Source organism: Mesorhizobium sp. BR1-1-2 (assembly GCF_020165435.1).
Taxonomy (GTDB): Bacteria; Pseudomonadota; Alphaproteobacteria; order Rhizobiales; family Rhizobiaceae; genus Mesorhizobium.
On record NZ_JAIUID010000005.1, the window covers coordinates 455,373 to 511,876 of the forward strand.

A 56,504-nucleotide genomic window follows, 5' to 3' on the forward strand; every position below is an offset into this window, starting at 1 on the left:
ATTTCAACGCCGGCTTTTCCGCGCAGGATTTCACCGCCAGCCTTGTCCTCCAGGCCGACGACCGGCTGCGCTTCAAGCCGGCGACGCGCGTCGAGAACGCTTGCGCCACCGGTTCGGCCGCGGTCAGACAAGGCATCCGCGCCATTGATGCCAATGCCGCCCGCATCGTGCTGGTGGTCGGCGCCGAGCAGATGACGACGACGCCCGGCCCCGAGATCGGCAAGAACCTGTTGAAAGCCTCCTATTTGCCCGAGGATGGCGAGACGCCGGCCGGCTTTGCAGGCGTCTTCGGCAAGATCGCGCAGGCCTATTTCCAGCGCTACGGCGACCAGTCGGATGCGCTTGCCATGATCGCCGCCAAGAACCACAAGAACGGCGTCGACAATCCCTATGCGCAGATGCGCAAGGATTTCGGCTACGAGTTCTGCCGCCAGGAGAGCGAGAAGAACCCCTTCGTCGCCGGTCCGCTGAAGCGCACCGACTGCTCGCTGGTCTCCGACGGTGCCGCCGCTCTCGTCCTCACCGACACGGCGACGGCACTGAAGATGCGCCGCGCCGTCACCTTCCGCGCCAATGAGCACGTGCAGGATTTCCTGCCCATGTCGAAGCGCGACATTCTCACCTTCGAAGGCTGCGAGCAGGCCTGGAGCCGCGCGCTCAGGAAAGCCGGCGTGACGCTTGACGATCTCTCCTTCGTCGAGACGCATGACTGCTTCACGATCGCCGAACTGATCGAATATGAGGCCATGGGCCTGGCGAAGCCCGGCGAGGGCGCCAAACTGGCGCTGGACGGCACGACCGCAAAGGACGGACGGCTGCCGGTCAACCCGTCCGGCGGCCTGAAGGCGAAGGGTCATCCGATCGGCGCCACCGGCGTGTCGATGCATGTGCTGAGCGCCATGCAACTCGTCGGTGAGGCGGGCGGCATCCAGGTGCCCAACGCCAAACTTGGCGGCATCTTCAACATGGGCGGCGCGGCGGTCGCCAATTACGTTTCCATTCTCGATCGGATTCGGTAAAAGCGACCCGCATCCGCGGGGGCAACATGACAAATCCGGTTCTGATCGAAGTTCTGCGTGGCGCCATCGTCGAGAGCGCCCACCGAGGCGCGGCCGCGGTTTTCGATGCCGATGGCACTCCGGTTCTGGAAATCGGCGACACGTCGAGGCCGGTGTTTCCGCGCTCCGCCGTCAAGGCCATCCAGGCGCTGCCGCTGGTCGAAAGCGGCGCCGCCGATGCCTATGGCTTCGGCAACCGCGAACTGGCGCTGGCCTGTGCCTCCCATTCGGGCGAACCGGCCCATGTCGAACTGGCCAGGTCGATGCTCGCCAGGGCGGGGCTGGACGGGTCGGCGCTTGAATGCGGCACGCACTGGCCTTCAAACCATGATGCGGAGATAGCACTTGCGCGTGCCGGCGGCTCGCCCAACGCGCTGCACAACAACTGCTCCGGCAAGCATTCGGGCTTCCTCTGCACCTGCGTTCACGCGGGCATCGCGCATGGCGGCTATGTCAGGGCCGATCACGCCTTGCAGGAGATGGTGCGCGACGCCATGCAGGCGGTAACAGGAGCCCGCCACGGCGCCGACGAGCGCGCGACCGATGGTTGTTCCATCCCGACCTACGCGGTGCCGCTCAGGAGTTTCGCGCTGGGCTTTGCCCGGATGGCGACCGGGACGGGTTTTGCACCGGTGCGAGCCAAAGCTGCAAACCGTCTGCTGGCCGCCTGCATGGCAGAGCCGTTCTTTGTTGCCGGAACGGACCGCGAAGACGTCGCGTTGATGGAAGCCGCCCCCGGGCGGATTTTTGCGAAAGGCGGCGCTGAAGGCGTTCATTGTGCCGCAATTCCCGAACTCGGTCTCGGCATCGCGCTCAAATGCGACGATGGCGCCAGCCGTGCCAGTGAAGCCATGGTTGCCGCCATCCTCGCAAGGCTGTTGCGCGCGGACGAAGCCCTGGCGGCGAGGCTGCTCGAAATGGCAAACGCACCCATCGAAAGCCGGGCCGGCGCCAAGGTCGGTGCGCTGAGGCCGACGGCGGCGCTGGCCTGAGACAGGCGCTTCTCAACTGACGTGATTGCGCTCGACGGTCAGGTGCGGATAGCCGGTATCGGCTGACGCGGCGAGATCGCCCGTGGCCGGGTCGGCCCAACGCTGCCCGACAATGGCGCCATTGGCCGCGCCGTCGATGACATTGTCGGAGATGATGGCGGTTCCGGCACCGTCGACCACGCTGACGACGATGCCGGTGCCCGCCTTGCGGATGATGTTGCCGGTAGCCACGACGTTGCGCAGATACGGTCCCCAGCCGACCGACATCCCGTAGAGCGGCGCGTTCTCGATGACATTGTTGGACACGGTGGTGTCGGCCTCGACGCCGATGCCGATGCCGAATCCCGGCGGGTCGGCCGGGTAGGGACCTGATGTCGACAGGTTGCGCACGATGTTGCCGGAGCAAACACCCATGCGGCCGCCTTCATTGAAATTGACGATCGAGATGCCGTTGGCGGCACCATCGACGACGTTGTTGCTGATAACGGCGCCCTCGAACGAGAATTCGGAGTAGACCGCCGTTTCGCCAGAGCGCAGGCAGGTGTTGCCTGATATCTGCAGATTGCTGGCGCTGTTGGCGCGGATGGCGGAGAATGCGCAGTCCGAAACGATATTGCCGGAGATGATCACATTGGCGGCGCGGAAGGCATTGATGCCATTGCCGTTCTGGCCTGTGCCGCCGCCGCGCGCCGCTATGCGTTCGACCCGGTTGCCCGTGACGATGGTGCCGTCCTCCGCCACCTGCCAGCGGTGCACGAGGATGCCGCCATTGGCGCAGTCGGAGACGGTGTTGCCTGTGATCGCCAGCCCTGCGGCCTCGACCGAATAGATGCCGGCGTCCGCCGCTCCGGATATTTCCGTGCGCTCGACCCGGCCCGCCGCGTGCTCGAGCGCCAGCCCATTCTTGCCGCTACCGGTTATCTGGCAATTATCGACAATGAGATGCGCCACGCGGCGCAGATCGAGCAGTCCTTGCGCATAGTCGCCCATCGAGCGGTTTGAGCCGTCGAGGACCAGGCCGCTGAGCTCGATGTGATCGGCTTGTTCGGCCATGAACAGGTGACCGTCGCCACCATAGACGATGCGTGTTGCGCCAGGCACGCCGCTAAGGCGCACCCGGCCGGGCAGCGTCAGGTTGGATACGACATAGGTGCCGGGCTGCAGGAACACCGGCATGTCCCGATCGCTGGCCTCGCGCAGCAGCTTGGCGAAAGCCTTGCTCTGATCGTCAAAGGTGCCGGGTTGCACGCCAAGCTCGGTGGCGTTGATCGATCCGCGCATCGAGGCTTTCTCAATGCCGGGCAAGCTCGCGGCGGCTGCCTTGCCCAGCGAAAGCCCGAACACGGCAAAACCGGCTGTCCGCACAAGCAGTCTGCGTCTGTTCAACATCGGCACAGGTCCTGGCGTTTTACACGTCTAGTGGCAGGATTCATGCCAGCCGGGCTCCTGCGTTCCCGGCGAGGGGCAATGACTTGTGAAGTCGTGAGGGCGGGCATAAGTTCAAGGAATGAGCAGAGCCTTTACCCGCGAGGAAGACAGAGAAAACGCCATCGCAGGCGTCGGCGAACGGCCGATCAGCCAACACCGCAACCTGGTGACGGAGCGTGGCCTGGCAATGATCGAGGAGAATCTGGCCGATCTGCGCGACATATTGGCCAAAGCCGAGCGCCGGGGAGACCGCGAGCGCATCGCGCTGGTGTCGCGCGACCTACGTTACTGGACCGCGCGGCGCGAAAGTGCCGAGCTTTCGGTGCCCGAGCCCGGGAGCGACGTCATCCGCTTCGGCATGGGCGCCACGCTCGAAGCCGAGGACGGCAAGAAGGTGCACTGGAAGATCGTCGGCGAGGACGAGGCCGACCCGTCGAAAGGCAGCATTTCCCATGTGTCGCCAATGGCGATTGCTTTGTTTGGCAAGAAGGTCGGCGATGTCGCCACCGTCAACGGCAAGGAATGGGAAATCGTCAAGCTGAGCGCGGGCGGCTGAACCCCAACGTCAGTTCTCAGTCTGCACGATGTGGTCGCGAAAGAACGCGGCGGCACCCGCTTCATCGATCTCGCCGGCGGCGATAGCCATCACGAATTCATAAAGCGTGCCGTTGTCCGCCGTCAGGACGTGACCGTTGACGATCAGGAAGGCGCCGGCGGCGACAATCGCCGTGCGTTTGTTGCCGTCGACAAAGGCATGATTTCTGGCAATGCCGAAGACATAGGCTGCTGCAAGATCTTCAATCGACGGAGTGCCGTAATTGGCCTTGTTCTGGGCCCGGGTCAGCGCCGATTCGAGTGCATTTTCATCCCGCAAACCTTGTGCGCCGCCATGCCGGCGCAATTGCTCGGCATGCATCGCTTCGACCGCGCGGCGCGACAGGAACTCCCAGTTCATTCGGCGAGCTTCTGAAGCGCGACCTTGTACTTGTCCATGACCTTGCGAGCAGCTTCCATCTGCCGCTCGAAACTATCGTCGACCGGTTTGAGGACGATGTCCTTGTCCGTTTCGAGAACCTGAAGCTGATCACCGGCTTTGAGATTCAGGCGGTCGAGTAGCTCCTTGGGCAGGATCACACCTTCGGAATTGCCGATCTTGCGAATGGTGGTGTTCATGCTGGGTTGCTCCTGTTGCAACGTCAATTATAACTCGACCGCCGCGCCGTTGCAACAGATATTATAACTTACGAATGGAGGAAGGCCCGGACACGCTCATTGCCGAGAATTCACGATACCAGCAGCCGGTCCATCAGCCGCTCCGCCGCTTCCGGGATCACGGTACCGGGCGGGAAGATCTCCGCCGCACCCGCTTGCAGCACGGCATCATAGTCCTGCGGAGGGATCACGCCGCCGGCAACGATCAGCATGTCGCCGTGGCCGAGCCTCTTCAGCGCATCCCTGAGTTCCGGGATGAGCGTCAGATGTCCCGCCGCCAGCGATGACGCGCCGACAATGTGCACATCCTGCTCGTGGGCGAGCTTCGCGATCTCCTCCGGCGTCTGGAACATGGCGCCGACGGTGACGTCGAAGCCGAGGTCGGCAAAGGCTGTGGCGATCACCTTCTGGCCGCGGTCATGTCCGTCCTGTCCCATTTTGGCGACCAGGATGCGCGGCTTGCCGCCGGTCTTCTTTTCGAACGCGCCGATCTTCTCCTGCAGCCGGTCGACGGCCGGGTTGTCGCCGAGCGCTTGGCGGTAGACGCCGGAAATCGTCTGCACCGAAGCGACGTGGCGGCCAAAGACCTTTTCCAGCGCCAGCGAAATCTCCCCGACCGTCGCATTGGCGCGCGCGGCATGGATGGCGAATTCGAGCAGGTTGTCGCCGCTCTCGGCCGCGCGGGAGAGCGCCGCGAGCGCATTCTCGAGCACTGCCACGTCGCGGGTGCCCTTCAGCCGCTGCAGCTTCGATAGCTGCCGGGCTCTTACCTCGGCATTGTCGATCTTCAGGACATCGACTTCTATGTCCGTGCCGGGCCGGTGCGCGTTGACGCCGACCAGCATCTGCTCGCCTGAATCGATGCGCGCCTGAGTGCGGGCGGCTGCCTCTTCGATGCGCAGCTTGGGAATGCCCTTCTCGGTCGCCGCGGCCATGCCGCCGAGCGCCTCGACCTCCTCGATATGGGCAAGCGCACGCGCCGCCAGATCATGCGTCAGCCTCTCGAGATAAGCCGAACCGCCCCACGGATCGATGATGCGCGTGGTGCCGGATTCCTTTTGCAGGATCAACTGCGTGTTGCGGGCGATACGGGCCGAATGATCGGTCGGCAGCGCCATGGCCTCGTCGAAGGAATTGGTGTGCAGCGATTGTGTATGGCCCTGTGTGGCGGCCATCGCCTCGATCATCGTGCGAATGATGTTGTTGTAGGGATCCTGCGCCGTCAGCGACCAGCCAGAGGTCTGGCAGTGGGTGCGCAAGGACAGCGAACGCTCGTCCTTCGGCGAAAAATTCTTCATCATCAGGCTCGACCACAGCAGCCGCGCCGCCCTGAGCTTGGCGACTTCCATGAAGAAGTTCATGCCAACAGCCCAGAAGAAGGACAGGCGCGGGGCGAAGCGGTCGATGTCGAGCCCGGCGGCGACGCCGGCGCGGGCATATTCGATTCCGTCGGCGATCGTGTAGGCGAGTTCCAGGTCCGCCGTCGCGCCGGCCTCCTGCATGTGATAGCCGGAGATCGAGATCGAGTTGAATTTCGGCATGTTCTTCGACGTGTAGGAGAAGATGTCCGAAACGATCCGCATCGAGGGTTTTGGCGGATAGATATAGGTGTTGCGGACCATGAACTCCTTCAGAATGTCGTTCTGAATGGTGCCAGTGAGATCCTTCTGCGCAACGCCCTGTTCCTCGGCCGCCACGATGTAGAGCGCCATGATCGGCAGCACCGCGCCGTTCATGGTCATCGACACCGTCATCTCGCCGAGTGGAATGCCGTCGAAGAGCTGGCGCATGTCGAGGATGGAATCGATGGCCACGCCCGCCATGCCGACATCGCCGGCCACCCGCGGATGGTCGCTGTCATAGCCGCGATGCGTGGCGAGATCGAAGGCGACCGACAGGCCTTTCTGGCCGGCGGCAAGATTGCGCCTGTAGAAGGCGTTGGACTCTTCCGCTGTCGAGAAACCGGCATATTGCCGGATCGTCCACGGCTGCTGGACATACATGGTTGGATAGGGTCCGCGCACGAAGGGAGGCATGCCCGGATATGTGTCGAGATGCGGCAGCCCCTTGAGGTCGCCCTGATTGTACAGATGTTTGACGGCAAGGCCTTCCGGCGTCATCCGCTGGCCCTTGATCTCGACCGGCGCCCGCCGCGGCGGCGCCCAGCCGACCTGGCTGAAATCCGGAATCAAGAAGCGGCTCCGATCGCTTGATCGATGCGGACCGGAAACAGCGGCTCGCACATGACGATGCCTTCCGTGAAGGCAGGTCGCCGCTCCGCGGCCAGCGTCTCGACCGCGCGCTCGATTTTCTGCGGATAGAGCGTGGCGCCGACGATGGCGCGCTCGCGGGATCGGAAGGCGGCGGCGCGCTGGGAGGCGGCGGTGCGAACGCGCTCCTGTATATGTCCCTCCTTAAGGCTGGACAGCACGCCGCCCTCGGCCTCGATCGCCTGCAACTCGGCCCAGGCCGCTTCGCAGAGGCCAGCGGTGAGCGCTTCGACGCCACCGGAGCCGCAGGCGGGATCGGCGACCTGATCGATGTGGCTTTCATTGGCCATGATCAACTGCGCGTTACGGGCCACGCGGCGTGCGAAAGGCGCCGGCAGGCCATGCGCGACGGTGTGCGGCAGGATGGCGATCGAATCGGCTCCACCCGCCGCCGCGGCGAAGCAGGCGATCGTCGTGCGCAGGATGTTGGTCTCCGGATCCAATGCCGTCATCATGCGAAACGACGTCTCGGCGTGAATATTGGCCGTCGAAGTCGGGATCGAGCAGGCCTCTTGGACGCGAGCCCACAGCCTGCGCAAGGCCCTGACCTTGGCAATCGACAGGAACTGATCCTGGTCGGCGCTCAGCGCAAACCCGATATGGGGCGCTGCGTAGACGAGCGGTTGCCGCGCTTTCTCGAACATCCTGAGATAGGAGACGGCCGAAGCGAGCATGATGCCAAGCTCCTGCGCCTCCGTGGCGCCGGCATTGTGGAACACCCGCCCATCCGCCTCTAGCAGCACGCCGGGTACGCCCATCGAAAAGAAATGCGCCAGCGATTGCGGCATGGATTCCTGCAGCGCCTCGATCGACATACGCAACCGGCCGGTTCCGGCCAGGATAGCCGCCGGATCGATGCCGAAGGAGAGGTTGAGCTTTGCCGGGTCGGAGCGGCGCTTGCCAAGGAACGCCACCAGCCAGTCGGCCATGGGGCGGCTCCACGGATGGGCGTCGATGCGGATCTGGACGCGGTTCAACGGTATGCCGTCCAGAACCGTCTCCAGCGCCTGCGCCGTTCTCGGCAGGCCGTAGCCGAACGCGTTCGGGGCGCCTTCGAAGACGAGCGACAATCCCGTCGCACCCTGCGCGACGTCCTCCAGCGCCTGGGCTTTGGCGCGACCAATGTCGGGATCGTCGATGCGCTGGCTGACGATCCATGGCGATCCGGGGTTGGCGCGCACGATGGGCTCCGCCGCCGCCGCGCGCTCATAAATCGGTTCCACGCGGATGCCGTCATCGGTGTGCGAGACCAGTTTTTCCTCGAAGGATGCGCCGGCGAGCGCCTTTTCAGCCAAGGCCAGCCATCGCTGCCGGTCGGCATTCGGAAGTTCGTTATCCCTGGTCAAGGCTCCGGCGCTCATCCACTGTCCTCGTCACTATGCGGCCGCATCAGCCTGGAGCACTTCAGTCTACGGGTCCCGGTGCGATACCGCAATGCAATGCGCTTCCAAGACTCGAATTCGATCCCTCGAGCGTACACCAGCCTTCGAGCACGAAGCATGAACGATTGCCAAACACGGGCAAAATCCGCAAGCTCCAAAAAAGGCCATTTTCGCTGACTGCCATTGTCGCTGTGCAGGGGCGCCACTATACCTTCGGGCAAGGGGCTGGTTCTATACACAGCAGTTTGCGGAGACCGGACATATGGCTGACGACACCATTTTCATCGGCGCCAGCCGCAAGCCCGACGACAGCTATCAGCGCGGGGAAAAACTGCTTTTGCAATATGGCAACCGTCACGGCCTGGTGACCGGTGCCACCGGCACCGGCAAGACAGTTACCTTGCAGATATTGGCCGAGGGATTCTCCAATGCCGGCGTGCCGGTGTTCTGCGCCGACATGAAGGGCGACCTCTCCGGTATCGCCATGATGGGCACGGCGCAGGATTTCCTGGTCAAGCGCGCCGAGCAGGTCAAGCTCGACCCCTATGACTTCCAGGAATTCCCCGTCATCTTCTGGGATCTGTTCGGCGAACAGGGCCACCCCATCCGCGCCACCGTCTCCGAGATGGGCCCGCTGCTCTTGTCGCGGTTGATGAATCTGTCCGAAGCCCAGGAAGGCATTATGAACATCGCCTTCCGCATCGCCGATGAGGAAGGCCTGCTGCTGCTCGACCTCAAGGACCTGCAGGCGCTGCTCGCCAATATCGCCGGCCGAGCCGAAGAGATCAGCGCCCGCTACGGCAATGTGACGAAACCCTCGGTCGGCGCCATCCAGCGCACGCTGCTGGTGCTGGAACAGCAGGGGGCGGCGAACTTCTTCGGTGAGCCGGCATTGCGCATCGCCGACATCATGCGCAGCACCCGCGACGGTCGCGGCGCCATCAGCGTGCTGGCCGCCGACAAGCTGATGATGAATCCGCGGCTCTACGCGACGTTCCTGCTTTGGCTGATGTCGGAACTGTTCGAGGAGCTGCCCGAAGTGGGCGATCCCGACAAGCCGAAGCTGGTTTTCTTCTTCGACGAGGCCCATCTGCTTTTCGACGACGCGCCGAAGGTGCTCATCGACCGCGTCGAGCAGGTGGTGCGCCTGATCCGCTCGAAGGGCGTCGGCGTCTATTTCGTCACTCAGAACCCTCTGGATATTCCTGAAAAGGTCTTGGCCCAGCTCGGCAACCGCGTCCAGCACGCGCTGCGCGCCTACACGCCGCGCGAGCAGCAGGCGGTAAGGACCGCAGCCGAGACGTTCCGGCCAAATCCGGATTTCGATTGCGCGACCGTGATCACGCAACTGGGCACCGGCGAAGCGCTGGTTTCAATGCTGGAAGCCAAGGGCATCCCGTCCATGGTCCAGCGCACGCTGATCCGCCCGCCGTCGTCACGGCTGGGGCCGATAACCCCCGCCGAGCGCCAGAAGCTGATCCAGGAAAGCCCGGTGATCGGCCAGTACGATGAGCGTGTCGATCGCGAATCGGCTTTCGAGATGCTGCAGAAGAAGGCCAAGGACGCTGCGGATGCCGAGGCACAGCAGGCCGAGGCCGGCCGTTCACGCTGGACCATTCCGGGCTTCGGCAATGATGCCCCGCCGCAGCAGCCCGGCGGCAGACGCTCCCCTCAACCGCGCCCGTCCAACCGCCAGACGGTGGCGGAAGCCGCGATCAAGTCGGTGGTGCGCTCTGTCGGCTCGTCGGTCGGCCGCGCCATCGTGCGCGGGATACTCGGCAGTCTGTCGAGGGGCAGATAGGCAAGCGCGATCGCGCAACGGCCATGCCGGGATAGGCTGATGTGGAGGGTGAAGGCGGCGAGTCGCCGCATTCACCCTCCCTCCGATCAGAAAATCGCGTCGGTCACCGCTTTCACCGGGCCAAGCAGCACCGATCCGTCCGGCACGCCGGCATCGATCGGGATGGCCTTGTGGTTCGCCGTCGCCACCATGGGCTGGCTGGCGTCGCTGGTCACGATGACCGGGGTCTTCGAAGGCACGCGGTCATAGAGGTCTATAATGTCCTGGTTCATCAGGCGCACGCAGCCCGACGACACCGACTTGCCGATCGAACGCCATTCCGGCGAGCCGTGCAGTCGGTAGAGCGTGTCGACGTTGCCCTGGAAGAGATAGAGCGCACGTGCACCGAGCGGGTTTTTCAGCCCGCCTGGCATGCCGCCATTGTCGGCGCTGTATTGCCTCAGTTCCGGCTGCCGGGCGATCATCTCGTCCGGCGGCGTCCATTTCGGCCACTTCTGTTTCCACTGGACGACGGCATCGCCAGACCATTCGAAGCCGGCGCGGCCGAGGCCGACGCCGTAGCGGATCGCCTGGCCGCCCGGACGGACCAGATAGAGGAAGTGCCCGGTCGTATCGACGACGATGGTTCCCGGCTTCTGGCCGGTCGGGTCGGGCACGATCTGGCGCAGGAATTGCGGATCGATCCTGTCGACGGGAATGGCCGGCACTTCGAAACCGCCATCGCTGACGGCGGCGTACATCGTCACGTAGTCGGCGAGCGGCGGCTCGACATAGGCCGGTGGCGGTGGCTCGACTGGCCCGGATCCGGTGGTGGCGCATGCGGAAACCGCGATCGAGGCGGCGCCCAGGGCTGCGGCGTTGAGAAAGCCGCGACGGCTCAGGCGATAGGATTCGATTTCGGCTGGGAACATGGTTGCCTTCTTTAAGTCTGAAATCGCAACAAAGCGTGAATATGCCGACCGTTGCGAGGGTGCCTGATCAACACTTGGGCGCGATAGGCGGTTCCGAATCTGGCCTCAAGGTGGACAAACAAAGGCGAAGCTGTGACCGCGTCGCCACTGTGGCGCTACGGTCACAGGAGTGTGCGGGCTAGAGCGAAAACCAGGATTACTTTTGGGCCGCATGCGTTAGCCACCTGTGACAAGGGCATCGAGCGACGGCAGGATCAGGGCTGGTGGAAAATCCCGATACTCCTCCGGCTGGTTGGAGCGGTTGATCCACACGGTGCGGAAGCCGAACTTGGTCGCGCCGGCAATGTCCCAGCGGTTGGACGACTGGAAGGAGACCGCACCCGGATAAAGGCGCCAGCCCGTGGTGACCATGTCGTAGACCGACGGATCGGTCTTGAAGCGCCGTACCGCATCGACGGAATAGATATCGTCCAGCACCTGATCGAGCGCCGCCGATTTAACGGCTGCCTCCAGCATTTCCGGTGAACCGTTGGACAGGATTGCCAGCTTGGCGCCGGACGCCTTGAGCGCCTTCAGTACGGCGGGCACTTCCGCATAGCAGTCCAGCCGCCAATAGGCGTCCAGCAATGCCGCCTTGAGGCCGGGATCGGCAGAGGGCACCTTGTGCAACGCGAAATCAAGTGCCTGCTCGGTGAGTTGCCAAAAATCGGCATAGGCGCCCATCAACGTACGCACCCAGGAATATTCGAGTTGCTTGGCGCGCCAGATCTCGGACAGCAACTGGCCGTCCGGTCCGATGGCGTCGGCGTGGCGGCGCACGGCGGCATGAACATCGAACAGTGTGCCGTAGGCGTCGAAAACATAAGCGGCGTATTGCATGGCAACAGTTTTGAGGCGAGGCGAGGCAAGGTGCAAGTCTTGATTGCAGCGCGCCGTCCGTGGCCTCAACAAAACTCCGCGATGCTGGTTGACGACGCCGGCCAAAGCGTCATCCAATGCCGCAACACGAGATTGGATCGAAACGGGACAAAGCAATGACACTGGCGGCTGCCGCACTTTCCGCGACATGGACTTTCGTCGACGGCGATTGGTACGAGGGCAATGTCGCCGTTCTTGGTCCGCGCAGCCACGCAATGTGGCTCGGCACCAGTGTGTTCGACGGCGCCCGCTGGTTCGAGGGTGTCGCTCCCGATCTTGAGCTTCATGCCGCGCGCGTGAACGCCTCGGCGATCGCGCTGGGTCTCAAGCCTTCGATGACGGCCGAGAAGATCGTCGGGCTGACCTGGGACGGATTGAAGAAATTCGATGGCAAGACGGCTGTCTATATCAGGCCGATGTATTGGGCCGAGCACGGCGGCTATATGGGCGTGCCGGCCGATCCCGCCTCGACGCGTTTCTGCCTGTGCCTTTACGAATCGCCGATGATCTCGCCGACCGGCTTTTCCGTGACGGTATCGCCGTTCCGACGCCCGACTATCGAAACCATGCCGACCAACGCCAAGGCCGGCTGCCTCTATCCCAACAATGGCCGTGCCATCCTCGAAGCCAAGATGCGCGGCTTCGACAACGCCCTGGTGCTCGACATGCTGGGCAACGTCGCCGAGACCGGAACCTCGAACATCTTCCTGGTCAAGGACGGCCACGTCCTGACGCCGGCGCCGAACGGCACCTTCCTGTCCGGCATCACCCGCTCGCGCACGATGACGTTGCTTGGCGAGTACGGGTTCAAGACCACCGAGAAGGCGCTGTCGGTGCGTGAATTCCTCGAGGCGGATGAGATTTTCTCGACCGGCAACCATTCCAAGGTCATTCCGATCACGCGTATTGAGGACCGCAGCCTGCAGCCCGGGCCGGTGGCCAAGAAGGCGCGGGAGCTCTATTGGGATTGGGCGCATTCGACGGCGGCGGGCTGATCCGCCCAGGCTTTTTGTCGCAATGCGCCCGGTTTCCGGAAACTGTGTGACAGTTCTCCGGAACCCGCTTAGAAAGAGCACCCGGCGCTTCACTTTTCGGAGTTGTCCGAACCCAATCCAGACCTATCTTAGTCCGGTATCGACACCGGATTTTCCTTGAGGGAGTACCTTCCATGGCTTTTGAATTGCCCGCTCTGCCTTACGACTATGAGGCCTTGCAGCCCTATATGTCGAAAGAGACGCTGGAATATCACCACGACAAGCACCACAAGGCCTATGTCGACAACGGCAATAAGCTTGCCGCCGAAGCCGGCCTTGGCGATCTGTCGGTAGAAGAGGTGGTCAAGCAGTCGTTCGGCAAGAATGCCGGCCTCTTCAACAATGCCGCTCAGCACTACAATCACATCCATTTCTGGAAGTGGATGAAAAAGGGCGGCGGCGGCAACAAGCTGCCGGGTGCGTTGCAGAAGGCTTTCGACAGCGATCTGGGTGGCTACGACAAGTTCAAGGCCGACTTCATCGCCGCCGGCACGACCCAGTTCGGTTCCGGCTGGGCCTGGGTTTCGGTCAAGGATGGCAAGCTGGCGATCTCGAAGACGCCGAACGGCGAGAATCCCCTTGTCCATGGCGCGACGCCGATCCTCGGCGTCGATGTCTGGGAGCACTCCTATTACATCGACTATCGCAACGCCCGGCCGAAATATCTCGAGGCCTTCGTCGACAGCCTGATCAACTGGGATCATGTTCTCGAACTCTACGAAAAAGCGAAAGCCTGATCGAGATTAAGAAAGCCCCGGCACCCCCGGGGCTTTTGTTTTTCTGTGCCGGGATCCCACAGCAGCAAAGGTCTGGCAAAATCGTCGGGGGAAGGAATATTCCTCCCGCCACGTCCGTTAACGTCCTGTCCGAAATGCCTTCATCATGGAGCCAATTGAATGAGAAAGCTTGTCATCGCCATCTCTATGCTCGCGTTCGCCGGTTCGGCGGCCTTTGCTGACCCGATCCTCCACCGCCAGGCCCTGATGAAGGAACGCGGGAAGATCGTCGGCGGCCTGTCGAAAGTGGTCAAGGGTGAGGAGCCCTTTGATGCCGCCGCCGTACTGACTGCGCTCCAGGCGCTCCAGGCGAACGCGGAAAAATTCGACGCCGACGTCCTGTTCCCGGCGGGCAGCGACACGGGCGACACCACGGCGGCGCCGAAGATCTGGCAAGACATGGCCGGCTTCAAGGCGACAGAAGACAAGTATCTTGCCAACGTCAAGGCTGCGGTCGCCGCGGCCCCAGCCGACGTGGATTCCCTGAAGACGCAAATCGGCGTCATCGGCTCCGACTGCGGCACCTGCCACAAGGGCTACAGGGTCAAGAAAGGCTGATCGCCGGCCATGGCATGGCTGAGGAAGTTGGTCGGCGCCGCACTCGTGCTCGGCGGCGTCGGCGCGGTTGCCGCGTGGACGCTTTCGGCGCCGGTGAAGCTCGATGCGGAAATCATGGCCAGGCTCGCGCCTGGTGACGCGGCCAGAGGCAAGCGCATTTTTTATGCCGGCGGCTGCACCTCCTGCCATGCAAAACCCGGTTCGAAAGGCGATGGGCGGCTCGAACTTGTCGGCGGCCTTGAACTCAAGACCCCGTTTGGCACGTTTGTGCCGCCCAACATTTCGCAAGACCCCAAGGACGGCATCGGCGCGTGGTCGGCCGAGGATCTCGCCAATGCCATGCTGAAGGGTGTCTCGCCGTCGGGCGAGCATTTCTATCCGGCATTTCCCTATACGTCCTACGCGCGCATGAAGCCCGCCGACATTGCCGATCTCTATGCCTTCCTGAAGACGCTGCCGGCGGTTGCCGGCCGAGCGCCGGCCAATTCATTGAGTTTCCCGTTCAACATCCGTCGCGGCATCGGCTTGTGGAAACGGCTCTATCTCAGCCAGCAGCCTGTTGTGTCCCTGCCCGAAGGCGCGCCTGGTCCTGTGATTGCCGGTCGCTACCTGGTTGAGGGACCGGGTCATTGCGGCGAGTGTCACACGCCGCGTGACCTTGCGGGCGGGACAAGGAAGAGCGAGTGGCTGGCTGGAGCCACAGCCGCCGAAGGCAGCGGCGTCGTCCCCAACATCACCTCCGGGGAGGGCGGTATCGGCGACTGGTCGCAGGCCGACATCGCCAATTATCTCGAAACCGGCTTCACGCCCGATTTCGACTCCGTCGGCGGGGCCATGGTCGATGTGCAGAGGAACATGGCCGAACTGGCGCCCGAGGACCGCGCGGCGATCGCGGCCTATCTCAAGGCGGTTCCGCCGCATCCGAACGGCTATCCGGCGCGAAAAAAACCGGCGAACTGACTACGGGTGGCGATCGCCCAGGAAGTCGAAACCCGCCTCGAAGAAATGATTGTAGTTGCAGGTCAGTTCCTCGCCGGCCGCGATGTCGCGCAACGCAAAGCTTTCCTCGGGCGAGGATACGTCGCAATTCGGCTCGTCGGCGTGGTTCATGTAGCGTGCATCGTCGGCCTCGAAGACGATGTAGTTCGGATCTCGTCTGTCCGGATAGGCATAGCGGTCGAGATAACTCTTCACCGGTCCTGTCTGGCTCTCATAGGTCTCGACCTCGATGAGCCGGTCGAATCTCGGGTCCAGCTTCCAGATCATCGTGCCGCGGGAAATGGCATTCTTGGCAAAGACACCAATCCCCTGGATGGGGGATTTGTCGAGATAGACGTCGACGAGCAGCATGGCAGGCCCTTGTGCGATTGTGGGCTGTCATGGCCCGGGACAAAACGCGCCTTGGGTAGCGCGGGGGCATCGCAATTGCGAGCGAAAACCAGCAACACGGAATTCAAAAACCACTGATTGCCCGGCTCGCCGAGAAGGCCGCGCCGGTCATCGTTTCGCGTCAGCGCTGCTGAAGCGCCAGCCGCACGCCCAGGCCGCAATAGATGCCGCCGACAATCTTGCCCTGCCATTTCAACACCGTGGGATTTCTACGCAGGAAAGTGCCAAGCCCGCCTGCGCTCACCGCGAAAACCACTGTGCTGAAGAGGCCCAACAGAACAAAGATGATCCCCAATACCGCCAGCTGGAGCATCACCGATCCGTTTTCGGGCCGCACGAACTGTGGCAGGAACGCGAGGAAGAAAAGCGCCGTCTTGGGGTTGAGCATCTCAGTCAGTATGGCTTGCCGAAACGCCTTGCCCGCCGAGATTGGGAGCCTGCCGGCGACGAGATCGGCCGCTGTCTTTTCCATGATCGCGCGAATGCCGAGATAAACGAGATATGCCGCACCGATATACTTTACGGCGCTGAACAGCACCGCCGATGTGGCGATGATCGCCGAGATGCCGACCATGGCCGTGAAGGTGTGAAACACGTCGCCGGCCGCGATCCCTGCGCCGGTTGCCATGCCGGCTTTGGTTCCCGAACTCGTTGCCCGCGCGACCGTCAGCAGCGTGGCGGGGCCGGGAATAAATACAAAACCGAGCACCACGGCGACATAGGTGGTCAATGTGGCCAGGTCGATCATTGCTCGCATCCTCCTCGGCGTTCGTCGCCGATCAAGTCACGCCAGGGGCCGAAAGGCAATGACCGCTTCAGCCCTGCGGCCCTGTTGCCTTGCCTGTCACTTTCAAGGCGAATGAGTATGTGTAGGCGATCTCCTCCAGCCGGGAAAACCGGCCGGACGCGCCGGCATGGCCCGATTCCATGTTGATCTTGAACAGAACCGGATTGTCGCCCGTCTTGCGCTCGCGCAGCCGCGCCACCCATTTGGCCGGTTCCCAATAGGTGACGCGCGGGTCGGTGAGACCGGCCAGCGCCAGGATCGGCGGATAGCCGAGCGCAGCGACATTGTCATAGGGCGAATAGGCGGCGATCGTCCGGTAGTCGTCCGCCGACGCGATCGGATTGCCCCACTCGGGCCACTCCGGCGGGGTCAGCGGCAGGCTGGCGTCGAGCATGGTGGTGAGCACATCGACGAAAGGCACCTCGGCAACCATGCCGCCGAAACAGTCCGGCGCCATGTTGGCGACCGCGCCCATCAGCATACCGCCGGCGGATCCACCTTGCGCGACGATGCGGTCATGCACAGTGTAGCGTTCGGCGACCAGATGGCGTGCACAAGCGATGAAATCGGTGAAAGTGTTCATCTTGTACGCCCGCTTGCCGTCATCGTACCAGCCATAGCCCTTGTCCTTGCCGCCGCGGACGTGGGCGATCGCAAAGACAAAGCCGCGGTCGACCAGCGAGAACCAGTTGGTATTGAAGGCCGCCGGCACTGTGATGCCATAGGAACCGTAGCCGTAAAGCAGGCAAGGCGCGGAGCCGTCCAGCGGGGTATCGCGGTGATACAAGAGCGAGACCGGCACCAATTCGCCATCGGCAGCGGGCGCCATCAGCCGACGCGTGACATAGTGCTCCGGCTCATGGCCGGACGGCACCTCCTGGGTCTTGAGCAACACGCGCTCGCGGGTGCGCATGTTGTAGTCGAAGACCTGCGCCGGCGTCGTCATCGATGAATAGGTGAAGCGCATGATCTCGGTGTCGTATTCCAGGGATCCCGACAGGCCGAGCGAAAACGCCTCCTCGTCGAAGGAGATCAGGTGTTCCTCGCCGGTTGCCCGGTCGCGCACGACGATGCGCGGCAGGCCCTCCTTGCGCTCCAGCCTGACCATATGGTTCTTGAAGCCGATCACCGACAGGATCAGCCGGCCGGCCTCGTGCGGAACCAGCTCCTGCCAGTTGGCGCGGATCGGATCGCTCGCCGGCGCCGTCATGATCTTGAAGTCCTTGGCCCCATCGGCGTTGGTCAGGATGAAGAAAATGTCGCCGCCTTCCTCCATCTCGTATTGAACACCGGTCTCGCGCGCCGCCACCAGCTTCGGCTCGGCAAACGGCTCACCGGCGTTCAGCAGCCGGTATTCCGAGGTCTCGTGGTCGTTGATGGCAACCATGATCCATTCATTGGAACGCGTGCCGCCGACATTCATGAAGAAGCCGGGATCGTTTTCCTCATAGATCAGCCGGTCACTTGCCGGATCCTGCCCAAGCGCATGGAACAGCACCTTGGAGGGGCGGTGGCTGGGGTCGAGCCGGGTATAGAAAAAACCATCATTGCCAGCGTTCCACACCCCCGAACCGCCCGTGTCGGGAACCGTGTCCGCGAGTTCCTTGCCGTCGGAGAGGTCGCGCACCCGAAGCGTATAGAATTCGGAGCCCTTGTCGTCGAACGCCCATAAAAGCTTGCCATGGTCGGCCGAATGATCGACGCCGCCAAGCCGGAAATAGGCCTTGCCTTCGGCCTCGGCATCGCCGTCGAGCAGGATATGCTGCGCGCCGCCGTCCCGCGGCATGCGGAAATAGCGCGGCTGCTCGCCGCCGAGTTTGAAGGAGGAGCCGTACGCGTAGGGTCCGTCCTTCATCGGCACGGAAGAATCGTCTTCCTTGATGCGGCCCTTCATCTCCTTGAACAGCCGCTTCCGCAAATCGGCCGTGTCGGCCATCAGTTTCGACTGGTAGGCGTTCTCAGCTTCGAGATGGGCGCGGATGCCCGCATCGAGCAATGCGGGATCCCTGAACATCTCCTGCCAGTTGTCGGCCCGCAGCCAGGCATAGTCGTCCGTTCGCGTGATACCGTGATGCGTGTCGAAAACCGGCCGCTTCTCGGGCGTTGGCGGGGTGACATCTGGGAATGCAGAAGTTTTGGTCATTGCGTCTCGCTTTGGAAATGTTCTGAATGGCCAATGAACACGCCGATCAGCGCGGGTTCAAGAGCCGGGCCTTATTGCTGCGCCGGGCTCCAGAAAGTGGGCCGGGAGGAGAAATGATGAATATCTATGCTCGCACCGTCGCGGCTCTCGCCGTCGTTTCCGCAACCATGGCCATCGCCGGCCAATCTCATGCGACCGTATTCGCCGCTTGGCAAGTGGCCAACGTGCCGTTCGGCGACACGCTCAACGTGCGCAAATATCCCTCGGGCACGTCCCAGAAACAGGCCGCATATCCGAACGGCACCGTTTTGCAGATGACCGGACGATGCACCGGCGGGACGAACCTGCTCGACATCGCCAATCAGCCGGCATGGAAGCAGCAGCAGGCGGTTCGCTATCGCTGGTGCGAAGTCTGGCATGATCCGGCCAAGAACGGCGGTTTCGTCACCGGGTGGGCCTATGGCAAATACATCGCTCCGTATTGAGTGATCCCGAACTGGTCGGCTGCACTGCGCGTGAGGGCCGGCAATGGCAGAGGTGGAGCAACCTCTGGTTTTGCGAAAGGGGGTGAGCAACCAAGATTGCCGGCTCGGTCGCCAAGCAAAGCAAAGCACTCGGAGATGCTTTGTGAGTTGGCGCGAATGTAACGGTTAGCTAACGCCGCGTCACCGGCCGTTGGTTTCGCCTGCGAAATATCGAAAAATTACATCGTGCACGAAAGATTGAAGCTGATCCGGAAATATTTGATCAACATCGCTCAATATAGTGCAAGGATCGAATTGACTTACTTGCTAGGTAGGTTCATTGATGCCCCCGCGACGCGAATCGCAGAAGCTCTGTCTGCACAAAATTCGTGCAATGCCTTGCCTGTAAAAAAGGGCGCACTAAACTAACTCTCGTTGGGGCCTGAAGACCATGGATATTGTCGAAACACCTTCCAGAAACAGCGACGCGCTGATCGAGCTGACCGCCGACGTGGTGGCTGCCTATGTCAGCAACAATCCCGTGCCGGTCGGCGAACTGCCGAACCTAATCTCCGATGTCCATGCTGCTCTCGGGCGTGTGGGCGGAACCGCCGAACAGCCGCCCGCCGACAAGCAGAAGCCGGCAGTGAACCCGAAGCGCTCGGTTCATGACGACTACATCGTGTGCCTTGAAGACGGCAAAAAGTTCAAGTCGCTCAAGCGTCACCTGATGACCCACTATGATCTGACGCCGGATCAGTATCGCGAAAAGTGGAACCTCGACCCGAGCTACCCGATGGTTGCCCCGAACTACGCGGCCGCCCGCTCCCAGCTCGCCAAGAAGATGGGCCTCGGCCGCAAGCGCAAGGCCCGCTAAGCATTTGCTGCCAGGTGAGTACACTTGGCATCGCAGAATGCGGTTCAAACGATAGATAGAGCCGGATGGACAGTTCAACCGGATCGACATCGGCGCCTTCGGGCGCCGTTTTACTTTGCCGGCCGGGCCGGGACAGCGCTGGTACCAGTGCGCGGCATGATGCGATCGGCTGATCGCAGAGGCGATATCAGGCCGTCTGCTCGAGTGCGGCCTCTGCGTCGCGCCTGATGCGCTTGACCATCGAGCGAAGGCCGTTGGCGCGCTGCGGCGACAGGTGCTCGTCCAGGCCGAGCGCCTTCAGCGTCGCTTCCGCATCGATTTTCTGGATTTCGCTGGCGGTCTTCCCGGAGAACAGCGCCAGCACGATCGCCACCAGCCCGCGTACGATATGGGCGTCCGAATCGCCCCTGAAAGTGATGACCGGATCGCCGCCCGGTCCCCGTTCGGTGGTCAGCCAGACCTGGCTGACGCAGCCCGGCACCTTGTTGGCGGCGGTGCGTTCCTCATCCGGGAATGGCGGCAGCGCCTCGCCGAGTTCGATGACATAACGATAGCGGTCCTCCCATTCGTCGAGGAAAGAGAAGTCGTCGCGGATCGTCTGGATCGTGGTCGTCATGACAGGGATATAGTCATCCACCATCGCCGCGTCACGGAAAAACAAGGACACCGCGGGCGTCGAGAGGCAGACTGCCCGCGGTGCGCCGTCGAAACGGCTTAATTCTTTACCGGCAGGTTGACCGTCTCCGGCAAGACGACTTCTTGCGGAACGCTGCCGGTCATTGTGGAGATGTCGGGGCCTGCGGACTTGTCGTCCAGCATGGCGGCCGCGATCTTGGCTGTCTCCTTGGCCCTTGCGGTGATGGTGTGCATTGCCGACTTGCCGGTCTCACAGACATCGGGCTTGCGTTCGCAAATGCCGGCGATGTCGCCGACCGCGTCGCGGGCCGCGAACAGGGCCTGGATCGGTCCTACGCTTTCCTGGCCCGGCTCGCCGGGGCCGACGCCCAGCGGCAGTGCCAGCAGCACCAGCGAAAACCAGAAAGCCATTCTCATCAGGAAGAACATGTTCGCCTCTCGTCGTGACCGGGTCATGCATCCATGAGCATGACCTCTTTTGTGGGCGGGATATTGGCACACAGGCGCAAAGGACGGCTTGCGGGTTAGCCGAGAATTTTCTTCAAATTTGAGGCAAATTCGAAACGAAGCGTTTTGCTGTCGATTTGTCTCAGATTGGGATCATTTTTCTTATCATCCATTAACCATATACTCCCTTGTTTCTATTGCATTTTCCACAAAATCAGGCGGTCGGTGCGCTGCGGCTGGCCACGCCACGGGCGGTCCCTGCGGATAACCCTCCGTTTACTATGGTGGCATTTGCCCGGGTTTTCGGGCGCTCCCATCCCGATATTCGCCGTGGGCCGAGCCTTGGGTCGGCCCTGCCTTATCCATTCTTTAAAGGCTGGGTGCGAGTTTCAGAGTCAATCAAAACGATCTGCAAAAGCAGAGCTGTTCACGACGAGTGCGGGTGCGTTGAGTTGATGCCGATCAAGGCCAGATACGTTGAATTGCCTGGCGCAATGGCGGCCGGTTGCGAACGTATGGTCCATCCCTCCATTCTTGGGCTGGACGACCGCGAGCGTCAGCGCCGCTTTATCGGCGCCATGCTGGCCGCTCCGTTCTTTGCCGCCGGTGCCGCGGTCACGCTCGTCACGTCAGGCATGGGCGCAGCCGTCACCGTGGCCGCCATCTTCGCGGCCTTTGGTCTCTGCTGGTTCATCGCCTTGCTGGTGGCCGCGACCGGAAGGATGGATCTGGCCGGCCGGGCCGCGCTGGCGATCGCGGGACTTGCGCTCGCCGGTCTTGTTGCCGCTGCCGGCGGGCTGAGCTCTCCGGTCGCGATGCTTGTCGTGGCGCTGCCGTTCGAAGCCTGGTGGATCAGCGCCTCTCGCCGCGCGGCGCTGTGGGGAGCCGTCTGCGCTGTCGTCGCCATTCTGTTGCAGCCTGTGGCGGCAACCGTCCTCCCGCACGCCGAAGTGCCGATCGCCGCGTGGCACTGGCTGCTGCCATTGGCCTGGGCGCTGACGCTGGTGCCGCGTATATCGGCGGTTCGCAACGCTGCGGCTGCGGCCGACGTAGGGGACCCCGGCGATCGTCTCGAAGACATGATCGACGCGGTGGTCCTGCGCGTCGCCCGCCATGGCGAGGTTATCGATGCCTCGGCAAAGGCACGTACGCTATTGAAACTGCCCCCGGAACTGCTTTGCGGAACCGGGCTTTTCGATCGCGTGCATCTGTCGGATCGCGTCTCCTATCTCAGTGCCTTGGCCGACATGCGCGACGGGGCGCTGTCGCGCAGGCTGGAGTTACGCGTCAGGCTGCCGCAGGACGGTAATGGACAGAATGGCAATGGCCCGGCGGACAACTATCGGCCGTTTTCGCTCGAACTGATGCGCGCGCAGGAGCAGGGCGACGTTTTCACGCTTGTGCTGCGCGAGAACGACGAGGTCGCCCGCTTGCGTGAAGACCTCGGTGCCGCCAATGACGCCGCGGCCGCCGCCGAAGTGGCGAAAGGGCGCTTCCTGGCGGTGGTGAGCCACGAACTGCGCACGCCGCTCAATGCCATCATCGGATTCTCCGACATGCTGCTGCACGAGATGTTCGGCGCCTTCAAGGATCCGCGGCAGAAGGAATATGTCGGTCTGGTGCGCGATTCCGGCCAGCATCTGCTTGCCGTCGTAACCTCCATCCTCGACGTGTCGCGGATCGAATCCGGCGTCTATGCGACCGAACCCGAGCCATTCCGCTTCATGGAAGCCGTCGACATGTGCCAATCGATGATGCGGCTGCAGGCGCAGGCCAAGAACATCGATCTCAAGGCGCAGATCGCGCCGGACGCCGGCGAAATCAACGCCGACCGACGCGCGGTGCAGCAGATCCTCATCAATCTCGTCTCCAATTCGATCAAGTTCACGCCCGATGGCGGCGATGTCGTCGTCGGCGCCAAGCGGATCGGTTCGCGCCTGCATTTCTGGGTCCGGGACACCGGCATCGGCATCGCCGAGGAAGATTTCGCCAATCTCGGCAAGCCGTTCATGCAGATCCAGAACGACTATACCCGCCGTTTCGAGGGGACCGGCCTTGGCCTGTCGCTGGTCAAGGGGCTGGTGGCGCTGCACGAAGGCACCATGTCGATCGAAAGCATGCCGGGCGAGGGCACCACGGTCACCATCAGCCTGCCGGTGAACGGACCGAAAGGGCGCCCGGCGGACAAGGCCGGGGTGCTGACGATGCCGCTGGCGAGGGCGAAAGGGGACGGAAATGGCGCGCTCCGCAAAACAGCCTAAGGCGGTCAAGCGCCGTAGCAACGCCTTCCAGGACGGGGCCGTCGCCATCGGCGGCATGATTTCGCGCAATCCCGTCCTGGTAGGAGGGTCGACGGCATTCCTGGTGACGCTGTTCTACGTTTCGGCTAATGCGCTGTGGTACCAGCCTTTTCCGCATACCGGAGCCTTCTTCGCGACCCGCAGCATACAGGGCGTTCCGCATGCGGCCGCTGATGAGCCGGAGACCACCTTCAACATTGTGCGGCCAGGTACCGCGCCGGCGCCGGTCAAGGGCGATCCGGTGGTCGAGCAGGTGCAGGGCATATTGAAGGATCTCGATTTCTACGCCGGCACGGTCGACGGCATTTCCGGACCCAACACGCGCAAGGCGATCCAGGCCTATCAGCAGAAGGTCGGGCTCAACACGTCCGGCGAGATCGACGCGCTGCTGCTCGATCAGCTGGGCGCGACCCCGAAAACCGCCGCCGTGCCGAAACCGCAACCGCGTCCCGAAGTGTCGCAGGCGGTTCCAGTGTCGCTGCAGACCGATACGGCTTCCCAAGCGCCGGATCCTCGCATTGTCAAGATACAGGCCGGGCTCAAGGCCTTCGGCAATGACGACATGCAGCTCGACGGCGTCGTCGGTGCCCGTACCAAGGCGGCCATCAAGGAATTCCAGTCGCTGTTCGGTCTGCCGCAGACCGGCGAGCCCGACGAACTGGTCTATGTCAAGATGCGCGAGATCGGCCTGACCAACTGACGGCGCAGATAACGGGTCGCCCAGCGGTGTAAATACCGATAGATAGTCCGCATGCTGTCCGGACTTTTCTCATGCGCGTGACCACGGATCTGTGGGTATCGGCCCTGTTACGTCGGGTTTTCGGCGCGGGCGGATTTGCCGCCGTGGTCAAGCGCGGCGCGACCGAAGCCGGCGCCGTGTTCGTCCTGACGCGGAGCCGGCTTGGTGAAATCGCCCTCTATGGGCCGGCGCCACAGACGAGCTACGATTCAGCCAAGCCCAACGAACGTTTCTTTAGCCTTCTCGCCACCGCCGCCGATGCTTCGGTGCTGGACGCCAGGCTGGAACGCGAGAAGAAATTCGATCCCGACATCTGGGTGGTTGAGATCGAGGCCGGCGCTGTTCCTGTCGAGGAGCTTATTTCCGTGAAGATGTCCTGAGGCCAGGGAAGGCCGCTGCATCGTCGCTGTTCGACGCCTCGCGGCTGGCGCTGTTGGCGGGGGCGGCGTCGCGAACCACATCGGACAGGGTCTCGGCCTTCCATTCCCGCACCTTGTCCAGCGCCGCGTCGCGGTGCAGGAGCCGGTAGCGATCGAGGAAGGTGCGGATCGCCTGCGGATTCGGAAACTCGCGGGAGTAGACGGCAACCGTGATCAGGAATGCCCGGTCCTCGCTGAGGTCGAGCGAGCGCAGCGCCGCCAGCAGTGGCATGTAATTCTGGTTCGCCGTCAGCGACCTGGCGGTTGAGAAATCGATATCGAGCGCATCGGCGAGCGCGGTCTGGAAGAAGGCGGCGTTTCCGGTCAGCGCCGTCTCTCGCAATCTGGCATAGGTGTCGGCTCCGGTGAACGGACCGACCTGCGCCGACTGCGCCTCCTCGCCGGTCCGCATCATGGAGCGCAGCCTGCGCCGGGCATTTTCCGCACCAACGCCCGGCGTCTGCTGCTTCGCCGCGCTGTCGGCGGCCGGCGCCTTCAAGGGAGCGGTTTGTGCCGGGGAGGCTTCCGCTTCCGGATCGCGGACCCGCACCAACGTAGGCCTTTCCAGCGCCCTGATCAGATCGGCGATGGTTGGATTCAGGTTCTTGCGGCGCGCGATCGCGCGCGCATGCGGCAGCCCGTGCCGGCCGATCAGCGCAATGAGGTCGATGTCACTGACTGCGCGCGAGCGGATGAGCAAGGGGGCGGCAATGTCCACCGGCTCCTCGCACAGGCGTCGCACCAGCCCGGCAGGAGCGTATTCGCATTCAGAGAGAGCTGCCGCCACGTAGCGGCGCGATTCGACGGACACGTTGTCGAACAGCGGCAGCGTCAGATCTTCCAGTTGGCCGATTTCCCGGCGGGACGGCCGCGTAAGCGAGCAGAACGCAGATACCGCTGCGCGGAACAGCCTTTCGGCCTTTCCCGATTCCGTCCCTACCGCGATTTGCCTGAAGTCCGAAGATGACACGAGGGATACGCCCGATACTCTATACACGCTTGACCATGCTCGACCGGAACGCGTCGGTTTCGCGATTGCCTCGGTCAGGATGTCCTGACCTTAGAACAAAGATCAATTTAGCCGGGATCCGTTAGCGCTCCGTTAACCCTCTGCCGGCCTTAATGATATTTGGAGGCGTTGCGTTGTGCTCCGGGGCAACCGAGAGGAATACGCGAACCATGGGCATGGTACTGTCTTTCGTGCCGAGAACGGCACCGACCAATCGAGCAAAGCAAACCACCGAAATACCGGCGGCGGTGATCATCTTTCCCGGCATCCGCTATGAGCGGTCCGCCGCGGGGGAAGCGCGGCCTGCCGGCCCTGACAAGCCGGGATCGCCACGCACGCCAGTGCCGCATCACTGAACTGATGCGGATTGCCCGGGCCACGGTCTAAAAGTCCTGCAGCTCGCACGAACTCTGCTCCAGAAAGCGCGAGACGATCGACTTCCAGCTGTCGTCCGGCACGAAGCTGCGGATGACGAATATGCCCTCGTCGATCGGCGCTTCGACGAAGATCGCTCCCTGAAGCTCCTCGGGAAGGTCCCTGCGCATGTCGATCATCTGGGCCGGCGTCAGCACCACGGCATCCAGCTTGCCCCCGGTCGCCGTGTGGTCGTTGAATGAATAGATGTTGTGGCCGTTGCGGTCATAGACCGACACCGACCAGAAGGGCACATTGCCCGGCGCCCTGATCCTCACCATTCCCTCATCCAGGTCGAACCGGCAAGCCGTCGCATAAAACAGCGGGTCGACCGATTTCACCACCGGTGCGCCGCCCGCCTCGGCATCGAGCCGGGTCATCCGGTAGAGATCCGACGCCAACGACAGTCGCGACCAGGCATCGCGTTCCGAGAATTCAGGCACCAGAAGCAGCACGACGATATGCACGATGCCGGCGCCGACGAGGCCGAGAAGGACGGCATGCACAAGTCTGCGCGTCGCGGCATAGACACTACGCATCGCAGCCGACCTTGGTGATCTTGGGCAGCGAAACATCCGACAGGCCGGTGCTGCTGGCGATCGGCGTGTCGTAGAATGTCAAAACGAAATACATCCTGCCGGAACCGTCGGTCAGCAGCCAATTGCCAGGCATCGGGTGATGGCCGACGGAAATGAGCACCGAATTGTCGGATTGGCGTAGCACGCCATAGGATTGAAGCGCGGCAAGCCGCGATTTGCCGGTCTCGACCACGCTGAGCGATTGGTCGGCGGCATAGAGGGTCCAGAACCGGGCGGTCGGAAATCCGCCTTCGATCGTGTAGGTGCATTCGCGCCTGAGCTCTCCGCCAGCTGCGTCGTCCTCGGCGACAAAGGACAGCCCTTCGGCGCGGCCGAGCGCGAGCACGCCCTCGCGCGCCACGCGGGCCTTGGAATAGGGGTCGGCCGCGGGTGTGCCGATATCGGGAAAGGCGGTCCACTGGCCGATCCTGATCGCCCCGACGCCGTCCTGCATGTTCAGCGCATACCAGACGCTGGCGCCGCCGCCGCCAATGGCTATGGCAAGCGAAAGCAGCGTCAGGAAGGCGTTCTTGAGCATGAAAGGCCGGGCGCATGAAGAATTGCCGCTCGGGGATATCGCGGCGCGGGGTCGTGTGGCAAGCCGCAGGACGCGGATTCGGAAGGTGCGGCTTTTGCTTCTTCGCGAAGACAGAAGGGAAAAGGCGCCGCGATCACAGCGCCGACAGCGTTTCGGGCGGAGCCGACGTGCCGAGCCTGCGCGCCGTTTCGAACAGGTGGGTCATGTCCCTGAGCGTCTGCGTCGTGCGGCTGGACAGCACCGGCGGCCGTTCGGCGGCGGCATCGGCCGCTGCCTGTTCCTCGCTCTTCTTCTGCGCTTCCGCGGCCTTGGCCGCGATCTCCTCGTCGACGAAGGGCTTATCGATGCCGGGAATAGGCTTGAGGTCGATGTTCTGATGCGCATAGACCATGAGCCGCTGCCACACCATCGCCGGCAGCGAGCCGCCTGTCATGTTCTTGGTCGGCGTGAAATCGTCATTGCCCAGCCAGACGGCCGCGGTGTAGTTGCCGGTGAAGCCGACGAACCAGGCATCGCGGTAGGATTGCGTCGTGCCGGTCTTGCCGGCGACGACGATGTTGGGTATCTGCGCGCGCCTGGCAGTACCCATCGCCGGTACCGCCACAAGCATGGTATTCATCGATTTCAGTGCCTGTTCGGACAGCACGCGGTGCGGCGGCGGCGCATCCTTGGCGAAATCGTAGACCACCTCGCCGGTGCGGGTGACGAGCTGCGTGATGCCATGCCTCGAGCCGACAAAGCCGTTCTGCGCGAATACGCTGTAGCCCGTCGCCTGGTCCATCACGGTCATTCCCGAGGTGCCGAGCACCATGGTCTTGTGCGCTTCGAGCGGCGATTCCACGCCGAACGATTCCGCCATCGCCTTGATCGGCCCGATGCCGAGATAGTCCTTGGCGAGCCGCACCGGCACCGTGTTGATCGACTTGGCCATGGCCACGATCAGCGGGACTTTGCCCGCCGACTCGCCGCCGTAATTGTGCGGCGACCAGTTGCCCCAGCTGATCGGCCCGCCTGATACGATCGAATTCGGCGTAAAGCCGTGCTCCATAGCCGTTGCATAGACATAGGGCTTGAAGGAGGAGCCGGTCTGGCGCAGCGCCTTGGTGGCGCGGTTGAATTGGCTGGCGCCATAGTCGCGGCCGCCGACGATCGCGCGCACCGCGCCGTTGGTCTCGATGACCACCACGGCGCCTTCGGTGACGTTGTACTCCTTGCCGAACTGGCGCAGGTGAAACTCCACCGACTCTTCTGCCGCCTTCTGGATGTTGGCGTCGAAGGTGGTGTGCGCCACCAGCGAGTGCTGGCCGGGCTTGGCGATCTTCTTGACCTCGTCGAAGGCCCAGTCGAGGAAATAATCGGGGCTTTTCTGTTCGCCGCGATCGACGACATCGGCCGGATGCAGCCTTGCCTGAAGCACCTGGCCCTCGGTCATGAAGCCGGAATCGACGAGATTGGACAGCACCACATTGGCGCGCGCACGCGCGGCCGGCAGGTTGATGTGCGGCGCGTATTTGGTCGGCGCCTTGAACAGGCCTGCAAGCATTGCCGCCTCGGCGAGATTGAGGTCCTTGACGCTCTTGCCGAAATAGAAGTCCGCCGCCGCCTCGATGCCGAACGTGCCGCCGCCCATATAGGCGCGGTCGAGATAGAGCTGCAAAATTTCCTTCTTCGACAGATTGGCTTCGAGCCACAGCGACAGGAAGGCTTCCTTGATCTTGCGCTCGAAGGTGCGCTCATTGGTCAGGAACAGGTTCTTGGCCAGCTGCTGCGTGATGCTGGACCCGCCCTGGACGACGGAGTTTGCACGCACATTTTCGAAGATTGCGCGCGACAGGCCGAGAACGTCGATGCCATAATGGTCGAAGAAACGCCGGTCCTCGGTGGCAAGCACCGCCTTGATGACGTGGTCCGGCATTTCATCGACCGGCACGGAATCGCGCTGGATGATGCCGCGCTGGCCGATCTCGTTGCCATAACGGTCGAGGAAGGTAACGGCGAAGTCGCCCTGGGCGCGCCAGTCGCCGGCCGTGTCCTGGAAGGCGGGAATAGCCAGCGCCAGCATGACGACGATGCCGCCGGCGCCAAGCGTGAAACCTTCGCTCAACAGCTCGACGATGCCACGGCGCCAGCCGTTGACGCGGAAGCGCCGCGAGAAAATCGTCGCGCCCTCCCAGAACTGGCGCGCCTTGAACCCGATCTCGTAGAGAGAGGAATCGATCCATGCATCGAGCGCCAGCAGCCGGGCGGCGATCGGACCTCTTCTCTTAGGCGGTTCAGGACTGACCATTCAAAAACCCGGACGGCTATGGCACGGCCTGAAAACCAAGCGGGCAGTTTCAGGGCGACGCCGCCCTGACTATTCATCCATTTGCGGACGCCCACAAGGGTGGCGAGGACACACCTGCAGGGTTTGTTGATGGGGGCGGTTGCAAACCGCCATTCACCTGCCTGACGCTGATCAGGCGGGCGAAGGTGGGGGTTGCCCTTCCGGACTCAGGCCGCCTCGCGCTTCAGCGCCTGCGCCATGCAGTGGATGCCGCCGCCGGTCTTGGAGATCTCGCTCATGTCGACGGCCGCCACTTCGAAGCCGCGCGCCTTGAGTTGACCGATCAGCGTCTGGCTGGATGTCGGCGCGATCACCCTGTCCTTGCCCAGCGACATGAAGTTGCAACCGAGCGCCATCGTGTCCTGGAACGGCACGTCGATGATCTCGTGCCCTTTGCCCTTCAGCCAGTCGACGATCCCCGGCTCGGTGCAGGCGAGGCAGACGGCGGTGAGCTTTTCTGCGATCGGCACCACCATCAGGTCGATATGGACATAGTACTCGTCGATGAAGGCGATGCGTGTTTCCCAACCCTCTTTTTCGAACCAGGCCTGCACTTGGCGAGCGCCTTCTTCCTGCGTGCGGGCGCCGCCGCAGCCGATCAGCACCACGCCGTCCTCGATGACGTTGAAATCGCCGCCCTCGAAGGTGCCTGCGGTGACCATGTCGTAGATCGGGATGCCGAGTTTTTCATAGGTTCGGATGGCGGCATAATTCTCGCCGCGCCGCCACCAGTTGGCCATGGCGGTGATGATGGCGCCGTAGGGCGTCATCACGCTGGAATCGCGGGAGTAGACCTGCATCGGCAGCTCCGGCGTCGGCTCGTGCCAGTGGATGTTGACGCCGAAATGCTCGTAGGCCGCGACCAGATCCTTGTGTTGTGCCTGCGCGATCTGGATGTTGCAGGGCGCCTCGCGCAGGTGCTTGCGCGACAGCGAGCTGGTCGAGAGATGGCGCAGGAAATTGGGCGAGCCGAGCAGCACGTCGGTCAAGACGTCGGTCTCGTTGGCGAAACCCCATGATGTCAGCGGCTTGGTGCCGCCGGCCGGGTTGCGGCGCTGCAGCGAAAACGGCTCGGCGATGATGCGGTCATGAACGGTCATTCGGTTCTCCTCGTATGGGCGTTTGCGGTCATTGCTTGCTTGGTATCCACCAGTCGCGGCCGCGCGGCGTGGTGACATATTCCGGCCAGCGGAAGTTGATGGGCGGATCGTAGTCGCAGAGCGGCGCGATCCAGGTCGAACCGCCAATGCCGCCGCCGGTCCGGGCGACGAACTCGTCCATCGCCATGCCGCGCGCGGCCTTGTCTTCCAGCAGGCGAAGGGCCGATAGCGCGATGGTCTTCGCCGCGCAGGTGACCATCGGGTCGATAGTGGCCGGGATGCCGCCCAGCGCATTCATCGCCCAGGCTGGAAAAACATGACCGTTTGCCGAACGCAGGGCAGGGCGGGCGACATAGAAACGCGCCGTCGGCGCGTGCCAGCTCATGTCGGTGTAGTCGTCCGAGGTCGAGTTCACCTGCGATGGCGGCAGATCGCGGCGCAGGATCGCCTCCGCCTCCTGCGGCGCAATCAAACGCTCCAGCTCGTCGATGAATGGATTTTCGCTCGCCACCCCACCGGCATTGACCTGGATCTCGCGGGCGATTGTCTTCGCCGCCTCATCCCATCGGGGTGGGCCGACGCTCGCCAACGCCTCATAGGCGATCCCGGCCATGGCATGATTGGCCAGTCCCGGCCGCGACTTCGAAACCCAGTGCCGTTCGTAGCGGCAGCCGCTGATCGCGGCGGCGGCCGAGGCGTTGCGGTCGAGCACCGCGGTGACCTGCTCGGCCATGCGAAGCGTCGGAACGCGGATCATGTACTGGATCTCGGCAAGACCCGCCGGCAGATTGTCGGCAGTGGCCTGGCCCGCCGTCAGGATCGCCTCGCTGATCGACCAGCCGCCCTGGTGCGGCAGCATGGAATCGCGCAGCGCCTTGGATGCCATGTACATCGTCATCAGCGCGTCGTTGGCGCCGGGCGCGCGAACCGCCGAATGTGCCTGCGGGATCGGGGCGCCGTCGCCCGCGGCGCGTGCCCAATTCTGCGGCTCGTCGCAGATGAAGCGATAGATCATCGCGTAGGCCGCGCCGCAATGGGTGTCCCAGCGCGCCGTGTTGCAGAGCGGCAGCATATAGAAGGGATGGAAGGAGATCATGCCGGCAAGGCCGTCATAGTAACCTTTGGCTGCATGGATCGGTTTCGAGCCGCGCACCTTCTCCGCCGGCTCGCCGGTGAAGCGCAGCGTGCCTGCAATGCCGTGGCGCTGCATGGCGGCCTTGGTGGCAAGCAGACCGCCCAGGCTGGCCATGCCCAGGCCCGAATGTGGATCGGTATGGCCGCCGGCCTCGATGCCGAGCCCCGGGCGGGGCCGCTTCACCGTGGCGGCGTCCTGACAGTTGCCGGGCACGGCGTCGTATTCGGCATACATGCCGATGGTCGGACCGTCCCCATTGGTCCAGTGGGCGCAGAAGGCCGTCGGCATGCCCGCGGAGCCCTCCTCGACCGAAAACCCCTCGCGCTTCAGCCGATCGACATACCAATCTGCCGACTGGTACTCGCGCCAGGCGGTCTCGCCGAAGTCGAAGATGGTACGCGTCCAGGCCGACAACAGCGGCTGGATGCCGTCGAGGCAGGCAAGAGCGGTTTCTTGCGCCGATGTCGTCACCGGTTTCTCCATACGCCAAAGAAAGCAGTGAAGCGGCTCGCCAAAAAGTGATATGTTTTCCCGGTTCGTGCAAATTCGGTTCACCTCTTGAGAATTCCATCGACGCAGGCGCTGCGCGCCCTCGACAGTTTCGCCCGTCATGGCAGCGTCTGGCGCGCCGCCGACGAATTGCACCTCACCCGCAGCGCGGTCAGCCATCAATTGCGCTTGCTCGAACGCGACCTCGGCTTCGATCTGCTGGAGCGCATCGGCAAGGGCGTGGCGCTGACGCCGCGCGGCCAGCGCTATGCCGCGGACGTGCGCAAGGCGCTGACCGTGCTCGGCGACGCGGTGGCGCAAAACGCCGGCACCGGCGTCGGCGGCTCTTTCGCAGTCTCATGCACGCCAGGCTTTGCCTCGCTGTTCTTGTGCACCCATATCGGCGAGTTCCGGCAGATGTATCCGGATGTGGCGCTGAGCATACTGACGCCCCGGCGGCTCGACGACGTCAGCAATCCGGACGCCGACGCCTTCATTGCCTTTGGCGTCGGCAACTGGCCGAACCGCGTGGTGGAATTGCTGTGCGAAATCTCGTTCACGCCGCTCTGCAGCCCGACGCTGCTCAACAAGGTCGGCGGCTTTTCCAAGCCGGCCGACGTCCTGCGCGCCAACCTGCTGCACCTCGGCGATACGGAGGACTGGGCGCGCTGGCTGGCGCTGGCCAAGGTCGAGAACCCCGACACCGAGGGCGGCATCTTCTTTTCCGACATGAACCTCGTTTTCTCAGCGGCGATCGCCGGCCAGGGCATCGCCATGGGCGACGAGCTGACCAGCCGCCGGGCGCTGAGCGAAGGCCGGCTGGTCAAGCCGTTCGAGACCTCGATCCCGTCGCCGCGTTCCTATTTCCTCGTTTCCGAGCACGCCAAGGCGGGGCATCCGGTACTGGAGGCATTTGGGGGATGGTTGCGGTCGAAACTATCGGAGAACAGGCTGCGGACATATTGAAATCAGCCGATCTTCCCACGAGGGGTGAAATCGGCGGTTCCAGCGTCGCCGACATTCATTATAGATGAATCAAATTTGCCGATCAGGCGAAAACTATTCGGTTGCGGTGAGCCTTCGCGCTGCCTACGATTTCCCCAGCCACCAAGGAAGAGGCAGGATGCAGCAACCCGGCCGGGCCGCAGAGATCAAGGCGAACGGGATCGGCAAGAGCTTCGGCTCGTTCCGTGCGCTGGACAATCTGACGCTCAATATCGGCCGCGGCGAGTTTTTGACGCTGCTCGGCCCCTCCGGCTCCGGCAAGACCACCTTCCTGATGATCCTGGCCGGCTTCCTGCAGCCCAGCGAGGGCCGCCTGTTCAGCGACGGCGTCGACATTACCGACCGGCCGGCCGAGCAGCGCGCCGCCGGCATGGTGTTCCAGGGCTATGCGCTCTTCCCGCATATGAGCGTCGAGCAAAACATCGCCTTTCCGCTCAAGGTGCGCAAGAAATCGGCCGCCGAGATCAAGCGTAGCGTCGGCGAGATGATCGAGCGCGTCGGTCTGCTCGGCCACGAGAAGAAGCTGCCGGCGCAGCTCTCCGGCGGCCAGCAGCAACGCGTGGCGCTGGCCCGCGCGCTGGTGTTCGAGCCGGGCGTGCTTTTGCTCGACGAGCCGTTCTCGGCGCTGGACAAGAGCCTGCGCGGCCAGATGCAGGCCGAGATGAAGCGCCTGCACCAGGAGACCGGCACCACCTTCGTCTTCGTCACCCACGACCAGAGCGAGGCGCTGGCGCTCTCGTCGCGCGTCGCCATCTTCAACCATGGCAAATTGTTGCAGGTCGGAGCGCCTGACGAGGTCTATGACCGGCCCGCCAACCGCTTCGTCGCCGAGTTCCTGGGCGAGATCAACATGCTGCCGCTGAAGGGCGTGCGCGCCGCCGATCATGGCGCGACCGCGCTCTGCGAGGACCGGGCAATCAAGCTGCGCGGCAACGCCGAAGCGGTGGATGGCAACGCCATCCTGGCGATCCGGCCGGAACATATGTCGATAGCGCGCGAGGCGGCGGCAGGCGAGAACGGCATTGCCGCCACCGCGGTCGGTTCGACCTATCTGGGCGCGGCGACCAAACTCGACCTTACGACACGCCAAGGTGCGAAAGTGACCGTTTCGGTGCCGAACGAGGTCGCGGCAGCGGCACTCAGCAAGGGCAACTCTGTCTGGCTGACCTGGCCGGCGGAAAAGGGCTTCCTCCTTCCGGACGGAGGACAATGAGCACCGGCGCGGCCTGAATTCGCCGCACCGGATTCCGGATTCGATCAACGAAAACAAAGGGGAACTAACATGAACGATACCAAGAAACAGGCCCTCGAAACGCTCTCCGAAAGGACAAAGCGCGGCGAGATATCGCGCCGGCAATTCACGCAACTTGCAGTCCTCGTGCTTGCCGGGACGCCGCTGCTGCTGCGCTCGACCAAGTCCTTCGCCGCGGCGAAGGAACTGGTGCTGGTCAACTGGGGCGGCGACGCCATCACGGCTTACGACGCCGCCTATGGAGAGGCTTTCACCAAGGACACCGGCATCACCGTGAAGATGGATGGCTCCGGCCCGACCGAAGGGGCCATCGCGGCACAATTTAAAAGCGGTGCGCCGACCTGGGACCTTGTCGACGTCGACCCGTTCTCGGCCATCACGCTCGGCGCGCAAGGCATGCTCGAGCCGATCGACTACACAATAGTCGACAAGAAGAAGATGCGGCCGGGCTTCGGCTGGGATTACGCCGCCTCGACCTATTTCTTCTCCTACGTGATCGCCTACGATTCGCAGAAATACGGCAGCAATGCCCCGACCGGCATGGCCGATTTCTTCGACGTGAAGAAATTCCCCGGCAAGCGCTCCCTCTACAAATGGGGCGTGTCGAGCTGGGAGGCGGCTCTTCTCGCCGACGGCATCGCGCCGGCCTCGCTTTATCCGCTCGACCTCAAGCGCGCGCATGACAAGATCGCCGCGTTCAAGGAGAACGTCGTCGCCTATTGGGGCGGCGGCGCGGAAAGCCAGAGCGTGTTGCTCAACGGCGAAGCCTCGATGGCCATCGTCTGGTCGACGCGCGCCTCGCTGATCGAGCAGGATTCGGGCGGTCAGATCAAATTCATCTGGGACCAGGGCCTGATCTCGCCCGGCGCATTGGCCGTGCTGAAGAACAACCCCGGCGGCAAGGACGCGGCGATGAAGTTCATTGCCAGCGCGCAGGACCCGCAAAAGCAGCTCGTCATGTTCGATAAGCTCGGCCAGGGTCCGGCCAACCCCGCCGCCGATGCGCTGGTCCCGGCCGATAAGAAGCGCATCAATCCGGTCGATCCCGAGAATATGAAGAAGCAGATCCCGCTCGACATGGACTGGTACGCCAAGAATTACGGCGCGGCGCTGGACGAATACACCAAGATCATCTCCGCCTGACCGGCGCTGGGCTGACATGAGAGGCGTTCTCTCCGACAGGATGGGCGCGGCGCTATTGATGGCGCCGCTGCTCCTGTTCCTTGGCCTCGCCTATGCCTGGCCTTTCCTCGGCGTGGTGAAGTGGAGCTTCACGCTGCCGACGCCCGGGCTTGGCCAGTACGGCGCGCTAATAACCGACCCGCTGGTGCAGTCGGTGTTCGTCCGCACGCTGCGCATCGCGGCGATCGTCACCATTGTGTCGGTTGCCGCTGCCTATGCCATCACCGTGGTCTGGGTGCGCGGCAGCCGGGCGCAGCGGGTGCTGGCCGAATTCTGCATCCTGGTGCCGTTCTGGATATCGGTGCTGACGCGCGCCTTCGGCTGGGTGGCGCTTCTCTCCAATCGCGGCCTGATCAACACGTGGCTGCAGTCGATCGGTTTCATTAGCGAACCGCTGACGCTGGTGCGCAACGAATTCGGCGTCATCGTCGGCATGACCCACTTTCTCATTCCTTTCGCTGTTTTTCCGCTGGCGTCTTCCATGCGCAGCCTCGATGAGCGCGTGCTGCTCGCCGCGCGCGGGCTGGGTTCCGGCCGCATGCGCACCTTCTGGACGGTGTTCGTGCCGATGACGCGCTCCGGCATTATCGGCTCCGCGCTGATCGTCTTCGTCTTCTCCCTCGGCTTCTTCGTCACGCCGGCGATCCTTGGCGGCGGCCGCAGCGTCATGATCGCCGAATTGATCTATCTCCGCATCTTCCAGAGCCCGGACTGGGGGCTGGGTGCCGCCATCAGCGTGGTGCTGGTGCTGTTCGTCGGCGTTCTGATGGCGCTGCTTTTCCGCTACGTCAGACCGAAGCAATTGGTGTAGCGCGATGCCGACCTATCGCCCCGGTCCCGTTTCGCTGGCCCTCGCCGTCCTGGTGGCGTTGTTCCTGCTCCTGCCGCTGCTGGCCGTGATCCCGGTCTCGCTGACGCCGAGCCGCATGCTGGCGATGCCGACGGGCGAGTTGTCGCTGCGCCATTACCGCTCGCTGGTCGAGGATCCGCGCTGGCTCCAGTCCATCCTGCTCTCGATCAGGATCGGCATCGTCAGCAGTGTCATCTCGACGGTGCTGGCACTGTGCTTCAGCCTTGGCGTGTGGATGTTCCAGCCGCGCTTCACCGCGGCTCTGGTCGGCTTCGTGCTGTTGCCGATGGTGGTGCCGCCGGTGGTCTCGGCGGTGACGCTCTATTTCCTGCTCACCTCGATCTCCGGCGTCAGTTCCTTTTTCGGCTACGACACGTGGCTGGGTGTGGCCATGGCGCATTCGGTGATGACGGTGCCCTTCGCCACGGTGCTGATCCTGGTCTCCCTCAGCCAGCTCGACCGCCGTATCGACCTCGCGGCGCGTGGCCTTGGCGCCAGCGTGTGGGAGCGCGCCACGCGCATCATCATGCCCAACATCAAATTCGGCATCGTCACCGCGGCACTGCTGTCCTTCGTTCTCTCCTGGGAGGAGATCGGCGTGACGCTGTTCATCACCTCGGTCAACGCCATCACGCTGCCCAGGCTGATGTGGATGGGCCTACGCGACAATATCGACCCGGCGATCGCGGCACTTTCGGTGATCCTGATCGTCATCACCGTGCTGGTGCTTGCAGTGCGCAGCGTCGTAGTGCGGCTGCGTGGGGGACAATGACCGGGGACCTGTCTGCCTCATGGGTTTGTCACAGAGGTAAAACCGCTAGCAGAAGCACACCGAGACCCGGCCGAACCTGCCAAGATCGCCGATGACTTCGTCGCCCGCCTCAACGCTGATCGGCGTCACGCAAGTGCCTGTAATCACCACTTGCCCCGGCTGGAGCGGTATGCCCAGCCCCGACAGTTCGTTGACGATCCAGGTCAGCGCAATACGAGGATCGCCCAACACGGCTGCTCCTGATCCGTTATGCTGCGACTTTCCAGAGACAGAAGCGGCCACCGGGTGCTTCGCGAGATCTACGTCGCGCCAATCGTCTTCCACCGCCTCGCCGATGACGAACAGATTGGCACAAGCATTGTCGGCGATGAGCTGCGGCGCCCCGACAGCGCAGAAATCCTCATAGCGGGAGTCCGGTATTTCGATCGCCGGATGCAAACTCGCCACGGCGTCCATCACATCACCGATTTCATAAGGCGCCGGGCGAGGCGGCAACTGACGGCCGAACCGGAAGGCGAATTCGATCTCGGCGACACGCATCTTGCTAGTCGCCAGGGAAACGGAGCCACCGACCTCGACTGCCTTCTCGGCGAGGAGGCGCCCGGCCATCGGGCCATCGACATTGATATGCCGCTGGCCGGCCAGGCTGGTTGCCGCGATCTTCCAGCCGAAGAGCGGAGCCACTGAGCGATCCATCACATGCGACTGGATGGCGTAGCCTTCGGCCCGCGTCTTCGGCCGCAATTCCTCGGGTATGGCGTCGAGACGAGTGCCCTGGTCCCAATGGCCTACCAGAAGGCGCGACGCGGCCCTGGCCTTTTCTGGATCGAGCATGATCAGCTCCTGAAATCTAGGAAAATGGGCCGCTGCCGGGCGTTGCTGATGTTTGCAGTGCGCAACGGATATCCGCTATGCCTCGTCGCTGACGAGATTGTCAGGAAGTCGTATTTTCGAAATCATCGACATTCATCATCGTGACGACGAATCGGCAATCGTGTCCGTGCGGTAAATGGCTATATATGGCAAAGCGTCTAGAACGCGGAAGAGCTTCTGGCATGCTAGGGTCGGTCGCGCAACGGGCGAGGGAGAAAAAACGATGACGGCGCCCGGCGATTTGCAGCAGGGACTGTTTCTGAGGCTGAAAAGCGATCCGTCCCTGTCGGCGCTGCTGGGCGGCGCCGGGTTGCGGCAACAACCAACCGACAACGCCGCCTTTCCCTATGTGACATGCGGCCAGACCTGCGCCTTTGACTGGGACACTGGCGCCGAGAACAGCGACGATCAACTAATTACGCTGCATGTTTGGTCGAAAGCCCATGGCGACGCCGAAACGCGCGCTATCATGGATGCGATCGAGGCCCGCCTTGCCGACGCGGTGCTGGAGGTCGGCGCTCGCGGCCAGACACGCCTGTCGCTCGAATTCAGCGAGGCACGCTATGACGAGGAACTGCTTGTCCATCACGGCCTGCTGCGTTTTCGGGCGCTGACCCAGGAAAACGCCTGACGCGCGCTTTCAATATGAACGAAACGGAGTCTAGACTGGAACTTCATGGGTTTCATCGAGTTGGGCGATGAAATCTCAATTGTTTGTCTCGCGTTGCAGGGGTGTGGCGAGCATGGTTTCAGCGGCGATCACCGTTCATTTCACGTTCAGCGCCGATGCGTTACAACGCTGGCCATGAGAACGCTTCGCTCCCATTTCCGAACCGCGACCCTGGCGCTCTGCGCCGGGCTGATTGCGGCGCCGGCAAGCGCAGCGCCGGCAGCCGCGCAGGATGAACCGGTCGTCGTGGCGGCGGCCGACTGCTACGCGATCGGCCAGCGGGTGGCCGAGCAGAATGGCGGGACCCTTGCCAAGGCTTCGCAGTCGACGCGAGGTGGGCAGCCGGTCTGCGTCATCGTCGTGCTTGTCCCCGGCAAGGATGGGCAGCGTCCGCGCCGCTCCGAGATTGTCGTCCCGCAGAACTGACCCCATCGTTTCCCAGACCGGCGGAATCGGCCTATAGCTGGAAGCCATCGGTCAACAGGCAGTGGTCCCGGCATGCGCGTACTGGTCGTCGAGGATGACAAGGATCTCAACCGGCAGATATCGGATGCGCTGGTCGACGCAGGCTATGTCGTCGATCGGGCCTATGACGGCGAGGAGGGCCATTTCCTCGGCGACACCGAGCCCTATGACGCGGTCGTGCTCGACATCGGCCTGCCGCAGATGGACGGCATCAGCGTGGTCGAGCGCTGGCGGCGCGGCGGCCGCAAGATGCCGGTGCTGATCCTGACCGCCCGCGACCGCTGGAGCGACAAGGTCTCCGGTATCGACGCCGGCGCGGACGATTATGTCACCAAGCCGTTCCATATCGAGGAGGTCCTGGCGCGGGTCAGGGCGCTGATCCGCCGCGCCGCCGGCCACGCCTCGTCCGAACTGACCTGCGGGCCGCTGCGCCTCGACACCAAGGCCTCGAAGGCCGATGTCGCCGGCGTCCCGTTGAAGCTGACATCGCATGAGTTCCGTCTGCTTGCCTACCTGATGCATCACATGGGCGAGGTCGTCTCGCGGACCGAACTGGTAGAGCATCTCTACGACCAGGATTTCGACCGCGATTCCAACACGATCGAGGTGTTTGTCGGACGGCTCCGTAAGAAAATGGGCATCGACATGATCGAAACCGTGCGCGGCATGGGTTATCGCATGCGTGAGCCGGAGGCGTAAGGCGGAACCGCTCCCTACCAACCCAACCGTGAGCAAGCGGCTCTCGCTGCGCTTGTGGCCGCGCTCGCTGACGTTCCGCGTCATCGCCTTTTCCACGGTCTGGGCGATCCTGACCCTCATCGTCATTTTCACCCTCATTACCACGCTCTACCGCCAGGCCAGCGAGCGCGGTTTCGACAGCCTGCTTTCGGCGCATCTGTTCAACCTGATCGGCTCCATCGGCATTTCCGATACCGGCGCTCTCACCGGCGCTCCGGATCTCGGCGACCTCCGCTTCTCGGAACCGAATTCGGGCTGGTACTGGTCCGTCGAACCCGCCTCGGAAGGCGTGCACGGCAATCTCCACTCATCATCGATGACCCGGACGATCCCGTCGCCCGACGTGGCGGACGTTCCCTTCAACGCCAATTTCCAGCGCAGCTACGCGGCGCAAGGCATCGATGGCGAGGAGTTGGTCGTGTTCGAGAGCGAATTCGTTCTCGATGCCAAGAATCGCGCCGCCCGCTTTCGCGTCATGGGCAACAAGACCGAACTGGAACAGGAGATCGCCACCTTCCAGCGCCGGCTGCTGACCTACCTTTCCCTGTTCGGCGTCGGCATGATCGCCATCAACGCCATTGCCATCCTGCTCGGCCTGCAACCGCTGCGAAGGGTCAGGAACGCGCTCGCCATGGTGCGCGAAGGCACCGCGCAAAGGCTTGACGGCCAGTTTCCAGCCGAGATTGAACCGCTTGCCAACGAAACCAATGCCTTGATCGAGAACAACCGGCGTATCGTCGAGCGCTCGCGGACTCAGGTGGGCAATCTCGCCCATTCCCTGAAGACGCCGCTGGCGGTGCTGCTCAACGAGGGGCGGGCGCTTGGCGGCGCCAAGGGGCAACTGATCGCCGAACAGGCCGCTTCCATGCAGAAGCAGGTCGATCACTATCTCCAGCGCGCCCGCGTCGCGGCGCAGCGCGACAGCGTCGTCTATCGCACGCCGATAACGCCGTTGGTGCAGCGCATGGTCAGGGTCTTGCAGAAGCTCAATCCGCAGACCAACCTGTCGTTGTCGCTGCCGCCGATCGAGATCGTCTTTGCCGGCGAGCGCGAGGACCTCGAGGAGTTGCTCGGCAATCTGCTCGAAAACGCGATGAAATGGGCGAAGAGCGCGGTTTCGGTCTCCGTCGTTCCCGTGGGTGACAAGGACGACAACATATTCGAGATCGCCATCGAAGACGACGGGCCGGGCATACCCGAGGAAAAAGCGCGCGAAGCGTTGAAACGTGGACGACGCCTGGACGAGACCAAGCCGGGCACGGGTCTCGGCTTGGCCATTGTCGCCGACCTCGTCAACGAGTATGGAGGCGTACTGCTGCTCGAACGGTCCGGCATGGGCGGATTGAAGGCGGTAGTGCGATTGCGGAGCCTTCAGTGATGCCTTTCCCCGGCCGATCGACATTGACGGACTGGGCATGTTATGGCGGCGCACCGATTGGCTCCGTAGCGGGCCCAACGGCCAAATTTCCGACAAATATCAACATTATAGGCTCGCCGACTTCTCCGATGACGCGGCCCCCGGCTCATCCATGACAGGCTCCAGCTCAAGAAAACCGGTTGTTGGCATGAAGATTCGCGTCGCACTTGTTTCCGCATTGATGGCCGTTTCCGGCTGCACCACCTTGGGCGGCAAGGCTCCCACCATCGCTGCGACGCCGGCCTCCACGCCACCCAGCAGCGGCAAAGTCGCCACGACGATTATCTCTGCGATGGGCGGCGGCCTCATTGGCGGGTCGATCGGCAGCGGGCTTAGCGACGCCGAAAAGCGCAGCGCGCTCGAGGCGGAATACAAGGCGCTCGAATACACCACGAGCGGCCAGAAGGTGACGTGGAAGGGCACCCAGGCGTCCCGCTATGGCGAAGTGGTTCCGGCTCAACCCTACCGCGTCGGCTCACAGGACTGCCGCCAGTACACGCAGACCGTCTTTACTGGCGGGGCAGGCGTCACGGCGCGTGGTACGGCTTGCCGCAACGCCGATGGCAGTTGGACGCCGCTCACCTGACGGCCTAGCCGGTCCATTTCGGACCCGGCCGATTGATGTCGATGAAGGATATGCAGCGCGCCCGTCGTCAAAGCGTCGCAGTATGCTTGTGTTGGCAGGGCAAGGCTCTGCCGTTATTGGAAGAACCATGCTGTTCTGGGTCATAGCCGCAATCCTGACGCTGGGCGCCAGCCTGGCGGTGCTGCTGCCGCTGGCCGGTGGCGCCAGAAGCGCGTCTTCAAGCGGCGAGCACGATCTGGAAGTTTATCGCGATCAACTGTCCGAACTCGACCGCGATGCCGCCCGAGGGCTGATCAAGCCTGCCGAAGCCGATGAGGCGCGCGCCGAGATCGCCCGGCGCATCCTTCGCCTCGACAATACGGACCAGGCCGGCAGCGCATCCGTCGGACGCACATCCGTCGCGACGCGGCTTGTCGCCACCGCGGCCGTGCTGGCGGTGCCGCTGGTCAGTTGGGGCTTGTACATCAATATCGGCTCGCCCGATCTGCCCTCGCAGCCGCTCAGCGAGCGCCTGGCCAAGAATCCGGCCGACAGCTCGGTCGACGAACTTGTGGCTCGCGCCGAAGCCCACCTTACCGCCAATCCGTCCGACGGCAGGGGATGGGACGTGTTGGCGCCGGTTTATCTGCGCATGCAGCGCTTTTCCGACGCGGTCGCCGCCTATCGCAACGCCATTCGCCTCGACGGCGACAGCGCCGTTCGCCGAGCCGGTCTCGGCGAGGCGATCGCCAGTGCGGCCGGCGGCATCGTTTCGGCGGATGCCCAGGAGGCCTTCGAGGCGGCCCTGAAGCTTGACCCCGCCAATGCCAAGGCCGGCTTCTACCTGGCCATGGCCCTGGCGCAGGAGGGCCGCAGCAAGGAGGCGGCCGCGGCCTGGCAGGCGATGCTGGGCACGCTGCCGAAGGATTCGCCATGGCGCGGCGCGATCGAGCAGGCGCTGGCCAAGTCCGGCAGTTCCGGCGCCGGCAATGCAGGCGTCGCTTCGAGCGAGCCGGCAAACGGACCGACCGCGGGCGATATCGATGCCGCTTCATCGATGTCGCCGCAGGACAGGGAAGCCATGATCAACACCATGGTCGCCGGGCTCGACGAGAAGCTGCGGCAGAATCCGCGCGACCCGGAAGGATGGATGCGGCTCGTTCGTTCCTACATCGTGCTGGGCAAGGCCGACCAGGCGCGCGAGGCGCTGAGCCGCGCTATTGCCGTCTTTGGAGCCGACAGTGACGAAGCCAGGAAATTCACCGCTTTTGCCGCTTCGCTCGGCCTGACGGCGACGCAATAGGGCTGGACCGTACAATGACGCGCAAACAGAAACGATTGTCGGTGATCGCGGGCGGCCTGGCCTTCCTCGGCGCCGCCACCGGCCTGACATTCTATGCGCTCGGCCAGAAGGCGTCCTATTTCTACATGCCCGCCGATCTGGCCACGGCGACGGTGCAGCCGGGCCAGCGCATCAGGCTCGGCGGCCTGGTGGAAAAAGGCACGATCCAGCGCGGGCAGGGGGCGACAGTGGCGTTTTCGGTGACCGACACCCATAAATCGGTCAAGGTCACCTATACAGGCATCCTGCCTGACCTATTTCGCGAGGAGCAGGGGGTCATCACCGAGGGCACGTTCGGCCCGGATGGCGTCTTTGTGGCCGACAGCGTTCTGGCCAAGCACGACGAGCGCTACATGCCCAAGGAGGTGGCCGATGGGCTGAAGGCCAAGGGCGTTTGGCAGGAGAGCAAGAGTGAATAGGCAGGCTCGATATAGCCGGGTTGGCGATCATGGTTGAGACCGGACATTTCGCGCTTGTCCTGGCCTTCGCGCTGGCCCTGGTGCAGACGGTGGTGCCGCTGTTCGGCGCCCGCACCAACAATCAGCGCCTGATGGCGGTCGGCGCTCCCGTCGCGATCACCGGCTTTGCTTTGACGGCGCTGTCCTTCGCCGCACTGGTCACCGCGTATGCGAGTTCCGATTTCTCGGTCGCCAGCGTCTGGGAAAATTCCCATTCGCTGCAGCCGATGATCTATAAGATCACTGGAACCTGGGGCAACCACGAAGGCTCGATGCTGCTCTGGGTGCTGATCCTGACCTTCTTCGGTGCGCTGGTCGCCGCCTTCGGCTCCAACCTGCCGGCGACGCTGCGCGCCAACGTGCTTGCCGTGCAGGGTGCGATCGGCGCGACATTCTTCCTGTTCATCCTGGCGACGTCCAATCCCTTCGCCAGGCTGTCGCCGGCGCCCATCGAAGGGCGCGATCTCAATCCCATCCTGCAGGATCTCGGCCTGGCCGTTCACCCGCCGTTGCTCTATCTCGGCTATGTCGGGTTTTCGATCTGTTTCTCCTTCTCGGTAGCCGCCCTCATCGACGGACGCATCGATGCGTCCTGGGCGCGCTGGGTGCGGCCGTGGACGCTGGTCGCCTGGATGTTTCTGACCGGCGGCATCGCCATGGGATCGTACTGGGCCTATTACGAACTCGGCTGGGGCGGCTTCTGGTTCTGGGATCCGGTCGAGAACGCCTCCTTCATGCCGTGGCTGGCGGGCACCGCGCTACTCCATTCGGCCATTGTCATGGAAAAGCGTTCGGCGCTGAAGATCTGGACGCTGCTGCTCGCCATCCTGACCTTTTCGCTGTCGTTGCTCGGCACCTTCCTGGTGCGTTCGGGCGTCCTGACCTCGGTGCATGCCTTCGCCACCGATCCGACGCGCGGCATCTTCATCCTGTGCATACTGACGCTGTTCATTGGTGGATCATTGACGCTGTTTGCGGTGCGTGCCTCGAGGCTGACGGCCGGCGGCCTCTTTCATCCGGTTTCGCGCGAAGGCGCGCTGGTGCTGAACAATCTGTTCCTGACCACGGCCACCGCCACCGTACTCGTCGGCACACTCTATCCGCTGGCCGTCGAGGCCCTTTCGGCCGACAAGATTTCGGTCGGCGCGCCGTTCTTCGACCTCACCTTCGGACCGCTCATGGTGCCGTTGCTGGCCATGGTTCCGTTCGGGCCGCTGCTGGCCTGGAAGCGCGGCGACATCTTCGCCGTCGCGCAGCGCCTGATGGCGGCGTTCGCGGCGGCGCTTCTGGCAACGCTGGTCACTGCTCTGTTCATCGATGGCGCTTCGGTATTCGCAGCCCTTGGCGTGGGTCTCGCCGTCTGGCTGGTCCTCGGCGCTCTCACCGACCTCGCAGTCAAGGCGGGGTTCGGCAATGTGGCCGCGAAGGTGATGGTCAGGCGCCTGCTCGGCCTGCCGCGTTCGGTCTTCGGCACCGCGCTTGCCCACCTCGGTCTTGGCCTGACCACGCTTGGCATTGTCGGCACGCTTTGCTTCGGCACCGAGAAAATCCTGTCGATGCATGCCGGGCAAACCGTCGAATTGTCCGGCCACACCCTGCGTTTCGTCGGGCTCCATCCGGCGCAGGGACCGAACTACAGCGAGGATCGCGGCCGCTTCGAACTGATCGGTGTCGGCGGCAGTCCCGTTGGCGAAATCAGCTCGGCCAAGCGCTTCTATCCGGTACGCCAGACGACGACGACGGAATCCGGCATCAGGACGATGGGCCTTTCGCAGCTTTATATTTCGCTCGGCGACGAGGGCAATGACGGATCGGTCGTGGTGCGCCTGTGGTGGAAGCCGCTGGTGACGCTGATCTGGGGCGGCGGCCTGGTCATGATGGTTGGTGCGGCCATGTCGCTGATGGACAGGCGCCTGCGCGTCGGCGCACCCTCGCGCCGCCGCAAGCAGACGGGCGCCATGAGCCCCGCGGGCCTGCCATGAAGGCGAAGTTGTCCATCGCGTCGCTCGTGATGGTGCTGGCGCTGTCCTTTGCCGGCACGGCGCTGGCGGTGAAGCCCGACGAGATGCTTGCCGATCCGGCGCTGGAAGCGAGGGCGCGAGCGCTGTCGGAAGGGCTGCGCTGCATGGTCTGCCAGAACCAGTCGATCGATGAATCCGATGCCGACCTTGCCCGTGACCTGCGCGTTCTGGTGCGCCAGCGCCTGGTCGCTGGCGATACCGACAAGCAGGTGATGGACTATGTGGTTTCACGCTACGGCGAGTTCGTGCTGCTGAAGCCGCGCTTCGACCTGCGCAACGCTCTGCTTTGGGGCACGCCGGTGCTCCTGCTTTTGGCCGGTGGCCTGTTTATCGTGCTCAACGCCAGATCGCGCCGGACACTGGCGACGAAATCCCTCTCCGCCGACGAGCGGGCGGCACTAGAGGCGATCCTGCGCCGCGATTGAGTGCAGGCGGTTATTCGCCAACATTACCAAAGTTTCATGCGTCGGAAATGACGTCGTAATGTACGCCGCTCTAATTCTCTTCCCAGGATGCCGACAAGGCGCGTCCCTTCGAAAAGAGGATACGAGACCCCATGACTATTGCTCCCAATTCATGTTCCCGCACCCGCAAGCGTCTTCTGGCTGCCGTCGCTTCCGTCGCCGTTGCCGGCGCGATAGGCGTTGGCGCGTTGACCAGCGGGACCAGCCCCGTTCTGGCCGATGCCGTGCGTGTCGAGGCACCGCAGGTCCCCAGCTTCGCCGATGTCGTCGAGCGCGTTTCGCCCGCCGTGGTCAGCGTCAAGGTCAAGGCCAAGGTCCAGCCCACGGCCGATGACGGTTCCGACGACCAGGACGGCTTCGACAATTTGCCCAACAATCCGCAGCTGCGCCGCTTCTTCAAGGAATTCCGCGGCTTTGGCGATCAGGGCCAGAACGACGACGGTCCCCGCCGGTTCGGGCATCGTGACCGCGGCCACGGCGAGCCGCGCCCGGTGGCCCAAGGGTCGGGCTTCTTCATCTCCGAGGATGGCTATCTCGTCACCAACAATCATGTCGTCGAAGAGGGCACCGCCTTCACCGTGGTGACCAATGACGGCAAGGAACTCGACGCCAAGCTGGTCGGTACCGACCCGCGCACTGACCTCGCGGTGCTCAAGGTCGAGGGTGGCGGCAAATTTACCTATGTCGACTTCGCGGATGACTCCAAGGTTCGGGTCGGCGATTGGGTCGTGGCCGTCGGCAACCCCTTCGGTCTCGGCGGCACCGTCACCGCCGGCATCGTCTCGGCGCGCGGCCGTGACATCGGCGCCGGTCCCTATGACGATTTCATCCAGATCGACGCGTCGGTCAACCGCGGCAATTCCGGCGGCCCGACCTTCAACCTCAGCGGTCAGGTGGTCGGCATCAACACCGCCATCTTCTCGCCTTCCGGCGGCAGCGTCGGCATCGCCTTCGACATTCCTGCCTCGACCGCCAAGCAGGTCGTCGAGGATCTGATGAAGAGCGGTGCCGTGCAGCGCGGCTGGCTCGGCGTCGAGATCCAGCCGGTCACATCAGACATCGCAGAGTCGCTCGGCCTGAAGTCCAACAACGGCGCATTGGTGTCCAGCGCTCAGGACGACGGCCCCGGCAAGAAGAGCGGCATCACCGCCGGTGACGTGATCACCCAGGTCGACGGCAAGGATGTTGCTTCGCCGAAGGAGCTCGCCCGCCTGATCGGCGCCTATTCGCCGGGCAAGTCGGTTGACGTCACGGTCTGGCGCGACGGCAAGAGCCAGAGCGTCAAGGTCGAGCTCGGCAAGCTGCCTTCAAGCGACAAGCAGGCCTCGGCCGACGACAAGCCGGCGGCTCCGGCCAAGGCCGATACGCTCGCCGATCTCGGTCTGACCGTCACCAAATCCGAGAACGGAAAGGGCCTGGTGGTGACCGATGTCGATCCCGATAGCGATGCCGCCGACCGCGGCATCCAGCCGGGCGACGTCATCACCGCGGTCAATTCGACGGAAGTCAACGGCACCGACGACGTCACCAAGGCCATGGATGAAGCGGTGAAATCCGGGCGCAAGGCTGTCCTGATGCAGATTACCCGCGACGACAACAACCGCTTCGTGGCGCTGCCCGTCGCCAAGGGCTGACAACGACTTTCCGGCGCGGCGGTGTCAAACACCCCCGAGCCGCCGCACGGGAAAGTATGGAGCCGAGCGCGTTAGTCAGTCATCGTGCTCCCCTCCGGCGGCCGCGGGCTTCCCATCGCCCGCGGCCGCACTCCGCCCGCGGACCATGCGCTCAGGCTTGAGCGAACAAGCGGAGCGCTTTGGTGGCAACGGCATGCCGGCAGCATGTCTGGGACAGTGACACCAGAGAACCAAGACTTTATCGCGCGCGGCCTGGATCATCTTGATCGCGATGCGCTTTGGCGAAGGCTAAAATGCAGATGCCGGCTACTCAATCTTCCAGCGAAATCGCGTATAACGGCCCTATGAAGATTCTCGTCATAGAGGACGATCGCGAGGCTGCGGATTATCTGCAGAAAGCTTTTACCGAGGCCGGGCACACCGCGCATGTGGCGGGTGACGGCGAGACCGGCTTCGCGCTCGCCGATGCCGGCGACTACGACGTGATGGTCATCGACCGGATGATGCCGCGCCGCGACGGCCTGTCCGTCATCGCCGGCCTGCGCTCCAGGGGCAACACCACGCCGGTGCTGATCCTGTCGGCGCTTGGCGAGGTCGACGACCGGGTTACCGGCCTGCGCGCCGGCGGCGACGATTATCTGACCAAGCCCTATGCCTTTTCCGAGCTGCTCGCCCGCGTCGAGGTGCTGAACCGCCGGGCCAGCGCCAAGGAGGCCGAAACCGTCTACCGCGTCGGCGATCTCGAACTCGACCGGCTTTCGCATTCGGTCAAACGCGCCGGACGCGAGATCACTTTGCAGCCGCGCGAGTTCCGCCTGCTCGAATATCTGATGCGTCATGCCGGCCAGGTGGTGACGCGCACCATGCTGCTCGAAAATGTCTGGGATTATCATTTCGATCCGCAGACCAACGTCATCGACGTCCATGTCTCGCGGCTGCGCGGCAAGATCGAAAAAGGCTTCGATAAGCCCATCCTGCATACGGTTCGCGGCGCCGGCTATATGCTTAGGGCCGGCTAGGCGGCGGCATGGCCCTTTCCGTGCCCGCCATCATGAAGACGACGGCCGCGCGGCTCTCGGCGCTCTATCTTCTGCTCTTCGCACTCTGCGCCGTGCTGCTTGTCCTCTACATGACCTCGCTGTCGGCGCGCATGCTGACCGCGCAGACGCAGGAGACCATCAACGACGAGGTGCTCGGCCTTGCCCGCGCCTATCAGCGCGGCGGCCTGCCGGTGCTGGTCCGCGTGGTCGAGGCCCGCTCGCGCCAGCCCGGCGCCAATCTCTATTTGATCGCCGACACCAACGGTCAGATCCTGACCGGCAACGTGCAGAGCCTGGAGCCGGGCGTCATCGAAACCGAAGGCTGGACGACCGAGCCGTTCTCCTACCGCCGTTTCGGCGAAGGCGAACTCGACCGGCAGCGCAGCACGCCCTCCGATCAGGCCACGCCGCAGCCGGGTGATACGGCGGTCCGATCCGAAGGCGAGAAGGGCCACAACGCGATCGCCCTGGTGCTCCGCCTGCCGAACCAGATGATCATGCTGGTCGGCCGCGATCTCGGCGAACCTGAGCGGTTCCGCGCCGTTATCCGCCGCTCCCTGATGCTGGCGCTCGGCATGATGGGGCTGGGCGGACTGCTGATCTGGTTCTTCGTCGGCCGCGCCGCGCTGAAGCGCATCGATGGCGTCTCGGAAGCCAGCCGCCGCATCATGGGCGGCGATCTTTCGGGCCGGCTGCCGGTGACCGGCGCCGGCGACGAGTTCGACCGGCTTTCCGAGAACCTCAACGCGATGCTGGCCAGGATCGCCATGCTCAACGAGGGGCTGAAGCAGGTTTCCGATAACATCGCGCATGACCTGAAGACGCCGCTGACCCGGCTGCGCAATCGCGCTGAGGCGACGCTTTCGGGCAAGCACAAGACATCGGACTACCGCCAGGCGCTGGAAGGCACCATCGCCGAGTCCGACCAACTCATAAAGACCTTCAACGCCATCCTGATGATCTCCAGGCTGGAGGCGGGTTATTCCTCCGAAAGCACCAGCCGCGTCGATCTGGCCGCGGCCGTTCGCGATGTCGTCGAACTCTACGAGCCGGTGGCGGAAGAGGCCGGCGTTTCGCTCGAAGCCGCGGTCAATGGCGCATTCCTTGTCGACGGCAACCGCGAGCTGATCGGCCAGGCGCTGTCCAACATCGTCGACAATGCGATCAAGTACTCGACCGATTCTACCTCCAAGCCAGCGGTCCGCGTGACGCTCGAACGCGCGCATGGCGAGATCAGGCTTGTCGTCGCCGACAACGGCCAGGGCATTCCGGACGATGCCGATCGCGCCCGGGCGACGGAACGGTTCGTGCGGCTCGAAAAGAGCCGTTCCCAGCCAGGTTCTGGGCTTGGCCTCAGCCTCGCCAAGGCGGTCATGACATTCCACTATGGCCGGCTTGATCTGTTGCCTGGTAATCCCGGATTATCGGTGGTCATGAGTTTTCCCCCGCGGGAGGATCATTGATGACGGCGGCTGCAAAGCCGATGGCGAGGGACTGGCTGTTGAAGCCGGCGGCAAGGCTTGCTCCTCTGGACGACAGCCGGGCCCGGCAGGAGCTGGCCGAGATCGCCACCTTGGCACGCGAAGAAGGGTTGACGCAGCTGGCGAAATTCCTGGCTGGAACGGGTGAGGCGCAGGACTTCCTGGCCGCTGTCTTCGACCTGTCGCCGTTCCTGCGTGACACGGCGCGTCGCCGGCCGCAGATATTGGATGGGCTTTTCGACCAGCCGGTCGAGGCCCGGCTGAAGGCGATCATCGCGGCGATCGACCAGGTATCGTTTTCCGAGGCGATCTCCGAATCCAGATTGATGATGGAACTGCGGCAATGGAAGGCCGATGCGCACTTCCTGATCGCTCTGGCCGATCTGGCCGCCGAGGCCGAGACCTCGCTTACTGTGCGGCGGTTGAGCGACCTTGCCGATGCGTGCACGCGCGCTGCCGTCGATTTCCTGCTGCGCGACGTGCATGAGCAGGGCAAGCTGAAGTTGCCGGATCCCGCCAATCCCTCGGACCGGTCGGGCTGGATCCTGCTCGGCATGGGCAAGCTTGGGGCGCATGAGCTCAATTTTTCCTCCGACATCGACCTTGTGGTCTTCTTCGACCCGGAAGCGCCGGCCGTCGTCGATCCACTCGATGCGACGGAGTTGTTTTCGCGGCTGACGCGCCGTCTGGTGCGAATCCTGCAGGACCGCACCGAACATGGCTATGTCTTCCGCACCGACCTCAGGCTGCGTCCCGATCCCGGTTCGACCCCGCTGGCTATCCCGGTCGAGGCGGCGCTGCGCTACTACGAGGCGCGCGGCCAGAACTGGGAGCGCGCCGCCATGATCAAGGCGCGTCCTGTGGCCGGCGATCTGGACGCCGGCGCCGCTTTCCTCAAGGAGCTCCAACCCTACATCTGGCGCAAATACATGGACTATGCCGCGATCGCCGACGTCCACTCGATCAAACGCCAGATCCACGCCCACAAGGGCCATGGCGAGATCGCGGTCAAGGGCCACAACGTCAAGCTCGGGCGCGGCGGCATCCGCGAGATCGAGTTCTTCGTCCAGACGCAGCAGCTCATCGCCGGCGGCCGCTTCCCGGAACTGCGCGGCCGCGAGACCGTGCCGATGCTCGGCCAGCTGGCCGCGCGCGGCTGGATCACCGCCGAGGCACGCGACGCACTGGCCCGACAATATTGGTTTCTGCGCCGGGTCGAGCATGCCATCCAGATGGTGGCCGACGAGCAGACGCACACCCTGCCGGAGGATGATGAAGGGCTGGAGCGAATCGCGCGCATGTTGGGCTTCGCCGACGCGGCTGCTTTTTCCCTGGGCTTCCGCGCATCGCTCCAGCAGGTCGAACGTCACTACGCGGCGCTGTTCGAAACCGCGCCGGAGCTTTCGGCAGGCATCGGCAATCTGGTTTTCACCGGCGACGTCGACGACCCCGATACGCTGCAGACCTTGCACGGTCTCGGCTTCCAGCGAACGAGCGACATCTGCCGCGTGATCCGCGGCTGGCATTTCGGTCGCTACCGCGTCACCCGGTCGGCCGAGGCGCGCGAACGGCTGACGGAACTGACGCCGGCGCTGCTCAAGGCTTTCGGCCAGACGCGCCGGGCCGATGAGGCGTTGATCCGTTTCGACGAGTTCCTCGCCGGCCTGCCTGCCGGCATCCAGCTCTTTTCGCTGCTCCAGTCCAATCCGGCGCTGCTGAAGCTTATGGCGACGATCATGGGCGCAGCACCCCGTCTGGCCGCGATCATCACGCGCCGTCCACATGTGTTCGATGGGCTGCTCGATCCCGCTCTTCTCACCGAATTGCCGGATCGTGGCTATCTATCTGCACGGCTTACCGCGTTCCTCGAAGGCGACCGCGCCTATGAGGACGCTCTCGATCGTCTGCGTATCTTTGCCTCCGAGCAGAAATTCCTGATCGGCGTGCGGCTGCTCGCCGGCTCGATCGATCCGGCCCGTGCCGGCCACGCCTTTTCTGATCTGGCCGACCTCACCATCGCGGCCGCGTTGCGCGCGGTCATGGCCGAATTCGAGGCGCGCCACGGCACAATCGCCGGCGGCGTGGTTTCGCTGCTCGGCATGGGTAAGCTCGGCAGCCGTGAATTGACGGCGGGGTCGGACGTTGACCTCATCCTGCTCTACGATCACGATGCGGACGCCGAGGAATCCGACGGTGAAAAGCCGCTGGCGCCCTCGCATTACTACACCAGGATGACGCAGCGCCTCATTTCCGCCGTTTCCGCGCCGACCGCGGAAGGCGTGCTGTATGAACTCGACCTGCGGCTGCGTCCGTCCGGCAACAAGGGGCCGGTGGCCACCCACATCGATGCCTTCAAAAAATACCAGCGCCAGGAGGCCTGGACTTGGGAGCACATGGCGCTGTCGCGGGCACGTGCCATTGCCGGAGATGCCAGGCTCTGTGCCGAGGTCGAAGCCGACGTTGCGGCGGTGCTCGGGCAATCGCGCGACGCAGCAAAGGTGAAAGCGGAAGCGTCCGACATGCGCGCCATGATCGAGAAGGAAAAGCCGCCGCGCGACCTCTGGGACATCAAACTCATTGCCGGCGGCCTGATCGATCTCGAATTCATCGCCCAGGTGGCGGTCGTCACGGGCAATGTCGAACCCGGCCGCAGGGTCACGGCAACCGCGGAGGTGTTGTCGCGCCTTGCGCCACAATTCGCAGCCGCCGATATCAGGGACGAGCTTGGCGAGGCCTACCGGCTCTATCTGGCGCTGACCCAAATGATCAGGCTTTGCCTCACCGGCCAGTTCGAGCGGGACGATGTGCCGCCGGGGCTTTCGGATCTGCTTCTGGCGGTCACCGACCTGCCGGATTTCGGTGTGCTGGAAGCACATCTCAAGGAGACGTCGCGGAAGGTCAGGAAGGATTTCGACCTTCTGCTTCGTACCCGGCGGCCGTGATCAATGGCCGTGCGGATCGCATCGGGGGTGACGATGCAACAGGAGAAGACCATGAGAAAGACAACCAAGCTCGCATTCGCCTTCATTGCGTTGGCAGGGGCCGTCGGCACTGCGGCCTATGCCGAGAACATCGACAGCGCAAATATGCGTGAGCGCACGATGATGCGCCTCAACAAGGCGATCAAAGATAATGACGGCACCATCAGCTTCGACCAGTTCTCAAGCGTCATGGATTCGCGGTTGAAGAAGCTGGTTGCCGACAATGGCGGCAAGCTCACGGTGGAGCAGCTCGCCGCCGCGCTGGAAAAGGCGCGCTTCGAGCGCATGGCCAGGCGCATCATCGCGCGTTACGACACCAAGGGCGACGCTACACTGACGACGAACGACATCGCCAGTCGCGACAAGAAGCTCTTTGCCCTGCTCGACAAGAACAATGACGGAAAGATCAAGAGGGGTGAACTGCCAAAGGGCGGCCGCTTTGGCCTACACCGTCAGTGGGATGACGAAGGCGACGACGACAGCATGCAATAACGCCTTCCGGCACGGGCTTCGGCGACGTCGCCGGAGTCCGTTGCTCAAGCTGCGACCTTGACCACGGGCGTCGCCTTCTTCACCGGAATGCGCACCGACACAATCGTGCCGACACCTTCGGTTGAGCGGATTTTCAGGGCACCGCCTTGCAGTTCGGCCAGAGAGCGCGAGATGGCGAGTCCGAGGCCAGACCCGGCATGGCTCTTGGAGAACTGGTTCTGCACCTGTTCGAAGGGCCGTCCGAGCTTGCCGAGCGCCTCCTTCGGGATGCCGCAGCCATTGTCCTCGATCGTCAGCACCAGCGCGCCTGAGGTGTTGCGTGCCCTGACCGATATGTGGCCGCCCTGGCCGGTGAATTTCACGGCGTTGGACAAGAGGTTGATGACGATCTGCTTGATCGCGCGGCGGTCGGCGAACAGCGTCAGCGCGTCTGCGATGCGGGTCTCGACGGTGATCGCCTTCTGTGCGGCCTGCAGCGACACGACCCTGACCGTCTCGCTGATCAGCGGACCGAGATCGATCTCTTCGCGGTCGAGCGAGAATTGGCCGGCCTCGATTTTCGACATGTCGAGAATGTCGTTGATGACGCCCAAGAGATATTTGCCGCTGCTGTTGATGTCGGTGGCGTATTCCTCGTAGCGCTCCGATCCCAGCGGGCCGAACAGCCCCTGTTCCATCAGCTCGGAGAAGCCGATGATGGCGTTCAAGGGCGTGCGCAGTTCATGCGACATGTTGGCCAGGAATTCGGACTTGGCCCGGTTCGCCGCTTCGGCGCGCTCGGTTTCCTTCATGTATTTGCGGTTGAGTTCGACCAGTTCGCGCGCGCGCTCCTCTTCGGCCCGGCGGGCGAGGCTGAGATCGTGTATGGTCGCCATCAGCCGGCGCTCGCTGTCGACCAGCTTCTCCTGATGCAGCTTGATCTGGGTGATGTCGGATCCGACCGAGACGATACCGCCGTCGCGGGTTCGGAGTTCGTTGACCTGCAACCAGCGGCCGTCGGCCAGCTGCCGTTCGAACGTCGCGCCGCCCTGCGGCCCATTGCTGTTGGCAAGCCGCCGGTCGGAAGCGAAAGCGAGCATGCGCTCTTCCAGCGTGGCGCGCACGGCGCCTGGCATCACGTCACGGTCCGAAAGGCCATTGTCCTTCTGGTATTTGGAATTGCACATGATCAGCCGCTCGGCGGCATCCCACAGCACGAAGGACTCGTTGATGTTCTCGATCGCCGTCCTCAGGCGCAGATCGGCTGCCTCGGAACGAAGCACCAGGTGACGCTGCTCGGTGACGTCGACGGCGATGCCGATCAACTGGATTTCGGGCGCTTCCGGATCCATGACCTGCGCCCTTGCGCGCATCCACACCCACTGCCCGTCGGCATGCCGCATCCGGAACACCTGATCGATATGATCGATCTCGCGCGCGACGATCTTGTTGGCGAGTTGGAAAAGATCGCCATCGTCGGGGTGGATGATCTCGTCGACCTCGCCGAAGGACAGCATCGTGTCGCATGGCTCGTAGCCCAGCATGTCGTACATTGAGCGCGACCAATACATCTTGCCGCGCACCATGTCCCAGTCCCACAAGCCGCAGCGGCCGCGTACCAGCGCCATGTCGATGCGTTGATGCGCTTCGAGGTAGATGCGGTCGGCAGCCTGCGCGCGCGCCGCCTGGCCGAAATAGGCGTAGAGGATGATGATCAGCACGCCGGCCGTCAGTACGAACAGCGTGACGTTCAGCGAGACTGTCTTGCGCCAGGCGTCGAAAACCGCGTCCTGCGGCACCAGCGCCGCTGCCGCACCTTTGCGACCGTTCGCCAGGCTGACCGCCGCATACCAGTCCTGCCCGCCAATATCGACCTCCATCACTCCGGCGCGGTCGCCGAAAATGAACAGAGGCTGGCCGCCCTGGGCGAGGCTGTCCAGCGAACGGCCTTGCCAGGACATCGAGCGCGGCGTCACCGCGGTGATCTTGAAGGCGCCGTCGGTGACGACAAGAACGTGGCCGCGGCTCATCGCGTCCTGGCGGCTGGTCGTTTCCAACAGGTCCTGGATGGCGCCCGGCGCGGTGTCGGACGTGGTGGTGGCCAGCGAACTCGCCAGTTGACTGGACGCCAGCATCAGGATCGCCTTGGCGTTGCGCTCGATATCGTCGCGTTCGTTCATCAGCGACAGGACGCGTAGCGCCGCGATCGCGATCAGGAAGATGACGATGAGAGCCGGTATCGATCGGCGCAGCAATGGCTCGGCGGCCAGAAGCCGCTTGTAGGCCGGTTCGGCGATGAGTCGCGCATTCCCGGCAAGGCCGTCGCTTCGCGGCGTCTCGCGACGCGCAAAAGCTATCCCTCCGGGCGCGCCCCACGCGTCCGCCTTCGCCATAAATGGCACTCCCCGATTTGCCTATGCTGTCTGATGATCCGGCAAACGCCGCACTTCCGAATCGTCATTAAAGAATCAAAGGTGATTCGCCTTGTCCAGTGGCCCGGCGAAAAAACATTAAAAATAGACTAAAATAGTGGCTTTTCTGCCAACCGAGCAGGGCATGCGATGGCGATCACCGTTGAAAGGGAGTAATATTAGAAATCACGCATATTCCGTGCGGGATTGCACATTGGGAGGAAAGCATGAATCGCAGATCTGCAATTGCTCTCGGCGTGTCAGCGGCAGCGGTAACGCCTT

The 56,504-nt window shown here is 63.5% G+C and carries 53 protein-coding genes (2 of these 53 cut by a window edge); 33 read left to right on the forward strand and 20 right to left on the reverse strand.

Going from position 1 to position 56,504, the window contains the following annotated elements:
* Nucleotides 1–1,019, forward strand: partial view of an acetyl-CoA acetyltransferase gene (locus LB551_RS14690; RefSeq protein WP_224659637.1) — the 3' portion only. The gene continues 148 nt to the left of window position 1, outside the view; only the last 1,019 of its 1,167 coding nucleotides appear in the window; its start codon lies off the left edge, out of view; its stop codon occupies nt 1,017–1,019.
* Between the two features lie 26 nt (nt 1,020–1,045).
* Entirely contained in the window at nt 1,046–2,050 is a 1,005-nt protein-coding gene (locus tag LB551_RS14695; RefSeq protein ID WP_224659638.1) for an asparaginase, read from the forward strand.
* 12 nt (nt 2,051–2,062) lie between these two features.
* On the opposite strand, the gene LB551_RS14700 is transcribed toward LB551_RS14695, so the two are convergent.
* A complete protein-coding gene (locus tag LB551_RS14700) occupies nt 2,063–3,439 on the reverse strand; it encodes a TIGR03808 family TAT-translocated repetitive protein (protein WP_224659639.1) in 1,377 nt (458 codons plus the stop codon).
* A gap of 118 nt (nt 3,440–3,557) precedes the next feature.
* Between LB551_RS14700 and greA the strand changes: the two genes are divergently transcribed.
* Nucleotides 3,558–4,034 (forward strand): transcription elongation factor GreA, encoded by a 477-nt coding sequence (greA, locus tag LB551_RS14705; RefSeq protein WP_224659640.1) that lies wholly within the window; start codon nt 3,558–3,560, stop codon nt 4,032–4,034.
* A gap of 9 nt (nt 4,035–4,043) precedes the next feature.
* On the opposite strand, the gene LB551_RS14710 is transcribed toward greA, so the two are convergent.
* From LB551_RS14710 to LB551_RS14725, 4 genes are all read right to left on the reverse strand, one after another.
* A complete protein-coding gene (locus LB551_RS14710; protein ID WP_140553973.1) occupies nt 4,044–4,433 on the reverse strand; it encodes a type II toxin-antitoxin system death-on-curing family toxin in 390 nt (129 codons plus the stop codon).
* Entirely contained in the window at nt 4,430–4,651 is a 222-nt protein-coding gene (locus LB551_RS14715) for an AbrB/MazE/SpoVT family DNA-binding domain-containing protein (RefSeq protein WP_140494768.1), read from the reverse strand. The genes LB551_RS14710 and LB551_RS14715 overlap by 4 nt, the downstream gene beginning before the upstream one ends.
* Nucleotides 4,652–4,761: 110 nt before the next feature.
* Complete coding sequence (scpA, locus tag LB551_RS14720) at nt 4,762–6,882, reverse strand: methylmalonyl-CoA mutase (protein WP_224659641.1); 2,121 nt, start codon at nt 6,880–6,882, stop codon at nt 4,762–4,764.
* Entirely contained in the window at nt 6,879–8,321 is a 1,443-nt protein-coding gene (locus LB551_RS14725) for a methylmalonyl-CoA mutase subunit beta (protein ID WP_224623013.1), read from the reverse strand. Before LB551_RS14725 ends, scpA begins: the two co-directional genes overlap by 4 nt.
* Before the next feature lie 283 nt (nt 8,322–8,604).
* Here LB551_RS14725 and LB551_RS14730 point away from each other — a divergent pair, with 283 nt between their 5' ends.
* Complete coding sequence (locus LB551_RS14730) at nt 8,605–10,143, forward strand: helicase HerA-like C-terminal domain-containing protein (RefSeq protein ID WP_224659642.1); 1,539 nt, start codon at nt 8,605–8,607, stop codon at nt 10,141–10,143.
* A gap of 86 nt (nt 10,144–10,229) precedes the next feature.
* On the opposite strand, the gene LB551_RS14735 is transcribed toward LB551_RS14730, so the two are convergent.
* Complete coding sequence (locus tag LB551_RS14735) at nt 10,230–11,054, reverse strand: L,D-transpeptidase (RefSeq protein ID WP_140553967.1); 825 nt, start codon at nt 11,052–11,054, stop codon at nt 10,230–10,232.
* 216 nt (nt 11,055–11,270) lie between these two features.
* Nucleotides 11,271–11,933, reverse strand: a complete 663-nt coding sequence (locus LB551_RS14740) for a haloacid dehalogenase type II (RefSeq protein ID WP_140494758.1) — start codon at nt 11,931–11,933, stop codon at nt 11,271–11,273.
* 155 nt (nt 11,934–12,088) lie between these two features.
* On the opposite strand from LB551_RS14740, the gene LB551_RS14745 reads away from it, so the two are divergent.
* The 4 genes from LB551_RS14745 to LB551_RS14760 all read left to right on the forward strand — a co-directional run bounded on the left by LB551_RS14745 (nt 12,089) and on the right by LB551_RS14760 (nt 15,300).
* Complete coding sequence (locus tag LB551_RS14745; RefSeq protein WP_224623010.1) at nt 12,089–12,967, forward strand: branched-chain amino acid aminotransferase; 879 nt, start codon at nt 12,089–12,091, stop codon at nt 12,965–12,967.
* A gap of 173 nt (nt 12,968–13,140) precedes the next feature.
* Nucleotides 13,141–13,743 (forward strand): superoxide dismutase, encoded by a 603-nt coding sequence (locus LB551_RS14750; protein WP_140553963.1) that lies wholly within the window; start codon nt 13,141–13,143, stop codon nt 13,741–13,743.
* Between the two features lie 159 nt (nt 13,744–13,902).
* The gene (locus LB551_RS14755) at nt 13,903–14,340 is read left to right on the forward strand and encodes a c-type cytochrome (protein WP_224659643.1); all 438 of its coding nucleotides are present in this window, start codon (nt 13,903–13,905) and stop codon (nt 14,338–14,340) included.
* A 9-nt stretch (nt 14,341–14,349) separates the two neighbouring features.
* On the forward strand, nt 14,350–15,300 hold the full coding sequence (locus LB551_RS14760; protein ID WP_224659644.1) for a cytochrome c: 951 nt from the start codon (nt 14,350–14,352) through the stop codon (nt 15,298–15,300).
* Here LB551_RS14760 and LB551_RS14765 read toward each other — a convergent pair whose 3' ends face one another.
* The 3 genes from LB551_RS14765 to LB551_RS14775 all read right to left on the reverse strand — a co-directional run bounded on the left by LB551_RS14765 (nt 15,301) and on the right by LB551_RS14775 (nt 18,659).
* Nucleotides 15,301–15,690 (reverse strand): SET domain-containing protein, encoded by a 390-nt coding sequence (locus LB551_RS14765; protein WP_224623007.1) that lies wholly within the window; start codon nt 15,688–15,690, stop codon nt 15,301–15,303. It lies immediately after the preceding gene.
* A 160-nt stretch (nt 15,691–15,850) separates the two neighbouring features.
* The gene (locus LB551_RS14770) at nt 15,851–16,477 is read right to left on the reverse strand and encodes a LysE family translocator (RefSeq protein WP_224659645.1); all 627 of its coding nucleotides are present in this window, start codon (nt 16,475–16,477) and stop codon (nt 15,851–15,853) included.
* 67 nt (nt 16,478–16,544) lie between these two features.
* Nucleotides 16,545–18,659: a S9 family peptidase gene (locus LB551_RS14775; protein WP_224659646.1), complete on the reverse strand. Its 2,115-nt coding sequence runs from the start codon at nt 18,657–18,659 to the stop codon at nt 16,545–16,547.
* 113 nt (nt 18,660–18,772) lie between these two features.
* Here LB551_RS14775 and LB551_RS14780 point away from each other — a divergent pair, with 113 nt between their 5' ends.
* Both LB551_RS14780 and LB551_RS14785 read left to right on the forward strand, forming a co-directional pair.
* The gene (locus tag LB551_RS14780; RefSeq protein ID WP_411908878.1) at nt 18,773–19,144 is read left to right on the forward strand and encodes an SH3 domain-containing protein; all 372 of its coding nucleotides are present in this window, start codon (nt 18,773–18,775) and stop codon (nt 19,142–19,144) included.
* Between the two features lie 430 nt (nt 19,145–19,574).
* Nucleotides 19,575–20,000, forward strand: coding sequence for a MucR family transcriptional regulator (locus tag LB551_RS14785; protein WP_095089970.1), 426 nt, complete (start codon nt 19,575–19,577; stop codon nt 19,998–20,000).
* 187 nt (nt 20,001–20,187) lie between these two features.
* Here the strand turns inward: LB551_RS14785 and LB551_RS14790 are convergent, their stop codons facing one another.
* Nucleotides 20,188–20,616: a SufE family protein gene (locus tag LB551_RS14790; protein WP_224659647.1), complete on the reverse strand. Its 429-nt coding sequence runs from the start codon at nt 20,614–20,616 to the stop codon at nt 20,188–20,190.
* A gap of 98 nt (nt 20,617–20,714) precedes the next feature.
* Nucleotides 20,715–21,065: a DUF5330 domain-containing protein gene (locus tag LB551_RS14795; protein WP_140553953.1), complete on the reverse strand. Its 351-nt coding sequence runs from the start codon at nt 21,063–21,065 to the stop codon at nt 20,715–20,717.
* Nucleotides 21,066–21,598: 533 nt separating this feature from the next.
* Between LB551_RS14795 and LB551_RS14800 the strand changes: the two genes are divergently transcribed.
* From LB551_RS14800 to LB551_RS14810, 3 genes are all read left to right on the forward strand, one after another.
* Nucleotides 21,599–23,344, forward strand: coding sequence for a PAS domain-containing sensor histidine kinase (locus tag LB551_RS14800; RefSeq protein WP_224659648.1), 1,746 nt, complete (start codon nt 21,599–21,601; stop codon nt 23,342–23,344).
* Nucleotides 23,319–24,083: a peptidoglycan-binding protein gene (locus tag LB551_RS14805; protein ID WP_224659649.1), complete on the forward strand. Its 765-nt coding sequence runs from the start codon at nt 23,319–23,321 to the stop codon at nt 24,081–24,083. Before LB551_RS14800 ends, LB551_RS14805 begins: the two co-directional genes overlap by 26 nt.
* Before the next feature lie 71 nt (nt 24,084–24,154).
* Nucleotides 24,155–24,502, forward strand: coding sequence for a DUF1491 family protein (locus LB551_RS14810; protein WP_224659650.1), 348 nt, complete (start codon nt 24,155–24,157; stop codon nt 24,500–24,502).
* On the opposite strand, the gene LB551_RS14815 is transcribed toward LB551_RS14810, so the two are convergent.
* From LB551_RS14815 to LB551_RS14840, 6 genes are all read right to left on the reverse strand, one after another.
* On the reverse strand, nt 24,480–25,511 hold the full coding sequence (locus tag LB551_RS14815) for a hypothetical protein (protein WP_224659651.1): 1,032 nt from the start codon (nt 25,509–25,511) through the stop codon (nt 24,480–24,482). The two genes, LB551_RS14810 and LB551_RS14815, sit on opposite strands and share 23 nt — an antisense overlap.
* A 422-nt stretch (nt 25,512–25,933) precedes the next feature.
* Nucleotides 25,934–26,503 carry a DUF1254 domain-containing protein gene (locus LB551_RS14820; RefSeq protein WP_140638761.1) on the reverse strand — a complete coding sequence of 190 codons (570 nt, stop codon included), beginning with the start codon at nt 26,501–26,503 and terminating at the stop codon, nt 25,934–25,936.
* Complete coding sequence (locus LB551_RS14825) at nt 26,496–27,080, reverse strand: DUF1214 domain-containing protein (RefSeq protein ID WP_224659652.1); 585 nt, start codon at nt 27,078–27,080, stop codon at nt 26,496–26,498. The genes LB551_RS14820 and LB551_RS14825 overlap by 8 nt, the downstream gene beginning before the upstream one ends.
* Nucleotides 27,081–27,213: 133 nt before the next feature.
* Nucleotides 27,214–29,367: a transglycosylase domain-containing protein gene (locus LB551_RS14830; RefSeq protein ID WP_224622990.1), complete on the reverse strand. Its 2,154-nt coding sequence runs from the start codon at nt 29,365–29,367 to the stop codon at nt 27,214–27,216.
* A 206-nt stretch (nt 29,368–29,573) separates the two neighbouring features.
* Nucleotides 29,574–30,506, reverse strand: a complete 933-nt coding sequence (locus LB551_RS14835) for a dimethylarginine dimethylaminohydrolase family protein (RefSeq protein ID WP_140553939.1) — start codon at nt 30,504–30,506, stop codon at nt 29,574–29,576.
* Between the two features lie 28 nt (nt 30,507–30,534).
* Entirely contained in the window at nt 30,535–32,124 is a 1,590-nt protein-coding gene (locus LB551_RS14840) for an amidohydrolase (protein ID WP_224659653.1), read from the reverse strand.
* Between the two features lie 75 nt (nt 32,125–32,199).
* Between LB551_RS14840 and LB551_RS14845 the strand changes: the two genes are divergently transcribed.
* The 5 genes from LB551_RS14845 to LB551_RS14865 all read left to right on the forward strand — a co-directional run bounded on the left by LB551_RS14845 (nt 32,200) and on the right by LB551_RS14865 (nt 37,191).
* Nucleotides 32,200–33,096 carry a LysR substrate-binding domain-containing protein gene (locus tag LB551_RS14845; protein WP_140553936.1) on the forward strand — a complete coding sequence of 299 codons (897 nt, stop codon included), beginning with the start codon at nt 32,200–32,202 and terminating at the stop codon, nt 33,094–33,096.
* A gap of 157 nt (nt 33,097–33,253) precedes the next feature.
* A complete protein-coding gene (locus LB551_RS14850; protein WP_140553935.1) occupies nt 33,254–34,348 on the forward strand; it encodes an ABC transporter ATP-binding protein in 1,095 nt (364 codons plus the stop codon).
* A gap of 69 nt (nt 34,349–34,417) precedes the next feature.
* Complete coding sequence (locus LB551_RS14855) at nt 34,418–35,530, forward strand: ABC transporter substrate-binding protein (protein ID WP_224659654.1); 1,113 nt, start codon at nt 34,418–34,420, stop codon at nt 35,528–35,530.
* 16 nt (nt 35,531–35,546) lie between these two features.
* Nucleotides 35,547–36,380, forward strand: a complete 834-nt coding sequence (locus tag LB551_RS14860; RefSeq protein ID WP_224659655.1) for an ABC transporter permease — start codon at nt 35,547–35,549, stop codon at nt 36,378–36,380.
* Between the two features lie 4 nt (nt 36,381–36,384).
* The gene (locus LB551_RS14865; protein ID WP_140520723.1) at nt 36,385–37,191 is read left to right on the forward strand and encodes an ABC transporter permease; all 807 of its coding nucleotides are present in this window, start codon (nt 36,385–36,387) and stop codon (nt 37,189–37,191) included.
* A 45-nt stretch (nt 37,192–37,236) separates the two neighbouring features.
* Here LB551_RS14865 and LB551_RS14870 read toward each other — a convergent pair whose 3' ends face one another.
* Nucleotides 37,237–38,025, reverse strand: coding sequence for a 2-keto-4-pentenoate hydratase (locus tag LB551_RS14870; RefSeq protein ID WP_224659656.1), 789 nt, complete (start codon nt 38,023–38,025; stop codon nt 37,237–37,239).
* 262 nt (nt 38,026–38,287) lie between these two features.
* On the opposite strand from LB551_RS14870, the gene LB551_RS14875 reads away from it, so the two are divergent.
* The 14 genes from LB551_RS14875 to LB551_RS14940 all read left to right on the forward strand — a co-directional run bounded on the left by LB551_RS14875 (nt 38,288) and on the right by LB551_RS14940 (nt 53,832).
* Entirely contained in the window at nt 38,288–38,695 is a 408-nt protein-coding gene (locus LB551_RS14875; RefSeq protein ID WP_140553928.1) for a DUF3168 domain-containing protein, read from the forward strand.
* Nucleotides 38,696–38,869: 174 nt separating this feature from the next.
* Nucleotides 38,870–39,160, forward strand: a complete 291-nt coding sequence (locus tag LB551_RS14880; protein ID WP_224622982.1) for a hypothetical protein — start codon at nt 38,870–38,872, stop codon at nt 39,158–39,160.
* Between the two features lie 72 nt (nt 39,161–39,232).
* Nucleotides 39,233–39,898: a response regulator transcription factor gene (locus LB551_RS14885; protein ID WP_140494700.1), complete on the forward strand. Its 666-nt coding sequence runs from the start codon at nt 39,233–39,235 to the stop codon at nt 39,896–39,898.
* 28 nt (nt 39,899–39,926) lie between these two features.
* Nucleotides 39,927–41,315, forward strand: coding sequence for an ATP-binding protein (locus tag LB551_RS14890; RefSeq protein ID WP_318012735.1), 1,389 nt, complete (start codon nt 39,927–39,929; stop codon nt 41,313–41,315).
* Nucleotides 41,316–41,502: 187 nt separating this feature from the next.
* Nucleotides 41,503–41,940: a hypothetical protein gene (locus LB551_RS14895; RefSeq protein ID WP_140638774.1), complete on the forward strand. Its 438-nt coding sequence runs from the start codon at nt 41,503–41,505 to the stop codon at nt 41,938–41,940.
* Nucleotides 41,941–42,067: 127 nt separating this feature from the next.
* On the forward strand, nt 42,068–43,222 hold the full coding sequence (gene ccmI, locus LB551_RS14900; RefSeq protein WP_140553921.1) for a c-type cytochrome biogenesis protein CcmI: 1,155 nt from the start codon (nt 42,068–42,070) through the stop codon (nt 43,220–43,222).
* Between the two features lie 14 nt (nt 43,223–43,236).
* Nucleotides 43,237–43,680, forward strand: coding sequence for a cytochrome c maturation protein CcmE (ccmE, locus tag LB551_RS14905; RefSeq protein ID WP_140494692.1), 444 nt, complete (start codon nt 43,237–43,239; stop codon nt 43,678–43,680).
* A 29-nt stretch (nt 43,681–43,709) separates the two neighbouring features.
* Entirely contained in the window at nt 43,710–45,701 is a 1,992-nt protein-coding gene (locus LB551_RS14910; RefSeq protein ID WP_224659657.1) for a heme lyase CcmF/NrfE family subunit, read from the forward strand.
* Nucleotides 45,698–46,165: a cytochrome c-type biogenesis protein gene (locus tag LB551_RS14915; RefSeq protein WP_224622976.1), complete on the forward strand. Its 468-nt coding sequence runs from the start codon at nt 45,698–45,700 to the stop codon at nt 46,163–46,165. Before LB551_RS14910 ends, LB551_RS14915 begins: the two co-directional genes overlap by 4 nt.
* A 131-nt stretch (nt 46,166–46,296) precedes the next feature.
* Nucleotides 46,297–47,838, forward strand: coding sequence for a Do family serine endopeptidase (locus LB551_RS14920; RefSeq protein WP_224659658.1), 1,542 nt, complete (start codon nt 46,297–46,299; stop codon nt 47,836–47,838).
* Between the two features lie 344 nt (nt 47,839–48,182).
* A complete protein-coding gene (locus tag LB551_RS14925; RefSeq protein ID WP_224659659.1) occupies nt 48,183–48,857 on the forward strand; it encodes a response regulator transcription factor in 675 nt (224 codons plus the stop codon).
* A gap of 8 nt (nt 48,858–48,865) precedes the next feature.
* Entirely contained in the window at nt 48,866–50,341 is a 1,476-nt protein-coding gene (locus LB551_RS14930) for a sensor histidine kinase (protein WP_224659660.1), read from the forward strand.
* The gene (locus tag LB551_RS14935; RefSeq protein WP_224659661.1) at nt 50,341–53,301 is read left to right on the forward strand and encodes a bifunctional [glutamine synthetase] adenylyltransferase/[glutamine synthetase]-adenylyl-L-tyrosine phosphorylase; all 2,961 of its coding nucleotides are present in this window, start codon (nt 50,341–50,343) and stop codon (nt 53,299–53,301) included. The genes LB551_RS14930 and LB551_RS14935 overlap by 1 nt, the downstream gene beginning before the upstream one ends.
* Before the next feature lie 51 nt (nt 53,302–53,352).
* Nucleotides 53,353–53,832, forward strand: coding sequence for a DUF4179 domain-containing protein (locus LB551_RS14940; protein ID WP_140553908.1), 480 nt, complete (start codon nt 53,353–53,355; stop codon nt 53,830–53,832).
* Nucleotides 53,833–53,876: 44 nt separating this feature from the next.
* Here the strand turns inward: LB551_RS14940 and LB551_RS14945 are convergent, their stop codons facing one another.
* The gene (locus tag LB551_RS14945; protein ID WP_224659662.1) at nt 53,877–56,204 is read right to left on the reverse strand and encodes a PAS domain-containing sensor histidine kinase; all 2,328 of its coding nucleotides are present in this window, start codon (nt 56,202–56,204) and stop codon (nt 53,877–53,879) included.
* A 245-nt stretch (nt 56,205–56,449) separates the two neighbouring features.
* On the opposite strand from LB551_RS14945, the gene LB551_RS14950 reads away from it, so the two are divergent.
* Nucleotides 56,450–56,504: the start of a cupin domain-containing protein gene (locus LB551_RS14950; RefSeq protein ID WP_140553904.1), read on the forward strand. It continues 359 nt past the right edge of the window; the window shows 55 of its 414 coding nt (coding positions 1–55); the start codon lies at nt 56,450–56,452; its stop codon lies off the right edge, out of view.

What these genes read in the sequence shown, in the direction of transcription:
- LB551_RS14695 (WP_224659638.1), top strand. Translation starts at nt 1,046, where the DNA reads ATGACAAATCCGGTTCTGATCGAAGTTCTGCGTGGCGCCATCGTCGAG.
- LB551_RS14700 (WP_224659639.1), bottom strand. Translation starts at nt 3,439, where the DNA reads ATGTTGAACAGACGCAGACTGCTTGTGCGGACAGCCGGTTTTGCCGTG.
- greA (WP_224659640.1), top strand. Translation starts at nt 3,558, where the DNA reads ATGAGCAGAGCCTTTACCCGCGAGGAAGACAGAGAAAACGCCATCGCA.
- LB551_RS14710 (WP_140553973.1), bottom strand. Translation starts at nt 4,433, where the DNA reads ATGAACTGGGAGTTCCTGTCGCGCCGCGCGGTCGAAGCGATGCATGCC.
- LB551_RS14715 (WP_140494768.1), bottom strand. Translation starts at nt 4,651, where the DNA reads ATGAACACCACCATTCGCAAGATCGGCAATTCCGAAGGTGTGATCCTG.
- LB551_RS14725 (WP_224623013.1), bottom strand. Translation starts at nt 8,321, where the DNA reads ATGAGCGCCGGAGCCTTGACCAGGGATAACGAACTTCCGAATGCCGAC.
- LB551_RS14730 (WP_224659642.1), top strand. Translation starts at nt 8,605, where the DNA reads ATGGCTGACGACACCATTTTCATCGGCGCCAGCCGCAAGCCCGACGAC.
- LB551_RS14735 (WP_140553967.1), bottom strand. Translation starts at nt 11,054, where the DNA reads ATGTTCCCAGCCGAAATCGAATCCTATCGCCTGAGCCGTCGCGGCTTT.
- LB551_RS14740 (WP_140494758.1), bottom strand. Translation starts at nt 11,933, where the DNA reads ATGCAATACGCCGCTTATGTTTTCGACGCCTACGGCACACTGTTCGAT.
- LB551_RS14745 (WP_224623010.1), top strand. Translation starts at nt 12,089, where the DNA reads ATGACACTGGCGGCTGCCGCACTTTCCGCGACATGGACTTTCGTCGAC.
- LB551_RS14750 (WP_140553963.1), top strand. Translation starts at nt 13,141, where the DNA reads ATGGCTTTTGAATTGCCCGCTCTGCCTTACGACTATGAGGCCTTGCAG.
- LB551_RS14755 (WP_224659643.1), top strand. Translation starts at nt 13,903, where the DNA reads ATGAGAAAGCTTGTCATCGCCATCTCTATGCTCGCGTTCGCCGGTTCG.
- LB551_RS14760 (WP_224659644.1), top strand. Translation starts at nt 14,350, where the DNA reads ATGGCATGGCTGAGGAAGTTGGTCGGCGCCGCACTCGTGCTCGGCGGC.
- LB551_RS14765 (WP_224623007.1), bottom strand. Translation starts at nt 15,690, where the DNA reads ATGCTGCTCGTCGACGTCTATCTCGACAAATCCCCCATCCAGGGGATT.
- LB551_RS14770 (WP_224659645.1), bottom strand. Translation starts at nt 16,477, where the DNA reads ATGATCGACCTGGCCACATTGACCACCTATGTCGCCGTGGTGCTCGGT.
- LB551_RS14775 (WP_224659646.1), bottom strand. Translation starts at nt 18,659, where the DNA reads ATGACCAAAACTTCTGCATTCCCAGATGTCACCCCGCCAACGCCCGAG.
- LB551_RS14780 (WP_411908878.1), top strand. Translation starts at nt 18,773, where the DNA reads ATGATGAATATCTATGCTCGCACCGTCGCGGCTCTCGCCGTCGTTTCC.
- LB551_RS14785 (WP_095089970.1), top strand. Translation starts at nt 19,575, where the DNA reads ATGGATATTGTCGAAACACCTTCCAGAAACAGCGACGCGCTGATCGAG.
- LB551_RS14790 (WP_224659647.1), bottom strand. Translation starts at nt 20,616, where the DNA reads ATGACGACCACGATCCAGACGATCCGCGACGACTTCTCTTTCCTCGAC.
- LB551_RS14795 (WP_140553953.1), bottom strand. Translation starts at nt 21,065, where the DNA reads ATGTTCTTCCTGATGAGAATGGCTTTCTGGTTTTCGCTGGTGCTGCTG.
- LB551_RS14800 (WP_224659648.1), top strand. Translation starts at nt 21,599, where the DNA reads ATGGTCCATCCCTCCATTCTTGGGCTGGACGACCGCGAGCGTCAGCGC.
- LB551_RS14805 (WP_224659649.1), top strand. Translation starts at nt 23,319, where the DNA reads ATGGCGCGCTCCGCAAAACAGCCTAAGGCGGTCAAGCGCCGTAGCAAC.
- LB551_RS14810 (WP_224659650.1), top strand. Translation starts at nt 24,155, where the DNA reads ATGCGCGTGACCACGGATCTGTGGGTATCGGCCCTGTTACGTCGGGTT.
- LB551_RS14820 (WP_140638761.1), bottom strand. Translation starts at nt 26,503, where the DNA reads ATGCGTAGTGTCTATGCCGCGACGCGCAGACTTGTGCATGCCGTCCTT.
- LB551_RS14825 (WP_224659652.1), bottom strand. Translation starts at nt 27,080, where the DNA reads ATGCTCAAGAACGCCTTCCTGACGCTGCTTTCGCTTGCCATAGCCATT.
- LB551_RS14830 (WP_224622990.1), bottom strand. Translation starts at nt 29,367, where the DNA reads ATGGTCAGTCCTGAACCGCCTAAGAGAAGAGGTCCGATCGCCGCCCGG.
- LB551_RS14835 (WP_140553939.1), bottom strand. Translation starts at nt 30,506, where the DNA reads ATGACCGTTCATGACCGCATCATCGCCGAGCCGTTTTCGCTGCAGCGC.
- LB551_RS14840 (WP_224659653.1), bottom strand. Translation starts at nt 32,124, where the DNA reads ATGGAGAAACCGGTGACGACATCGGCGCAAGAAACCGCTCTTGCCTGC.
- LB551_RS14850 (WP_140553935.1), top strand. Translation starts at nt 33,254, where the DNA reads ATGCAGCAACCCGGCCGGGCCGCAGAGATCAAGGCGAACGGGATCGGC.
- LB551_RS14855 (WP_224659654.1), top strand. Translation starts at nt 34,418, where the DNA reads ATGAACGATACCAAGAAACAGGCCCTCGAAACGCTCTCCGAAAGGACA.
- LB551_RS14860 (WP_224659655.1), top strand. Translation starts at nt 35,547, where the DNA reads ATGAGAGGCGTTCTCTCCGACAGGATGGGCGCGGCGCTATTGATGGCG.
- LB551_RS14865 (WP_140520723.1), top strand. Translation starts at nt 36,385, where the DNA reads ATGCCGACCTATCGCCCCGGTCCCGTTTCGCTGGCCCTCGCCGTCCTG.
- LB551_RS14870 (WP_224659656.1), bottom strand. Translation starts at nt 38,025, where the DNA reads ATGCTCGATCCAGAAAAGGCCAGGGCCGCGTCGCGCCTTCTGGTAGGC.
- LB551_RS14875 (WP_140553928.1), top strand. Translation starts at nt 38,288, where the DNA reads ATGACGGCGCCCGGCGATTTGCAGCAGGGACTGTTTCTGAGGCTGAAA.
- LB551_RS14880 (WP_224622982.1), top strand. Translation starts at nt 38,870, where the DNA reads ATGAGAACGCTTCGCTCCCATTTCCGAACCGCGACCCTGGCGCTCTGC.
- LB551_RS14885 (WP_140494700.1), top strand. Translation starts at nt 39,233, where the DNA reads ATGCGCGTACTGGTCGTCGAGGATGACAAGGATCTCAACCGGCAGATA.
- LB551_RS14895 (WP_140638774.1), top strand. Translation starts at nt 41,503, where the DNA reads ATGAAGATTCGCGTCGCACTTGTTTCCGCATTGATGGCCGTTTCCGGC.
- ccmI (WP_140553921.1), top strand. Translation starts at nt 42,068, where the DNA reads ATGCTGTTCTGGGTCATAGCCGCAATCCTGACGCTGGGCGCCAGCCTG.
- ccmE (WP_140494692.1), top strand. Translation starts at nt 43,237, where the DNA reads ATGACGCGCAAACAGAAACGATTGTCGGTGATCGCGGGCGGCCTGGCC.
- LB551_RS14910 (WP_224659657.1), top strand. Translation starts at nt 43,710, where the DNA reads ATGGTTGAGACCGGACATTTCGCGCTTGTCCTGGCCTTCGCGCTGGCC.
- LB551_RS14915 (WP_224622976.1), top strand. Translation starts at nt 45,698, where the DNA reads ATGAAGGCGAAGTTGTCCATCGCGTCGCTCGTGATGGTGCTGGCGCTG.
- LB551_RS14920 (WP_224659658.1), top strand. Translation starts at nt 46,297, where the DNA reads ATGACTATTGCTCCCAATTCATGTTCCCGCACCCGCAAGCGTCTTCTG.
- LB551_RS14925 (WP_224659659.1), top strand. Translation starts at nt 48,183, where the DNA reads ATGAAGATTCTCGTCATAGAGGACGATCGCGAGGCTGCGGATTATCTG.
- LB551_RS14930 (WP_224659660.1), top strand. Translation starts at nt 48,866, where the DNA reads ATGGCCCTTTCCGTGCCCGCCATCATGAAGACGACGGCCGCGCGGCTC.
- LB551_RS14935 (WP_224659661.1), top strand. Translation starts at nt 50,341, where the DNA reads ATGACGGCGGCTGCAAAGCCGATGGCGAGGGACTGGCTGTTGAAGCCG.
- LB551_RS14940 (WP_140553908.1), top strand. Translation starts at nt 53,353, where the DNA reads ATGAGAAAGACAACCAAGCTCGCATTCGCCTTCATTGCGTTGGCAGGG.
- LB551_RS14945 (WP_224659662.1), bottom strand. Translation starts at nt 56,204, where the DNA reads ATGGCGAAGGCGGACGCGTGGGGCGCGCCCGGAGGGATAGCTTTTGCG.